The sequence below is a fragment of the Neobacillus bataviensis LMG 21833 genome, assembly GCF_000307875.1.
Classification (GTDB): Bacteria; Bacillota; Bacilli; order Bacillales; family Cytobacillaceae; genus Neobacillus; species Neobacillus bataviensis.
In genome coordinates this window covers 115,344-173,014 of sequence record NZ_AJLS01000114.1, presented here as the reverse complement: position 1 = coordinate 173,014, position 57,671 = coordinate 115,344, and the positions used below count along the sequence as shown (strand labels likewise).

General features: G+C 41.4%; 47 protein-coding genes and 1 pseudogene (2 of these 48 cut by a window edge). 8 read left to right on the top strand and 40 right to left on the bottom strand.

Features of this window, described 5'->3' with window-relative positions:
• Window positions 1–592 carry the 3' portion of a DedA family protein gene (locus BABA_RS14650; protein ID WP_040346460.1) on the top strand. 32 nt of this gene lie to the left of the window's left edge, so 592 of the gene's 624 nt are visible here — the last part of the coding sequence; its start codon lies beyond the left edge, outside the window; the stop codon is at window positions 590–592.
• Window positions 593–624: 32 nt separating this feature from the next.
• Here the strand turns inward: BABA_RS14650 and BABA_RS14645 are convergent, their stop codons facing one another.
• The 4 genes from BABA_RS14645 to BABA_RS14630 form a co-directional block, all read right to left on the bottom strand.
• Window positions 625–2,127, bottom strand: a complete 1,503-nt coding sequence (locus BABA_RS14645; protein WP_007085983.1) for a malate:quinone oxidoreductase — start codon at window positions 2,125–2,127, stop codon at window positions 625–627.
• A 299-nt stretch (window positions 2,128–2,426) separates the two neighbouring features.
• Window positions 2,427–3,191 carry a TPM domain-containing protein gene (locus BABA_RS14640; protein ID WP_007085982.1) on the bottom strand — a complete coding sequence of 255 codons (765 nt, stop codon included), beginning with the start codon at window positions 3,189–3,191 and terminating at the stop codon, window positions 2,427–2,429.
• The gene (locus BABA_RS14635) at window positions 3,191–3,766 is read right to left on the bottom strand and encodes a LemA family protein (RefSeq protein WP_040346503.1); all 576 of its coding nucleotides are present in this window, start codon (window positions 3,764–3,766) and stop codon (window positions 3,191–3,193) included. Before BABA_RS14635 ends, BABA_RS14640 begins: the two co-directional genes overlap by 1 nt.
• 140 nt (window positions 3,767–3,906) lie before the next feature.
• The gene (locus tag BABA_RS14630) at window positions 3,907–4,662 is read right to left on the bottom strand and encodes an NRDE family protein (protein ID WP_007085980.1); all 756 of its coding nucleotides are present in this window, start codon (window positions 4,660–4,662) and stop codon (window positions 3,907–3,909) included.
• Between the two features lie 300 nt (window positions 4,663–4,962).
• Here BABA_RS14630 and BABA_RS26635 point away from each other — a divergent pair, with 300 nt between their 5' ends.
• Entirely contained in the window at window positions 4,963–5,136 is a 174-nt protein-coding gene (locus BABA_RS26635; protein ID WP_007085979.1) for a DUF3934 domain-containing protein, read from the top strand.
• Window positions 5,137–5,240: 104 nt separating this feature from the next.
• Here the strand turns inward: BABA_RS26635 and BABA_RS14625 are convergent, their stop codons facing one another.
• Window positions 5,241–6,086, bottom strand: a complete 846-nt coding sequence (locus BABA_RS14625; RefSeq protein ID WP_007085978.1) for a VOC family protein — start codon at window positions 6,084–6,086, stop codon at window positions 5,241–5,243.
• Between the two features lie 260 nt (window positions 6,087–6,346).
• Between BABA_RS14625 and BABA_RS14620 the strand changes: the two genes are divergently transcribed.
• Window positions 6,347–7,672, top strand: coding sequence for a UDP-glucose dehydrogenase family protein (locus BABA_RS14620; protein ID WP_007085977.1), 1,326 nt, complete (start codon window positions 6,347–6,349; stop codon window positions 7,670–7,672).
• A gap of 24 nt (window positions 7,673–7,696) precedes the next feature.
• Window positions 7,697–8,227, top strand: coding sequence for a phosphatase PAP2 family protein (locus tag BABA_RS14615; RefSeq protein ID WP_007085976.1), 531 nt, complete (start codon window positions 7,697–7,699; stop codon window positions 8,225–8,227).
• Window positions 8,228–8,290: 63 nt separating this feature from the next.
• Here BABA_RS14615 and BABA_RS14610 read toward each other — a convergent pair whose 3' ends face one another.
• The 8 genes from BABA_RS14610 to BABA_RS14575 form a co-directional block, all read right to left on the bottom strand.
• Window positions 8,291–9,673, bottom strand: coding sequence for an L-cystine transporter (locus BABA_RS14610; protein ID WP_007085975.1), 1,383 nt, complete (start codon window positions 9,671–9,673; stop codon window positions 8,291–8,293).
• A 220-nt stretch (window positions 9,674–9,893) separates the two neighbouring features.
• Entirely contained in the window at window positions 9,894–11,519 is a 1,626-nt protein-coding gene (locus tag BABA_RS14605) for an ATP-binding protein (protein WP_007085974.1), read from the bottom strand.
• Between the two features lie 171 nt (window positions 11,520–11,690).
• Complete coding sequence (locus tag BABA_RS14600; protein ID WP_007085973.1) at window positions 11,691–13,124, bottom strand: sigma-54 interaction domain-containing protein; 1,434 nt, start codon at window positions 13,122–13,124, stop codon at window positions 11,691–11,693.
• 114 nt (window positions 13,125–13,238) lie between these two features.
• On the bottom strand, window positions 13,239–14,024 hold the full coding sequence (locus tag BABA_RS14595; RefSeq protein WP_007085972.1) for a 3-hydroxybutyrate dehydrogenase: 786 nt from the start codon (window positions 14,022–14,024) through the stop codon (window positions 13,239–13,241).
• 33 nt (window positions 14,025–14,057) lie between these two features.
• Complete coding sequence (locus tag BABA_RS14590; protein WP_007085971.1) at window positions 14,058–15,497, bottom strand: GntP family permease; 1,440 nt, start codon at window positions 15,495–15,497, stop codon at window positions 14,058–14,060.
• Window positions 15,498–15,875: 378 nt separating this feature from the next.
• Window positions 15,876–17,333 (bottom strand): PstS family phosphate ABC transporter substrate-binding protein, encoded by a 1,458-nt coding sequence (locus BABA_RS14585; RefSeq protein WP_007085970.1) that lies wholly within the window; start codon window positions 17,331–17,333, stop codon window positions 15,876–15,878.
• Between the two features lie 164 nt (window positions 17,334–17,497).
• Complete coding sequence (locus BABA_RS14580) at window positions 17,498–18,733, bottom strand: Zn-dependent hydrolase (protein WP_007085969.1); 1,236 nt, start codon at window positions 18,731–18,733, stop codon at window positions 17,498–17,500.
• A gap of 232 nt (window positions 18,734–18,965) precedes the next feature.
• A complete protein-coding gene (locus BABA_RS14575; protein ID WP_007085968.1) occupies window positions 18,966–19,874 on the bottom strand; it encodes a LysR family transcriptional regulator in 909 nt (302 codons plus the stop codon).
• Between the two features lie 128 nt (window positions 19,875–20,002).
• Here BABA_RS14575 and BABA_RS14570 point away from each other — a divergent pair, with 128 nt between their 5' ends.
• Window positions 20,003–21,064: a YeiH family protein gene (locus BABA_RS14570; protein WP_007085967.1), complete on the top strand. Its 1,062-nt coding sequence runs from the start codon at window positions 20,003–20,005 to the stop codon at window positions 21,062–21,064.
• An 85-nt stretch (window positions 21,065–21,149) separates the two neighbouring features.
• Here the strand turns inward: BABA_RS14570 and mglC are convergent, their stop codons facing one another.
• From mglC to kynU, 14 genes are all read right to left on the bottom strand, one after another.
• Window positions 21,150–22,172, bottom strand: coding sequence for a galactose/methyl galactoside ABC transporter permease MglC (gene mglC / locus BABA_RS14565; RefSeq protein WP_007085966.1), 1,023 nt, complete (start codon window positions 22,170–22,172; stop codon window positions 21,150–21,152).
• A gap of 13 nt (window positions 22,173–22,185) precedes the next feature.
• Window positions 22,186–23,688, bottom strand: coding sequence for a galactose/methyl galactoside ABC transporter ATP-binding protein MglA (gene mglA, locus BABA_RS14560; RefSeq protein ID WP_007085965.1), 1,503 nt, complete (start codon window positions 23,686–23,688; stop codon window positions 22,186–22,188).
• Between the two features lie 384 nt (window positions 23,689–24,072).
• Window positions 24,073–25,137, bottom strand: coding sequence for a galactose/glucose ABC transporter substrate-binding protein MglB (gene mglB, locus BABA_RS14555; protein ID WP_007085964.1), 1,065 nt, complete (start codon window positions 25,135–25,137; stop codon window positions 24,073–24,075).
• A gap of 233 nt (window positions 25,138–25,370) precedes the next feature.
• Window positions 25,371–26,966, bottom strand: a complete 1,596-nt coding sequence (locus BABA_RS14550) for a response regulator (RefSeq protein WP_007085963.1) — start codon at window positions 26,964–26,966, stop codon at window positions 25,371–25,373.
• A 1-nt stretch (window position 26,967) separates the two neighbouring features.
• The gene (locus BABA_RS14545; protein ID WP_007085962.1) at window positions 26,968–28,422 is read right to left on the bottom strand and encodes a sensor histidine kinase; all 1,455 of its coding nucleotides are present in this window, start codon (window positions 28,420–28,422) and stop codon (window positions 26,968–26,970) included.
• Entirely contained in the window at window positions 28,422–29,423 is a 1,002-nt protein-coding gene (locus BABA_RS14540; RefSeq protein ID WP_007085961.1) for a sugar-binding protein, read from the bottom strand. The genes BABA_RS14545 and BABA_RS14540 overlap by 1 nt, the downstream gene beginning before the upstream one ends.
• Before the next feature lie 125 nt (window positions 29,424–29,548).
• Window positions 29,549–30,538 carry a LacI family DNA-binding transcriptional regulator gene (locus BABA_RS14535; RefSeq protein ID WP_007085960.1) on the bottom strand — a complete coding sequence of 330 codons (990 nt, stop codon included), beginning with the start codon at window positions 30,536–30,538 and terminating at the stop codon, window positions 29,549–29,551.
• Between the two features lie 4 nt (window positions 30,539–30,542).
• A complete protein-coding gene (locus BABA_RS14530; protein WP_007085959.1) occupies window positions 30,543–31,601 on the bottom strand; it encodes an aldose epimerase family protein in 1,059 nt (352 codons plus the stop codon).
• 21 nt (window positions 31,602–31,622) lie between these two features.
• A complete protein-coding gene (galT, locus tag BABA_RS14525) occupies window positions 31,623–33,110 on the bottom strand; it encodes a UDP-glucose--hexose-1-phosphate uridylyltransferase (RefSeq protein WP_007085958.1) in 1,488 nt (495 codons plus the stop codon).
• Between the two features lie 26 nt (window positions 33,111–33,136).
• On the bottom strand, window positions 33,137–34,312 hold the full coding sequence (locus tag BABA_RS14520) for a galactokinase (protein ID WP_007085957.1): 1,176 nt from the start codon (window positions 34,310–34,312) through the stop codon (window positions 33,137–33,139).
• Window positions 34,313–34,561: 249 nt separating this feature from the next.
• Window positions 34,562–35,185 carry an arylformamidase gene (kynB, locus tag BABA_RS14515; protein ID WP_007085956.1) on the bottom strand — a complete coding sequence of 208 codons (624 nt, stop codon included), beginning with the start codon at window positions 35,183–35,185 and terminating at the stop codon, window positions 34,562–34,564.
• Window positions 35,186–35,235: 50 nt separating this feature from the next.
• Window positions 35,236–36,075 carry a tryptophan 2,3-dioxygenase gene (gene kynA / locus BABA_RS14510; RefSeq protein ID WP_007085955.1) on the bottom strand — a complete coding sequence of 280 codons (840 nt, stop codon included), beginning with the start codon at window positions 36,073–36,075 and terminating at the stop codon, window positions 35,236–35,238.
• Between the two features lie 23 nt (window positions 36,076–36,098).
• Complete coding sequence (locus BABA_RS14505; protein WP_007085954.1) at window positions 36,099–37,487, bottom strand: amino acid permease; 1,389 nt, start codon at window positions 37,485–37,487, stop codon at window positions 36,099–36,101.
• 151 nt (window positions 37,488–37,638) lie between these two features.
• Window positions 37,639–38,913 (bottom strand): kynureninase, encoded by a 1,275-nt coding sequence (gene kynU, locus BABA_RS14500; protein ID WP_007085953.1) that lies wholly within the window; start codon window positions 38,911–38,913, stop codon window positions 37,639–37,641.
• 157 nt (window positions 38,914–39,070) lie between these two features.
• Between kynU and BABA_RS14495 the strand changes: the two genes are divergently transcribed.
• Window positions 39,071–39,694 (top strand): TetR/AcrR family transcriptional regulator, encoded by a 624-nt coding sequence (locus tag BABA_RS14495; protein WP_007085952.1) that lies wholly within the window; start codon window positions 39,071–39,073, stop codon window positions 39,692–39,694.
• Window positions 39,695–39,810: 116 nt separating this feature from the next.
• Here BABA_RS14495 and BABA_RS14490 read toward each other — a convergent pair.
• Both BABA_RS14490 and BABA_RS14485 read right to left on the bottom strand, forming a co-directional pair.
• Window positions 39,811–40,279, bottom strand: a pseudogene (locus BABA_RS14490) (nucleoside deaminase).
• Between the two features lie 140 nt (window positions 40,280–40,419).
• Window positions 40,420–41,013: a biotin transporter BioY gene (locus BABA_RS14485; RefSeq protein WP_007085949.1), complete on the bottom strand. Its 594-nt coding sequence runs from the start codon at window positions 41,011–41,013 to the stop codon at window positions 40,420–40,422.
• Window positions 41,014–41,869: 856 nt separating this feature from the next.
• Here BABA_RS14485 and BABA_RS14475 point away from each other — a divergent pair.
• Window positions 41,870–44,272 carry a M14 family metallopeptidase gene (locus tag BABA_RS14475; RefSeq protein WP_007085947.1) on the top strand — a complete coding sequence of 801 codons (2,403 nt, stop codon included), beginning with the start codon at window positions 41,870–41,872 and terminating at the stop codon, window positions 44,270–44,272.
• 166 nt (window positions 44,273–44,438) lie between these two features.
• Here BABA_RS14475 and BABA_RS14470 read toward each other — a convergent pair whose 3' ends face one another.
• Window positions 44,439–46,820 (bottom strand): M14 family zinc carboxypeptidase, encoded by a 2,382-nt coding sequence (locus tag BABA_RS14470; protein ID WP_007085946.1) that lies wholly within the window; start codon window positions 46,818–46,820, stop codon window positions 44,439–44,441.
• 411 nt (window positions 46,821–47,231) lie between these two features.
• Here BABA_RS14470 and BABA_RS14465 point away from each other — a divergent pair, with 411 nt between their 5' ends.
• The gene (locus BABA_RS14465; protein WP_007085945.1) at window positions 47,232–47,768 is read left to right on the top strand and encodes a ribonuclease H-like YkuK family protein; all 537 of its coding nucleotides are present in this window, start codon (window positions 47,232–47,234) and stop codon (window positions 47,766–47,768) included.
• Between the two features lie 69 nt (window positions 47,769–47,837).
• Here the strand turns inward: BABA_RS14465 and BABA_RS14460 are convergent, their stop codons facing one another.
• The 10 genes from BABA_RS14460 to BABA_RS14415 all read right to left on the bottom strand — a co-directional run.
• A complete protein-coding gene (locus tag BABA_RS14460) occupies window positions 47,838–49,298 on the bottom strand; it encodes a PAS domain-containing sensor histidine kinase (protein ID WP_007085944.1) in 1,461 nt (486 codons plus the stop codon).
• Window positions 49,299–49,493: 195 nt separating this feature from the next.
• Window positions 49,494–50,462 carry a siderophore ABC transporter substrate-binding protein gene (locus BABA_RS14455; protein ID WP_007085943.1) on the bottom strand — a complete coding sequence of 323 codons (969 nt, stop codon included), beginning with the start codon at window positions 50,460–50,462 and terminating at the stop codon, window positions 49,494–49,496.
• Between the two features lie 16 nt (window positions 50,463–50,478).
• Window positions 50,479–51,240 (bottom strand): iron ABC transporter ATP-binding protein, encoded by a 762-nt coding sequence (locus BABA_RS14450; RefSeq protein ID WP_007085942.1) that lies wholly within the window; start codon window positions 51,238–51,240, stop codon window positions 50,479–50,481.
• The gene (locus BABA_RS14445) at window positions 51,237–52,187 is read right to left on the bottom strand and encodes an iron chelate uptake ABC transporter family permease subunit (RefSeq protein WP_007085941.1); all 951 of its coding nucleotides are present in this window, start codon (window positions 52,185–52,187) and stop codon (window positions 51,237–51,239) included. Before BABA_RS14445 ends, BABA_RS14450 begins: the two co-directional genes overlap by 4 nt.
• Window positions 52,180–53,130, bottom strand: coding sequence for an ABC transporter permease (locus tag BABA_RS14440; RefSeq protein ID WP_007085940.1), 951 nt, complete (start codon window positions 53,128–53,130; stop codon window positions 52,180–52,182). The genes BABA_RS14445 and BABA_RS14440 overlap by 8 nt, the downstream gene beginning before the upstream one ends.
• A 383-nt stretch (window positions 53,131–53,513) precedes the next feature.
• Complete coding sequence (locus tag BABA_RS14435; protein ID WP_007085939.1) at window positions 53,514–54,194, bottom strand: hypothetical protein; 681 nt, start codon at window positions 54,192–54,194, stop codon at window positions 53,514–53,516.
• A gap of 25 nt (window positions 54,195–54,219) precedes the next feature.
• Window positions 54,220–55,581 carry an arsenic transporter gene (locus tag BABA_RS14430; protein ID WP_007085938.1) on the bottom strand — a complete coding sequence of 454 codons (1,362 nt, stop codon included), beginning with the start codon at window positions 55,579–55,581 and terminating at the stop codon, window positions 54,220–54,222.
• A gap of 274 nt (window positions 55,582–55,855) precedes the next feature.
• A complete protein-coding gene (locus BABA_RS14425) occupies window positions 55,856–56,896 on the bottom strand; it encodes a DUF418 domain-containing protein (protein WP_007085937.1) in 1,041 nt (346 codons plus the stop codon).
• A gap of 56 nt (window positions 56,897–56,952) precedes the next feature.
• Window positions 56,953–57,453, bottom strand: a complete 501-nt coding sequence (locus BABA_RS14420) for a hypothetical protein (RefSeq protein WP_007085936.1) — start codon at window positions 57,451–57,453, stop codon at window positions 56,953–56,955.
• A gap of 19 nt (window positions 57,454–57,472) precedes the next feature.
• Window positions 57,473–57,671, bottom strand: the end of a protein-coding gene (locus BABA_RS14415; protein WP_007085935.1) for an SAM-dependent methyltransferase. Its footprint extends 419 nt past the window's final position; only the last 199 of its 618 coding nucleotides appear in the window; its start codon lies off the right edge, out of view; the stop codon is at window positions 57,473–57,475.

Here is a 57,671-nt window from a genome sequence, read left to right as displayed (position 1 = left end):
TTTTGGCTATTTTGGGATTATTATTGCTTTATTCGGCGGAATTGTTGGCCTGCCCATCCCGGATGAAATCCTTCTGACCTATGTGGGCTATTCTGTTTTCACAGGAAAAATGGCTTATTTGCTTTCACTTTTCTGCGCTTTTATTGGAGCGTGCAGTGGAATTACGATTAGCTTCATATTAGGCGTCAAGTTAGGGATCCCATTTTTACATAAGTTCGGTCCTAAACTTCATATCACTGAGGCAAGGATTGAGCGAACAAGAAAATTATTTAACAAATTAGGCCCTTTCCTACTCATTATTGGGTTTTTCATCCCTGGGGTACGTCATATTACTGCATATCTTGCTGGTATCAACTGCTATTCCTATAAGAAATTCGCCTTATTTGCTTATTTAGGGGCAGCCATTTGGTGTTTTACTTTTATCACCTTAGGCAGACTACTTGGCGAGAATTGGATTCATGTTGGAGCCTACCTTTCACGGTATAGCATCTATTTAATCCTACTACTTCTTCTCGGTTTTATTATTATTTATTCCTATAGAAGAAAAAAAAGAATCCTAAAAAATAGAACCTTTAATCCAAAGATAGATTAAAGGTTCTTTGTTTTATTTCAACATCCAAATAATTAACTAAAGATAAGCTCTTTTTCGCTTAGGCCAAGCGTCTGCGCCGTTGAAGTATGAATCTCGTGCAGAAGTTCTGGGTTTTCCATTAGTGAAACGCCATGAGATGGGATCATTTCTTTAATTTTCGATTCCCACTCTTCAATATGTTCCGGGAAGCACTTTTTGATGATTTCAAGCATCACGTGAACGGCAGTTGAAGCACCCGGCGAAGCTCCTAGTAATGCTGCAATCGAGCCATCAGCTGCAGTAATCACTTCCGTGCCAAATTGAAGCGTCCCTTTGCCGCCTGCTTCTGTATCTTTAATAACCTGCACACGTTGACCCGCTACTACTAAATCCCAATCCTCGCTTTTAGCGTTCGGGATAAACTCACGCAGCTCTTCCATGCGCTGTTCTTTCGATAACATCACTTGTTGAATTAGGTATTTTGTCAGTGGCATCTGTTTTGCTCCTGCCGCCAACATCGTTAAGACATTATTAGGTTTTACGGAAGTGATTAAATCCATATTAGAACCGGTTTTTAAGAACTTCGGTGAAAAGCCGGCAAATGGCCCAAATAGCAACGATTTTTTATTGTCGATATATCTCGTGTCAAGATGCGGTACAGACATTGGCGGAGCACCGACCTTAGCTTTGCCGTATACTTTTGCATGGTGCTGCCCTACAACATCTGGATCATTACACACCATAAATATTCCGCTAACCGGGAATCCGCCAATATGCTTTGACTCAGGAATACCGGTTTTTTGCAGTAAATGCAAGGATCCGCCACCGCCGCCGATAAAGACGAATTTTGCAGTATGCCTTTCGATGTTACCGGTAGCCATATTCCACACTTTCAATTCCCATGAGCCGTCGTCAGTACGTTTAATATCCTCAACACTATGATTATAGTTAATCTCGACGTTTTTACTCTCTAAGTGGTCAAACAACATGCGTGTTAAAGCACCAAAGTTGACATCCGTTCCAGAGTCAATTTTTGTCGCTGCTATTGGTTCATTCAATGTACGACCTTCCATGATAAGTGGAATCCATTCTATCAGTTTTTCATGGTCATCAGAAAACTCCATCCCTTGAAACAGAGGATTGTCCGAAAGCGCTTTAAAACGTTTTTTCAAAAATGTTACATCCTGTTCTCCTTGCACTAAACTCATATGAGGGATTGGCATGATAAAATCCCGCGGATTACGAATTAGATTCCTGTTTACAAGATAAGACCAAAACTGTCGTGAAAGCTGAAACTGTTCATTAATTTTGATAGCTTTGCTAATATCTAGCGATCCATCCGGTTTTTCAACTGTGTAGTTAAGCTCGCACAGTGCCGAATGCCCCGTTCCCGCATTATTCCATTCATTTGAGCTTTCCTCACCTGCGTTTGCGAGTTTCTCATACACTGTAATTTCCCATTCCGGTACTAATTCTTTCAAGAGTGTTCCTAAAGTCGCACTCATGATTCCGGCACCAATTAAAATGACATCTGTTTTAGTTTCGCTGCTGCTCATTTTTATCAACCTTTTCCCCAGGAATTTGCAGAAAAGATATAGGCATCACACCAAGCTAAGGCGCACCCTAGTCACACACCTTTTCTGTCTCAATTTTAACTATTTCACTGTGAATACATTATTTATAGATTTATATCTCTTATTATATGATAATTTTAAATTATTTAAAAGGTATTAAGAAGTGGGAAGTATGTCCACAAGGCCTAAGAACGCAAATAAACCAAAACCTTAACCCAGCTACATGTAAGGGGTTAAGGCTTTGGTTTGCCGTTATCAGTGGTCAGAGACTTTTTTTACGTTTACCAGCCGCGGCTGGCTCCACCTCCACCGGATGATCCGCCACCGCCACCGCGGGAGCCTCCTCCGCCTCTGCCCCCACCGCGGGAGATGATAGAAAGGAGCAAGTAGGTGAGAGTGCCGCCAAAGAACTTAAAGTCGAGAAATACGACAACCACCACGATTAGAATAATCAGCCAGGACGGGATCGGAATGCCTGCCCCTTCGCCCTTTGATACCGCGGGGCTTGGATTTGGCTCCGTTTGTGCTCCACCTTCAACACCATATTCCGCAAAAACTTCTTTCGCAAGAGCCTTATATGTCTCTATAACAGCTTCATTCGGCTGTTTATTTTTCAAATAGGGAATGGCATATTCGTCAAGAATCCGGCCAGCTTTCCCATCCGGAATCCTGCCCTCCAGCCCATAACCCACTTCAATTCTCGCTACTCGTTCTTTCATTGCTAACACAAGCAATACACCATTGTTTTCCTTTTTGTTACCGATGCCGTATTGCCGAAACGCTTCGTTAGCAAATTCCTCGATCGTTCGGTCACCAATGGTTTCGACTGTCAATACAGCAACCTGTGCCGTTGTTTGATCTTCAATACTTCTGCCTAAATTGCGTAATTCCGCTCTCTCGGTATCGGTTAATACACCAGCAAAATCCTGTACATAAATATCTCCCACAGGAGTAGGAATGTGGACATCCTCAGCAAGTGCAGTTGCTGCACCCAGAAAAAAAGTGAAAAACACCAAAATAAAGCTGAAGACCCTCTTTGCTTTCATTATCCATTGCCCCCAAAGTCAACCTTTGGTGCTTCCCCAGCTTTAGGATCCGCTTTAAAATATTCTTTTTCATTAAACCCGGCGATTCTCGCAATAATGGATCCCGGCATTCTTTTTACCTTTTTATTAAATTCAGCTACTTGATCATTATAATCCTTTCGTGCTACCGCGATTCGATTTTCCGTCCCAGCAAGTTCATCCATTAATTGGGTAAACTGCTGATCAGCTTTCAAATTCGGGTAATTTTCAACAACCACGAGTAACCGGCTTAAAGCGCCAGATAATTCGGCGTTCGCTGTCGCTTCCTCCTGTGGCGTGTTGGCACCGGCAAGTCGGGCACGCGCATCTGAGATGGATGCGATTACTTCTTTTTCATGTGATGCATATCCTTTTACGGTATTCACTAAGTTTGGGATTAAATCGAGCCTTCTTTGCAGCTGATTTTCGATTTGAGCATGTGACTGATCCACGTTTTCTTCCAGATTGACAAAGCCATTATAGCTGGACATGAACATGAGGCCGAAAATAACAATGATACCGACCACAATTCCAATTCCTAACCATCCTTTTTTCAAAAGAATCACGCTCCTTTCTCACCTATAGTATATATCACTTAAAAAATTTGTTCCCTTTTTAAGCAATAAAAAAACCTTTCCTTTTCAAACAAAGGTTTGATTAGTTTACGAGCAGATATTTCGGTTTTTTTCAAAAAAAATCATAATTTAATCGTAAATTTCTGGTCTTTGACAGTATCCTTTGTGTATACTCTTTCCACGTATTGAAGTTCTTTTTCAGACATCAAGAAAACCGTTGAACTCCTCGTCCCGTAATTCTCACTTTTGATAAACAAAGGGGAAAGCATTCTTTCCATTTCTAATGAAACTCCTGTTTTAGGAAGGGTCTTATCTGGCGCGGGGTCGGCATTTTGCAGGAGCATGAAAAGTTGTTCTACTAGTTCTTCCTTATCTGCACGAATTGTTTGGTAAAGGCCTTCCTTCCCCTTTTGCACCTTTGGCCATTCGCTATTTAATAAATGATTGCTGACCCCATATATTCCTGGCTCAAGTTTTTGAAGCTGCTTTCCAATATTCGAATAATAATATAGTTCATTCCCGTCGCCTGCCAATAAATTATAACCTGGGTACAAGTCCTGATGGCTTACGAGCTGTTTCATATAATCCTTAATATTCCCATTGTGTTTCAGGGCATCCGCGACCAACTCTCCACGTGAACGCTTACCATCCGTTAATTCCCTCGGGTTCCGATAATTGGTCAAAGCGGCGAAGCGCCCGGAGGCCGTGATTCCCATCCATGTCCCCATTTTTTCCAAATCCCGTCCCGCTAGAATTTCAGGATGATCCTCCCAAAAATGTGCAGGAGCAGTTGGTCGTTGATAAAATTCATCACGATTTGCTGCCACAATAAGCTTATATTCATGATGGACTTGATATGCAAATAAAATTAAACACATTGAACATCCCTACCTTTATAAGAATTTGAATCTGATTTTATAGTGGTATAAGTTCGTTGATTCCGTCCCACCCTAATCTTTATTCGGTGCTTCCCCCATAAAACCTTTAAAAACAAGTCATCGGACGTAATAATGGTGTCAGGCACCAGAATTTTTTTTACCATTTCGAAGAAAATAAAGTTGTTTAGATTTTTATATGGCTGTGCACAAATGAAAATATTTTTGTGACGACCGGCCATGATGTATGGTAAACTAGCCCACGAATTGTATTAGAATTTGGAATCATAATGGAGTGGTTTTATGAGTAAAGCTAAGGCGAAAAGTGGAATAGGTAGAGGAACTGGCAAGAAGGGGTGGAATCGCTGGCAAGCTGGTGCTAATAAAGCTAAGAGTGCCAAACCTTATGTTAGTAAGGGTGTTAAGAAACCAGCAGATAATGGCACTACTTCTAAAAGTGATTCATCCGAAATGTAGTGTTCAATCAGTAATTACTTTCATAGTGTTTAATTTACTAGTGAAAAGTCCCCAAGCCCTAAAATCATAAGGGACTGGGGATTTTTTAACGTCAAAACGGCCTATTAAACCACTAATCGTATCTGATTTCCCGACGGATCATTTGTAACATAAAAATCTGTTTCTTTCTTTACCGAGGCTCCTACTTGCTGCAGTTGTTTGATCACGGTCTCTCTTGCAGTTTCATCAGGAAAGACAAGTGTGTACCAGTTTAAGCCGACGCTATTTTTCGGTGAAGCAGGTGCCCCCACTCCCTGCCATGTATTAATCGCAATGTGATGATGATATCCTCCTGTTGACAGAAATGCCGCTTGCGGATAATAGCTAGCAACGTTAAACCCTAGCCCTTTTGTGTAGAATTCTTCGGCCTTTTTGAGATCGCCTACGTGAAGATGAATATGCCCCATGACGGTTCCAGATGGAAGGCCCTTCCATTCCGCATTACTTTCCGCCAGAATTCCTTGGGCGTCCAGCTGTTCAGTTGCCATATCCACTAAATTGTTTTTCCACGTCCAATCAGAAGAAGGACGGTCTCGGTAAACTTCAATCCCATTTCCATCCGGATCATTCAGGTACAATGCCTCGCTTACATAATGATCTGCTGCGCCTAATGGATATCCTGTCTGAATCAAATGCCGTAAAAATACAGATAAATCTGCGCGCGATGGCAGCAAAATCGCAAAATGGTACAGACCAGAGGTATTTCCTTCCTTCGGAATAACATCAGCGGGTTGTTCAAGCGTTAATAGCGGGTTTTTTCCGTCCGCGGTTAAGATCGCTTTACGATCCGTCTTCTCCGACACCAGGAAACCCATGATATTTTGGTAAAAAGTCACTGAATAGTCTAGGTTTTTTACTTTAATATTTACCTCGCCGACAAAAATATTGGGCTTTCGATGAAAATTTTCCATTCTATCCATCCTCCACTTCTTCATTAGAAGGTCCATTTATTATTCTTGATTCTATTTATTCATTCATACATAAAAAGGGAAAAATCCTAGCGATTCCCCCATTAGAAAACGCACCTTACATTTGCTCCGAATTGAATTATTCTCAATTTAAAGTTTCTACCATAACTACACACAGTCTTTACACTCTCTTTACACTAGGTTAAGAAAAAGTCCATCCTTTCATAATACAATAAAGTAAACAAACTTTTTGGAGGGATTGGATGAAGGTAACTGTTGCAGGAGCAGGATATGTAGGATTGGTCACTAGTGCTTGTTTAGCGGAAATAGGTCATCAGGTGACATGCATTGATATTCAAAAAGAGAAAATTGACTTGCTCCAAAGCGGCCGTTCACCCATTCATGAGCCAGGGTTAGAGCCACTTTTAGAAAAAAATCTGCGCAACGAACAACTACATTTTACCACGAATCCTCATAGGGCCTATTCAGATGCTGACATCATTTTCATTGCAGTCGGTACACCTGAAACACGTGACGGTTCAGCAGACCTAAAATACATACATGTAGTTGCCCATACGATTGCCCACTACATTGAGCAGGATGTGATTGTATGTACAAAAAGCACGGTTCCAGTCGGTACGAACGAGCTCATTCAACAAATTATTGACAGTAGAAAACCTCCGAACCTCCAAGTCGAAGTGGTGGCCAATCCGGAATTCCTTCGTGAGGGCGCAGCGATTCTTGACTTTTTCCATGGTGACCGAATTGTGATTGGCACCAGACATCCAGAAGCAGCAGCATTTATGGAACAATTCTATCTGCAATTAAACATTCCGATTATGAAGACAGACATTAGAAATGCAGAAATGATTAAATATGCTGCCAATGCTTTTTTAGCAACAAAAATTAGTTTCATCAACGAAGTAGCCAACATTTGCGAACATGTCGGCGCCAACATAGAGGAAGTCGCTTATGGAATCGGTCAAGATAAACGAATTGGCCATCATTTTCTCAAAGCAGGAATTGGCTATGGCGGCTCTTGTTTTCCTAAGGATACAAAAGCACTTGTTCAATTTGGCGGGAATTTAAAGCAACGTTATGAATTGCTTGAAGCTGCCATTAACGTGAATAAACGTCAACAATCATTGCCTGTTAAGAAAGCTAAGGAAACGGTCGGTTCGTTACATGGAAAAAAAATTGCCTTACTCGGATTAGCCTTTAAAGCCGATACAGATGACGTCCGTGAGTCAGCCGCTTTAACGATTGTAAAAGAATTACTTGAGGAAGGTGCCGATGTTACTGCCTATGATCCTATTGCTATCCCAAATACCAGAAGGATTGTAGGGAACGCCATAGGGTACACGGAAGATATTCGGCAGGCACTTCAGGATACTGACCTTGCCATCATCGCCACAGACTGGGATCAAATCAAGCATCTGCCATTGGAGGTATATCTCACCAAAATGAAGAACCCGATTGTGATTGATGGGCGAAATTGTTATTCACTTCAATCGATTGGTCAGTATCCGATAACATATTTATCCGTCGGAAGACCCGGCCATCCGAATGCAAATAATATGTTTGAATGAAAAATTTTTAAAGGGGCGGCGATCATGATGAGATGGATTCATGCATTTTATGGCTTCGAATGTCGAGTGTTGCTACAGGTAAACCGCCATTTTGATAAAAAACTGTTAAATCTTTTTTTCCGTACGTTCACACATCTTGGAGGAGCTGACATTACCATTGCGGTAACGTTTCTTCTTATGCTTTTATCATCAGGTGATGCTAAATTGACAGCAATCGCCAGCGCTCTCGCGTTATCAGCTAGTCATATACCTGTCCATATCATCAAACAGCTGTTTCCACGAAAAAGACCTTATATGATGGTAGAAAAAGCAAAGTTTCCTGCTAACCCATTACAAGATCATTCTTTCCCATCGGGGCATACAACGGCCATCTTTTCCGTTGTAACCCCTTATGTTTTATACCTGCCACAACTGGCCTTTGTGCTCATTCCTTTAGGACTTTGTGTGGGAATATCAAGAATTTATTTGGGGCTTCATTATCCTTCAGATGTCCTAGCGGGAGGAATCCTTGGTACAATTACTGGGATTGTCTGCTTTTGCTTATTATGGTTGTAAAAGGGTTTAACTAAAAAGGGTGACAGGCACCACTGGCGTGGTGCCTGTCACCCTTTAGAACGATTAGGCCTCTACGATGTTGGGTTGTTGGTAGATTTCTGTTTCGATTTCTCCTGTTGCTTTGCTTGTTAGGACGCCTGCTGTCATGGCGCCGCTAACGTTTAGGGCTGTACGTCCCATATCAATTAACGGCTCAACGGAGATTAATAAACCAACAATCGCTACCGGGAGATTCATAACCGATAATACGATTAATGCTGCGAAGGTTGCCCCGCCGCCAACACCGGCGACTCCAAATGAACTAATTGCTACGACCAGAATTAGAGTGAGAATAAAGGATATGCTTGTCGGGTCAATGCCAGCAGCTGGTGCGACCATTACTGCTAACATCGCTGGATAAATACCTGCACAGCCATTTTGACCGATAGAAAGTCCGAATGACCCCGCAAAGTTCGCAATTCCTTCTGATACCCCAAAATCCTTCGTTTGCGTTTTAATTGTCATCGGCAGTGTCCCCGCACTTGTACGTGAAGTAAAGGCGAACGTTAACGTTGGCAATGCTTTTTTCACATAATTTACAGGGCTTAGTTTTGCTAATGAAATAAGCAGTAAATGCACAATGAACATTAGGATGAGCGCCACATAAGAGGCAATAACAAACTTGCCTAATTTCGCAATTGCCGCATAATCACTCGTTGCTGTCACCTTGGTGATGATAGCCAAAATCCCATATGGTGTAAGGCGAAGAATCAAGGTAACAATCCTCATGATAATCGAGTAAAAGGTATCAATAATTTTGGCAAATAAATCTGCATGTTCCGGATCCTTCCGCCTCACTCCAATGTAGGCAATCCCGATAAAGGCTGCAAATATAACAACCGCAATCGTTGATGTTGGACGAGCGCCAGTTAGATCTTGAAACGGATTACTTGGAATTAATTCGACAATTTGCTGTGGGAGTGTCATATTTTCAACACCTGCTACTCGTTCCACTAACTGGGCATTTCGTGCTTTTTCAGCGTCACCTTCATTGAGATGGATTCCATCAAGACCGAAGCCCAATGCGGAACCAATACCAATAGCTGCAGAAATAGCGGTTGTTCCTAATAATATACCAATAACCAAGAAACTGATTTTGCCGATATTCTTAGTTAACTTTAATTTAGTAAAGGCCCCTACAATCGAAATGAATACAAGCGGCATCACGACCATTTGTAAAAGTTTTACGTAACCATACCCCACAACGTTAAACCAATCGATTGAACCTGTAGTGACTTCATGTGCTGTCCCGTAGATTAAATGAATGATAAAACCAAAAATAATACCTAAACCTAATGCCGTGAACACACGTTTTGAAAATGAAACACGCTTTCTCTGCATCATGAATAAACCTAAAATTAGTAATAGTAATACAACAACATTCACGATAATAAGAAAAGTATTCACACTATTCCTCCTTTGCTAACATACTGAATCTTTAATGCGCATAATCCAATCAGTCAAGTCGGAATTTAAATTTTTCTTAACCTTTTTCCCATTACCATCAAACGTTTGATATTAAATAAATATGTCATCATGTTAAGAAATATACCAAGCTTAAAAAAGGTGTCAGGCACCATTCGTGGACAATGTCCACGGATGGTGCCTGACACCCTTACAACTATTTTCAACTTGCCAGTGGTAGTTTGATTTCGACTATGGTTCCTTGTTGGATTTGGCTTTTATAGGTGATACTGCCATGATGCTGTTTGAGTATTTTATGGCAGATCATGATACCAAGCCCTGTTCCCTTTTCTTTTAAACTGTAAAAGGGCTCGCCTAGACGTGGGAGCAATTCCTCGGGGATCCCACAGCCTTGATCTTGAATAGAGATCACGCACTCATCTAACAGCCCTTTGTTCAAATGAATATGCACGTCCCCACCATTCGGCATCGCCTCAATGGCGTTCTTTAATATATTTAGGAAGACCTGCTTTAATTGATTCTTTTCAGCAGTAACAATAAAGGGAGTTTCCTCAAATTTTAGGTTAAATTGAATATTGTTCATTATGGCCTGAGGAGATAGCAGTTCGAGCGTATTTTCAATTAGCTCCCTTACATTTGTCCGGTCCAGTTGAATCGCTTGAGGTTTCCCTAAGGTTAGAAGCTCGCTCGTAATGGCTTCAATCCGTTCTAATTCACTTAAGAGCAGGTCGTTATATTCAATCGAACTATTTTCCGCTTTATATAGTTGGACAAAGCCTTTTATCGTTGTTAGCGGATTGCGGATTTCATGCGCCACTCCTGCTGCTAGTTCCCCAACAATCGAAAGCTTCTCGGATTGCAAAAGAATTTCTTCAGACTTTTTCCGTTCAGAGATATCGCGGCTAATAAGCACAATGTTCTCGATTGCTTCATTTTCTCCCCGGACAGGCATACAGCGGGACTCAAATTCAATCCAATGCCCTTCCTTGTGCCTTAATCGAAATTCCATCGTTTGTGACTCTTTTTGTTCAAACATCCTCATGATTGAATGTCTAAACATCGTAACATCGTCAGGATGAACAAGCGTAAATAATCCAGACCTTTCCAAATCATTAATTGGAAAGCCTATAGCAATCTCATGTGAGGGGGATAGGTAACTAATCGATTGTTCCTTATCCATCAGCATGATTAGATCTGAGGTATTCTCTGCGATGAGGCGATACTTTGATTCACTTGATTCCACCAGTTTGTACATATCTGACAATCGATTATTTAATCGATGCAGCTTCACATATGACTCAATAAGCAGAACCCCGATGATGACGCCTAACATGACAAATAATAGATATTGAAAATGGAAAAAAGGTTTATCTCTAAATGCGTTGAAAATGATGGGTACATTTATTATATAAATTACTAGATATGCCCCATATAAAATGATACATTTTTTTACTGCGGTAAGATGTTTTGTATACAAATGGATGAGGCAAAAACCAATTATGATGGTGGTCCAGCCAATAATTGCCGGGGTCCAATGACCACTTGAAAATAGTCTTGAGGTCAATGCAAAAATCCCGGTAATAATTCCCGGGACAGGTCCAAAGTAAGCAAAAACCAAAATAACCGGTGCATAGCGGATGTCATAGGAATAACCTTCTTGCTGGAATGATAACATTACAAGGATCACAGAAACAATCCCACCGTATAATCCAACCCCCAAATGCACCTGCTTCAATGGTTTAAGATTGATAAATGAACGGATGACTAAGGGAGTGCTAACCAATAGCGAAAAAATTGAGAGATTAATAATGTAGTCTAAAAGAACCAACTGACTCCCACCCATACTTGTCGAATTTGTCATATTTACTCTTATCTTAAACTAGAATCTTGACTATTTCTATAAGGAAAATATTCTTTTTATTGGTACTTAAGTCCAGTTGGGCGAGAAACAAAGACGTAACAATTCTCAGATCCTTCAAATGCACCTATTATATGCAAGTTAGCTTTTTCTATATTTAATATTATACACTTTGCATTTTTCGTAAAAACTGGTTTTACCTATGTCCAATAGCTTAGCAGCGTCCTGTTTATTTCCATCTGTTACAGCTAATGCATTGAGGAGCGCTTCTTTCTCGACTTTAGCCATTGTTTCCTTTAATGGTGAGATTGGTAATGGATTTTTTCCCGTAGGATTATTCATAATGTGATTAACTTCCTTTACGTCTATACCTTCTCCTTCTTTGTCTCGTAGATATAGCGGCAGATGATAGACTTCAATTCTTTTACCGTCCAATACATTAATAGCACGCTCTAGCACATTCTCAAGCTCCCGGATGTTTCCCGGCCATGAATGCTGTATAAGTCTTTGTTTTACCTCCAAAGATAGTTCGATTCCTTTTCGGAAAAATTTACCCTCCATCTTTTTCAATAAGGACATGGAGATGAACGGAATGTCCTCTTTTCGTTTTCTAAGGGAAGGAATCTCTATTTTTATCACATTTAATCGGTAATATAAATCCTGACGGAAATCTCCTTCCTCTACCATTTTTTCTAAATCACGATGTGTGGCCGCAATGATACGAACATCGACAGGAATAGACTTTTGTCCACCGACCCGCTGTACTTCCTTTTCCTGTAGGACCCTTAACAGTTTACTTTGCATTGAGAGTGGCATATCCCCTATTTCGTCTAGAAAAAGCGATCCATTATCAGCCATTTCAAACTGCCCCTTTTTTCCTCCCTTTTTCGCACCTGTAAACGCTCCATCATCATAGCCGAATAATTCTGATTCTAGCAAATGCTCTGGAATCGAAGCACAGTTGATCGCAACAAATGGCAGTGCCCCGCGCATGCTATTATTATGGATGGCATGGGCAAACAATTCTTTACCAGTGCCTGACTCCCCAATCAGTAAAACAGAGGAATTGCTGGCAGAGATGCGTTCTGCTAATTTTTTTGCAGCAAGAAATGTCGTACTGTTTCCAATTAAATCATGGAATTGATATTTACTTTTCAACTCTTTTTCCACTTTTGTTTTATAATACTTTAGTTCTTCCGCAAGATTCTGAATCTTCGTTTTATACATCCGCCATTCCTCGGGATTGCGAAACATAACTGCCCCTAAGGCTCCCACTATTTCACCATCTACCTTAAGTGGAAAGCGGTTTGCAACCATTTCACTTCCATTTATCGGTTGAACAGCTGCCAGTTCCTTTTGGCCTGTTTTGGCGACAATGTGCATACGGGTATTTTCAATCACATCTTGTACAGGGCGGTTGATGGCCTCCTCAACGGTCGTTCCTAAAAACTCACAATAAGCTTCATTTATATAGAGTATAATTCCTTCACGATCGACCACAACAATTCGTTCAGCTAGATGATTAATAATTTGCTCATGCCAATTATGTGGAATCGCTCCCATTCCCAGGTTCATTTTTTCACACCTTTGCCGGATTTATTAAGTTAATTATAACAAAATTTGCCCGCATTCATTTTCTAGAATAAAAGAATCCTATTCCTGTAGTCGAATAGGATTCTAGCATTGCGATTATTGGGCTGTGTATCCCCCATCTAAAATAACCGCTTGACCTGTGACGCCTCTGCCTTTATCACTTGCTAAAAAGACAGCATAGTCAGCAATTTCCGTTACGGATAATAGCCTTCTTTGTGGTACGAGCGGGAAAAGTACTTCTTCAATCACACGATCCACGCTTACGTTTCTTGTTCTTGCTAAATCTCCAAGCTGGTTTCTGACGAGTGGCGTATCAACGTAACCGGGACATAAAGCATTTACCGTGATTCCGTGAGCAGCGCCCTCTAATGCTGCAACCTTTGTCAAACCAATGACACCATGCTTTGCACTATTGTAGGCGGCCTTTCCCGCAAAGCCGATGACCCCATTAATGGAAGCCATATTTATAACCCTTCCAAATCCCTGTTCTTTCATGATTGGGAATACATGTTTAATTCCAATAAACGGTGCGGTGAGCATAATTTTTATTAATAGTTCGAATTTTTCCGTAGGAAATTCCTCAATTGGCGAAACATACTGCATCCCCGCATTATTCACTAAGATATCAAGTCTTCCAAATGTTTTATAAGCCGCCTGAAGACTAGTTTTAAAAGCATCTTCATTCGTCACATCACAGGGTGCCGACAGTGCTTCAAACCCTTGGTCAATTAATTCTGCCGCTACTTGTTCGCTTTTTTCGGCATTTACATCCGAAATAACTACTTTCGCGCCTTCTTGGGCAAAGGTTTTCGCAATTTCCAATCCAATTCCACTTGCAGATCCTGTAATAAATGCAATTTTTCCTACTAATGCCTTGTTCATACGAGATCCCCCTTTATATAAAAACAATTTTCACTAAATAATTCCAAAGATAGAATAAAGAGCAATGACAAAGAATACGGCCACTGTTTTAATAATGGTAACTGCAAAAATATCGCGATATGATTGTTTATGCGTTAATCCCGTAACGGCAAGTAAGGTAATAACCGCTCCGTTGTGCGGAAGTGTATCCATCCCGCCTGATGCCATGGCGACCACACGGTGCATCACCTCTGGCGGAATATTTGCAGCCGCAATCGCCTGGTTGTATTTATCAGCCATCGCACCAAGGGCAATCCCCATTCCTCCAGATGCCGACCCTGTAATACCTGCTAGTGAACTAGTAGTAACGGCGCCATTTACTAACGGATTCGTAAAGGTGCTGGAGATGCCATCACTGATTTTCGCAAACCCCGGAAGTGAAGAAATAATTCCGCCAAACCCGTATTCAGCACCTGTATTCATGGTAGCTAGCAATGCACCAGCGATACTTAAGTTTAGCCCTTCTTTAAAGTTAACTGTCACACGTTTCCAATTATAGGCAAGTGTAGTGATGATTCCAACGACTAACGCCATCTCAATCGCCCAGATGGCCGCAACCGCTGGCACATCTACTGCATACGCTTTTAGACCAATAGCAGAAAAATCAAATCCATTCGGATACCATTTTGGGATGTAGGTGATAAAGACTTTGTTGGAAACCCCAACTAGGATAAGCGGGATAAATGCCAAAATTTGCTTTACAACGGATTGATTAGAAGTTAGATCAGGAACTGTTCCTTCCTTTTCGTTAGACACGGCCATTTCTAGTGCTGCTGCGGTTTCTTTATCGAATCCGTAATACCCTTCCCCTGCTTTTGCCGCCTTTCTCCTTCTTGTCTCTAAATAAAGTAAACCGAGGGCTAAAACAAAAACGGCTCCGATAATTCCGAGTATTGGTGCCGCATAAATATCCGTTTTGAAGAAAGCTATTGGAATAACGTTTTGAATTTGCGGTGTTCCAGGTAAAGCATCCATCGTGAATGTGAAGGCACCAAGTGCAATCGTACCTGGAATAAGACGTTTCGGGATATTTGCTTCCCTAAACATTTGTGCGGCAAATGGATAAATTGCGAAGACTGCAACGAATAAACTTACCCCACTATATGTTAAGATGGCACCCAATAATACAATGGTCAGCATGGCGCGTTTCGCACCGAGCATGCGAACAATGGTCTTAGCAATCGATTCGGCAATCCCCGACATTTCGACTACCTTTCCAAAAATGGCACCTAATAGGAAGACTGGGAAATAGGATTTAATAAACCCGACCATTTTTTCCATGAACACACCTGAGAAGAACGGTAAAACATGAGTTGGGTCAATCAATAGGACAGCTAAGAGTGCACAAATCGGCGCAAATAGGATAACAGAAAACCCTCGGTAGGCGACAAACATTAACAGCCCAAGTGACAACAGAATGATAAATAATTGCATGTAAATCCCCCTTTTAATGTTTTGCAAGTTCTCAGAATAAACTCTCGTCTGGTAAGCGTTTACAAAATAAAACTTACTTAATATTGATGCAAGTTTTATGCCAAAAACAATTATTTTCTAAAGAGTATAAATATTCCCAATTATCACATGAACATTATACTTGTTTATACGTTTTCAATTATTTTTAACTGCTAAACAAGTCTTTACTTTTACTCAAATTTTTCCGATAATCCGGAAATTATCTGATGATTGATTCCGGGATACCGGAATTTTCCGTATTTCCGGAAACAAAAAGCGAAGAGCCAATTTAGCTCCTCGCCTTTTATTAAACCGTGTCCACCCTACGTGGACAGGTGTACTTTAATGGTGCCTGACACCCTACTCAATTGCTTTGATATAACCGATTCTCTCCACAATCTCTTGTCCTTGGGGTCCCTGCATCCATTCCAGGAATGGTGGTATTGCCTGTTTTGGGTTATCCTTCACTGTAATTGCATAGAGGGTGGCGGTGAAGGGATACTTTCCGCTCGCAATGTTTTCAGGATTTGGTTCCAGCCCATCAACAGCCAGCAGTTTTATATCAGGATTCTCCTTCATCCCGGTTGCGAAGAAGCGGAAAGAAAAGCCTATCGAATTATCATAATTACGATAATCAGCTACCTGTTCAATAATTCCCCCCATCCCTTCAGGTACATCCTCCCTCAGAGGCTTCATAATTGGGGTATCACCCATAATTTTTTCCAAAAGTGTTTGGCTGCCGGAATTTTTCGGACGCTGAAAAGCAATGATTTTCTTATTCTTCCCGCCAACCTCGGACCAATTTTTAATTTTTCCGGAGTAAATCTCTTTAATCTCAGAAACCTTTAAGTTATCGACTTGATTATTTGGATTGACAAAGAAGACAAAGGCTTCCTTGCCAATTGGCGTCATGACAAGTTCTTTCCCATCCTTTTTCGCCATTTCTATCTGCTCCTTCGATGGCACGGCACCAAAGTAAATATCCACTTCCCCGGATATTAGGCGTTCATATGCATAAATGGTATTTGTAAAGCTGACAACTTCCCCCGCCTTCCCCATATCTTGTCCAATATTCTCATAGGCTGCATTAGCAAATGCTGAGTAAACTGGAAAGGCCGCTTCTGCTCCGTCCAAAATCGGCAGCTCGCTTGGGTTTTTAATGGTAAATGTCGATGCTGCCGCCAGTTTTGGCAGCTTATTATCCGGATTAGTCACTTCATAAGGCGTTAGGTCCGTACTAGAGTAACCGCCGCCATACTCAAAACCATAGGATGGTAAAACCGTTTGACTACGGTGCCATTGAACCGCTGCTCCGGTGCCCATTGCAAGAAAAAACACTAACAAAACCGGCAGCACCTGCTTCTTATCAAAGCATGGACGCGTCCTACTTATGATTAGTGCGATCAATACCCCTCCAACAAATGCTAACTCGTAAGCAAGTGGTGCCCATAGAAATAATCTTCCTTCACCGGAAAACATCGCGAGAAAATAGATGGGTGCTAGCGCCAGGTGAAAAAGGCTATAGAAAAGCCAGGAATTTGCCCCATAAAACCCGCCGCTGACCAACATGAACACAGCCCATAATAGAGCTGTATAGGCAAGCGGAAAAAGAAAGAGAGTGATAATTCCTGGCAATTCGCCGGACTGAACCCGCCTCTTACTAAAAGATCCCGCGAGAATACCGCCAGCACTTAGAGGCAGAAGTGCAGCAATCATGATATTATTTAGCCCCCCGCTCATTAGGAAAAACGCAAAGATAGACAACACAAGAGGTACTGCTCCGAAATTCAATAGCAAGAGCCATAGTTTTTTTCCCATCTTAGTCCGCCCTTTCACAAGAATGTAACTTCACCGTAATTTTATAGTGTAATTTTACACCATAAATATCCTTTTTACTATATTATTTTTGTAATGAACAGACTTTCTTTTCAAAAAAACAGACCCTTCCGCCAGGACGGAAAAGTCTGTTAGTTGAACTTTATCTATGATTTTGATAACAATGTAATTACAGTGTCTAAGATAACATTTACCCCTTTTTCACAATCTTCCCATGTGGTCAGCTCTTCCTCGCAATGGCTTTTTCCATTGATACTTGGGACAAACAGCATGGCCGTCGGAACGTAGCTGGCAATGAATTGTGCATCATGACCGGCACCACTGACCATTCTTTTATGGGAAAAACCAAGTGATTCCGCAGATTGTTCCAGCATATCGCAAATTTTCGGTTCGAACCAAACCGTATCCCGATCCCATAATTTTGTCGTCTTGACCTCGCAGCCCTCGCCCACTCCTAAATGGGGTAGGCTTTGAACGAAATCTTTAACAGCACTGACGATTTCCATGTCCTTATGGCGCGCTTCAAGGGTAAACACAACCTTATTGGGAATCACTGTATGGATACTAGGATACACATTCATTCTGCCAATAGTGAAAACTAATTCTTCGTCCAATGTGCCTAAGTGATTGCGGATTTCGTTAATTAAGTTATTGGTCGCAAACAGGGCATCTTTTCTCATCTTCATCGGGGTCGTCCCGGCATGATCCGATTCTCCTGTTACCTCAATCTCATAGCATGCCATCCCTACCACACATTCGACCACACCAATAGTCAAAGCTTCCTTTTCTAAGATAGGCCCCTGTTCAATATGAAGCTCTAAAAAGGCACTGGCCTCCTTTAAACGATTCTCCACTTCCCCTTCGTAGCCACTGGCCTTTAATGCCTCCTCAAAGGTAATTCCCTCTGAATCTGCCTTTTTTAGCATAGCAGACTTATCAAACTTACCAGAGAGAACACCGGAAGCCATCATCGAAGGCTCAAATCTCGCACCCTCTTCATTGGTAAAATTCACAATCGTAATTGGAATGCGCGGTTTAATATTATTTTCTATGATAGTTCTAACAACTTCTAACCCGGTTACAACCCCCAAAACACCATCAAAGCGCCCGCCCTTTTTTACCGTATCTAAATGGGAACCGATTAGAATTGGCGGTTTATCTTCGCTGCCCCCTAGCGTTGCGTACATACACCCCATATCATCAACCTTGACTGATAAGCCTATTTCCTCACAACATGCTTTAAAATAATCTCTGACACGGCGATCCTCTTCTGATAAAGACAGCCTAGTTACGCCATTGTTTTCTGTCCGACCAAAGTTTGCAAACCTTTCCAGCTCTTGCTGCAGTCGCTCTCCATTGATTACTAGCTTTTGTTTTTGCATTATTAAACACTCCCCTTTTTAAAAAAACTAATACTAAAGTGTGCTAAAGTATGTTTTCGTTAAATGTTTAATAAGGTGAAACTGCATTGGTAACCAGATATATGTGAATATTCAGTTAACATATCAATTATACACTACTACCTAGGCCTGTCATTAGACAAAACATAAAACCTTCCATATAAATTTTCTTATATTGTGTATGATAAATTGCCATACTCAAGTTATGTAAACGTTAAAGGTGCTTCCTTTCATGTCCCGCTGATGCTACATATTCCCTTAATGTTTCAATGAACACTTTTAAAGCTTTTGTTTGAAAAAGTGATCGGGTAAGGATGGAAAAGTTCCGTTTAAATGGCAGTCCTCTCACTTGTACTTCTCCCAAATATCCATTGGCTAATTCCTTATCAAGAGCCCAACGAGATACTAAACTGATTCCCAGTCCTGCCTCAACAGATTCCTTTATCAGTTGTGTACTCCCAAATTCCATGATTTTTCCCGGAGCAAATTCATTCAGTTGAAACAGATTATCCGCTGCCTCCCTTGTTCCTGAGCCCTTCTCCCTCAGAATCCACGTTTCACCGGCTAGTTCTGAAAAATCAATTTCATTTTTCTTTTTCAATAAGTGATGGTGGGGTGCAGCAACAATGACCATTTTATCTTCAGAAACAATTTCTGCATTCAGACTGTCGTCCTTAAAAACCCCTTCAATAACTCCGATATCTAATTGATAAGAACTGACTAGATCAATGATTTCCTTGGTATTATGGATCTTAATGGTTGGGCTGATAAGTGGCGACTGTAGCTGCATTCTAGCAATAATATGCGGGAGGATATATTCGCCAAAGGTGTAGCTCGCTCCAATCGCAATTGGACCGCTTGCGTTATTTGTCAGATCATCGACTAGATAGTGCATCTTTGTATAGAGTGCTACTATTTCTTTGGCATGGTGATAGACAATCTCACCGGCCTTATTTAAACGAACAAACTTATTACTCCGTTCCAATAATCTCGTGCCAATTGTTTCCTCCAGTGCTCGAATATATTGACTGACTGCCGGCTGTGTCATATGCAGCTCTTCTGCCGCTTTAGAAAAGTTCTCTTTTTCCACGACCTTAATAAACACCTCTAAATGTTGATCCACTGTGTCTCCTCCATTCGTCTTTTTTGTTTATATCAATTTACTTATTATTCCTATTGTATATCTTTATTTTACTTATACACAATTCAGGAGTATTCTATGGAGAGAAAAATTAACTGAGGTGATAGGATATGGGGAGCCAAAGTGCCAAAGGTTTATCTATGAATGAACTGGCCGAACAACAGCAAAAAAGGCCGGAACCTAAGCCTTCCGGATGGTTATGGTTTGCAGGAATTACCTTTACCGTAATTATAGCGGTATTCGGCTATATATTATCAAAAGTCCCTGGCTTTGATCATGTGGGGCCACTCGCATGTGCCATTGTGATTGCGGTCATGTATCGACAATTTTTCGGTTATCCTGAAAAATTGCGCACGGGGATTCAATTTTCATCGAAGCGGTTTTTACGTTTTGCAATTATTTTATACGGATTAAAACTTAATATTGATATCGTGCTTCATCAAGGACTAGGTTTGCTTGCACGTGATGTAGGTGTCATTGTCTTTGCTATTCTTTTTACCGTTTGGCTGGGAAAATTGCTGAAAGCTGAAAGCTCACTCGTCCTGCTCCTTGGTGTCGGTACTGGAGTGTGTGGGGCGGCAGCAATTGCAGCCGTTTCACCAATTGTAAAAGCCAAAGATGAAGACACAGCCATTGGTGTAGGAATTATTGCATTGGTTGGGACAATTTTTTCGATTACCTATACGATTCTAAGACCTTTCCTTCCGTTATCGGCGATAGATTATGGAATTTGGAGCGGGATCAGCCTTCACGAAATTGCCCATGTCGCTTTAGCCGGGGCTCCGGCAGGTCCGGATGGGTTAGCCATTGCCCTTTTGGCAAAATTAGGCCGGGTGCTGCTGCTTGTTCCATTATGCTTTATCTTAATGTATTGGGTAAAAAGAAAAAGTTCCGGGAGCGCTGGGGATACAAAAATTGAATTTCCTTGGTTTCTAATTGGTTTTATATTGATGAGTTTGTTTGGAAGTTATGTTCTTGGTAAATCTATTCCGGTATCAAAAGCTGCCATGGATGTGGTTGCAAACGCCACTACCTTTATTCTGACAACAGCAATGGTCGGTCTTGGCTTGAATGTAAGCCTACGCGATCTCCGAACAAAGGCTGCACGTCCGCTGATTGCCATGTTAATCACATCTGTTATACTTTCAGTTATTTCCTATTTTATTGCTTAAAAGAGTAGAAATGGTGCCTGACACCATTAACACTACCGGCAACTACTAAAGGGTGTCAGGCACCATTGCCTTGACACCCTTTTGGTTATTTTTTCTTGGCGTGTTTGCGCATGTCGAAGGCGACGGCGACGATGATGATTAGGCCTTTTACGATGAATTGGATGTATGGGCTTACGCCTAGGAACGCTAGTCCGTAGTTGATAACTTGGAAAATCAATACCCCTGTGATAACGCCAGGGACGGTTCCAATCCCGCCAGATAGTGATACTCCACCGACTACGCAGGCCGCAATCGCATCTAATTCATACATATTACCTGTGTTGTTCGTTGCACTGCCAACACGCCCAGCTTCTAATGTACCAGTTAAGCCGTAAAGAAGACCGGCAATCGTGTAAATAATGATCAGATTTCTTGCGACGTTTACGCCCGAAACTTTAGCCGCTTCCGGGTTTCCGCCAATCGCATACATGTTTTTACCAAGCTGGGTTTTATTCCAAATCACCCAGATGATAAGCGAAACAATAATGGCATAAAGAATAAGGTACGGGAATTCATATGAACCAATTTTTAATCCACGCTGGGCAAAGGTGGTAAATTTTTCGCTTAAACCGCCGATTGGCTGTGCACCATATGGCGGGCGGTCAAAGTAAATCGAAGTCAGTCCGTATACACCAATCATCATACCTAGTGTCGCAATGAATGGCGGCACGTGAAATTTTGATACAATCACACCGTTTAATGCAGCAATAAAGCCTGTTGCAAGCATTGCAATGATAATCGGGACAAAAAGCGGTAATTCAGGCAAGTTGGGATACATTTTGTAAGCATAATCCCCAGCCTGCAGCATGGATGCTGATATAACGGCGGCAAGGCCAACCATTCGTCCCGCTGAAAGGTCTGTACCAGCTGTAATTAAAATCCCGGCAACCCCAAGGGCAATAATAATCCTTGACGATGATTGAGATAAAATATTGATTAAATTCGTCATCGATAAAAAGTCAGGAGAAGCAAAGACAATCCCGACTACGAGAAGGACTAAAACTACATATATTACATTATCAACAAGCCATTTAGATACATTTGCTTTCTTTGAAGCCTGTGTATTCATTTCTCCCCGCCTCCTAATACAACGCTGCTAATCGCATGATTTCTTCCTGAGAGGTTGTGGCCGTCTCTACGATTCCAGCTGCTTTTCCATTACTCATGACTAAAATTCTATCAGATACACCTAAAAGCTCAGGCATTTCGGAAGAAATCATGATAATGCCCTTTCCTTCTGCAGCTAATTGGTTAATAAGTTGATAGATTTCAAACTTTGCCCCAACATCAATCCCCCGTGTTGGTTCATCAAGCAATAATACATCCGGCTTCGTTAATAGCCAGCGTCCAATAATAACTTTCTGCTGGTTACCACCCGAGAGGCTGCCAATCGATGTTTTTTGTGTAGGCGTCTTCACCTTCATGGAATCAATGACCCATTGTGTATCTTCCTTTACTTTTCCATCGGATAGGAATGGCCCTTTTCGATAATGCCCCATGTTGGAGATAATTGAATTGAAGCTGATGCTTAACTCTGGGAAAATTCCGGTCGTTCTTCGTTCTTCCGTTACAAGGGCAAAGCCGTTTTTGATGGCGTGCTGCGGTGAAGGATTTTTTACCACCTTACCATTCAACTCAATCGTTCCGGATTTTAACGATCTCATCCCAAAGATGGACTCAAGTACCTCGGTTCGCTTAGAGCCAACCAGACCGGCAATTCCTAAAATTTCACCTTTCCTTAACTCAAAGCTTACCTCTGAAAAAGAAGGCTGCGTTTCCGCCGTCAAATCAGATACCTTCAGGATCATTTCTCCCGGCTTGTTTATTTTTTCAGGGAAGCGCTGTGACAAATCACGTCCAACCATCAACTTGATGATTTCATCTGTTGTTAAATCCTTCGCACTTTTCGTTGCAATATACTGGCCGTCACGCATAATTGTCACTTCATCGGAAATCTTCAGAATTTCTTCCATTTTGTGTGAAATATAGATGATGGCAACATTGTCGCTCTGTAGTTTTCGAATGATGGTGAACAGATGGTTCACTTCATTTTCCGTTAGGGATGATGTTGGTTCGTCCATGACGATGATTTTCGAACCGTACGAGACAGCCTTTGCGATTTCCACCATTTGCATTTCCGATACGGATAAGGTGCTAACTTTGCTGTGCGGGTCAATCTGAATATCAAGCCCTTTGAAAATCGCTTTTGTGTCCTCATACATTTTCTTCTCATCAATGAAGACACCTTTTTTCGGATACCGGCCAAGCCAAATATTATCCATGACATTGCGCTGCCGTACCTGGTTCAATTCCTGGTGCACCATCGACACACCGCTTTCAAGCGCCTGCTTTGAATTTGCAAATGCCACTTCTTTTCCTTCAAAAAGAATTTTGCCTTCATCCATCGAATAAATCCCAAATAAACACTTCATTAATGTTGACTTTCCTGCCCCATTTTCGCCCATTAAGGCATGTACGGATCCAGCCTTAACCTTGAGTGATACATTATTGAGGGCGATTACACCGGGAAATCGTTTGGTGATACTTTGCATTTCAAGTAAATTGGTTGTACTCGCTTCAGACATGTGCGAACCTCCTCGCTTACCCATTTAAAAAATATGAGACTTTGAATGTGAGTCCCATATCTATTGAAATAATCTTTTTATTCGGTCGTTGTCCAGCTTCAATTAGAAGCAATACCCCGAACGAAGGAAAAGCAGAATCTTTTCCTTCGTTCGAAGAGCGCCTTGGGGCTTTAAAATCTCCGGCCCCAGGACTGGCGCTTCCTCTTCATCTAACTATCTAGGCATCTGCTAAATCTTATTGTCCAGCTTCAGCATTTCTTACTGTCCAGCTTCAGCGCCTAGGGGCTCGGGGTCATAGGCCAATCCGTCAAGAAGGCTAAAAAGCAGCCTTCTCGCCGGCTCGTCTTATGCCTGTCGCCCCTGTTCAAGGCGCTTCCGCTTTTCTTACTTGTAAGCGTCCTTACCAACTTGGATGTTATCCTTTGTTACCTCAACATAAGGAACACGAACGGCTTTCTTATCGTCCAGCTTCCACTCCGTTCCATCTAATACGTCTTTACCTTTTGCAGCGTTTGCAGCAAGCTCAACAGTTGCTTTCCCTTGGTTTTTCGCATCATTTAAAATCGAACCAACCATTTTTCCTTTTTCAATCATTTCAAGTGCTTCTGGAATGGCGTCAACACCTACAACTGGCATATATTTATCACCGGAGAAGTACCCTGCTTTTTCAAGCGAAGCAATCGCACCTAGTGCCATACCGTCGTTGTTGGCAATAACAAATTCAATTTTGTCGCTGTATTTTGCTAACCAAGCATCCATTTTTTCAGTTGCTTTCATTGCATCCCACATCGCTGTATCCATTGCTAACTCTTCTACTTGGATTCCTTTTTGTTTTACCGTATCCACAGCAAATTTCGTACGAGCTTCAGCATCTGGGTGCCCTGGCTCACCTTTTAGTAATACGTATTGAAGTTTGCCATCTTTGTTTTTATCATATTTATCTTTGTTTGCTTCCCATGCCTTTGCGATTAATTCGCCTTGAAGGACACCTGATTCTGAAGAAGTTGTTCCCACATAGTAAGCTTTATCATAACCCTTTAATACACTTGCATCCGGCTCTTTGTTAAAGAAGATAACAGGAATATTTTTTGGCTTCGCTTTGTCCACAATCGTTTGCGCAGCTTTTGGATCAACAAGGTTAATAGCTAAAGATTTTGCACCTTTGGCAATGAGCGTATCCACTTGCTCAATTTGTTTAGCTTGGTCATTTTGCGAGTCATTCAACATCAGTTTTACTTTATCTTTTGCGGAATCTTCCATGGCACGGCGCACGTAGGACATAAAGTTGTCATCAAACTTATAGATCGTTGCCCCAACAGCAGGAAGATCGCTGCCTCCCTTACTCTTACCAGAATCCGAACCGCTTGTTGAACTGCTGCAGCCAGTAGCTAATAGAATACTAGATGCAACCGTTAAAGATAAAATTAACCCTTTTTTCTTCTTACCCATGTTCTCATTCTCCTTTTTCCATTTAGTAAAGACCCTGGTAAGCGGCTTCTCAAACCGCTTAACTTGCCTTCATGTAAACCCTTACACACATGGTAACATCGGTGACGCCATGGAAATAGTTCCAAACAATAGCACATATTTGTGATTATCTAGATTATTTTGTAATACAATTGTAATTTTTTAAAAAAAGTGGCCCATTCGCACTGCAGCGAATGGGCCTCTTTTTGCAAAAATTAACTTACCGTTACTTTTCGATATTCCGTCGGGGATAATCCTGTTGTCTTTTTAAATACTCGGCTAAAATAATTCGGATCCTTATACCCTACTGAATAGCAGATTTCCTTCAGGCTTTTCCCTGGATTGACCATTTCCTTTTTGGCATGATTAATTCTAATTTCCGTTAAATAATCAATAAAGGTCATCCCAAAGCGGTCTTTAAATAACTTGCTTAAATAAAACGGGCTAAGCTCCACAAATTCGGCCACTAATTCCAAAGTAATCGAATTGTCATAATGATGTTCAATATATTCTTTTGCCTTATGGAGCATTCCCTTTGCGTGATTGTTCCGCCATACCTGAACCTGTTGGACGATTGCCACAAGATGGGATTTTCCCTTTTCAATCATCACCTGAATATCTTCAAATTCATTATGTACCTGTGTCTGTTCAGTGCTGATTCCCAGATCATGAAGCATACGGGAAATGAGAATAAACAATTCATCAAAGGACTTTTTCACCATTGGTGCTTTGACATGCGGATTGTCTTTAAGCTTGGTAACAAACGTATCAAATGTTAAAAGAACCTGATTGACGTCTCCCTGCCGAACTGCATCTAGTAGCTTTTTCTCTATTTCTAGAACAGCTGATTTTGTAGGAGCTTCCGCAGAAAGAGCGAGTCCCTGTTTTTCGCAAAATAAATATTTCCGATTTGGCATTTTTACCAGCTGCCCAAGTGCTAAAACAGCTTCATGATAGGATTTATTGAGCTCATTCGCATGATTGTAAGGGAGTCCGACACCAATCCTTAATTCAGCGTTGAACCGCTCCTGATTAAAAAGAGTAAGCAGATTTTCAATAATGGACTGTGCATTTGATCTAAAATGCAGTTTTTCCGTTGTTTTTTTATATAAAAATAAAACCGGTACTTGTCCATCTGTGATTGACCCAACCATGACTTGATATTTTTTCACATTAGACTTAACGGCAGCTTTAAACCATGAAAACCAGGCCTGCTTTTCCGTTGAGGAAAGTTCCGTACTTCCTATTGGCTGAAAAGAAAAAAGCATCACATGTCCGGAAATGATTTCAACCCCTAATAGCTGGCCCCAGTCATCAAATGTCATATCTTGAACTTGATTCATCAGTAAGGAAGTGACCCACTCCTTTTGCGCAATTGAAACGGCTCGATCCAAATTTTCTCGCAAGCTTTGCTGCTCTTCTTTCTGCCTGTGTTCCTCCAGAATTTCGCCCGAAATGCGCTCTACCGCTGCAAGAATATCCTCTTTACTGCTTGGCTTTAATAGGTACTCCTTGACCCCCTGCTGCATGACTTCCTTGGCATATTCAAACGTGTTAAAGGCGGAAACCATGATAAACCGAACGCGGGAATCCAGTTTTTTGATTTCCTTGACCGCTTGGACACCATCAATGCCGGGCATTTTAATATCCATAAAAATAATATCCGGCCGATGCTCCACCGCCATTTCAATCGCCTTTCTGCCATTTGGAGCCTCTCCAATCACGATTACGTCTTCCACAGAGCTGTTAATTATTTTCGTTAATGCTTTTCGTTCAAGGACTTCATCATCCACAATGAGAATTTTCAACAAGCTAGCTTCCTCCCTTTGCCACATTAGGAATCGTCAGTCTAAAATTGGTGCCCTTTTTCAATTCGGATTCAATTTCGACAATGTCGTTCCGCTGGTAAAAGAGCTGGAGCCGTCTAATCACATTTTTTACGCCAATACCCGTTGAGTGACCCTTTGATTTTTCCGGTTCGGATATCTCTTCCGCTTCCGTCCCCTCGACATAGGTGAGCAATCTCTTTTTAGTCGACTCATCCATTCCATCCCCATTATCAATCACTTCTACATGAATCCGGTCTTGTTGCCGGTAAATATGGAGACGGATTTCCGCATTTTCTTCATACGATTCAACCCCATGAATAAAGGCATTTTCAACCAGCGGCTGGAGAATTAGACTTGGAATTTCAATATCTAAACAACTGTCGTCGATGTCCGTTACAAATTCAATCCGTTCGCCAAATCTTGTTTGCTGGATAAAAAAATACTCCTTTACAATCCGCACTTCCTCTCTCAGGGTAGAGGCTTTATTGAAATCACTGAGATTATAGCGCAGTAATGCAGCCACAGATACGATCAACCGCGAAGTCTGTTCTGCCTCTTCCAAATACGCCATTTTTGAAACCGTATTCAACGTATTGAACAGAAAATGAGGATTGATTTGATTTTGCAAACTACGTAACTCCAATTCTTTTAACAGTTTATCTAATTCTGACTTTTGTTTAATTTCCGTAACAAGATGTCTGAGATTCGTCCGCATCTGGTTAAAAGTCTCTGTTAGCGGCTTCAGTTCGTCCTTTGTCGTAATTTTAATATCCGCTCCCGACAAATTCCCTTTAGAAATTTCCTTAGCTGCTTTAGATAATAGACTAATCGGTTTGGTGATTCCGCCGGAAATCCATAACGCTAGCAAAGTGCTAAGAAAGAAGGCCGCAGCAAACAGAGAGAGGGACATAAGTTTATAATAATGGTTTTGCTTTTCCATCTGGTCGTAAAAGTTTTGATAGTCCGTTAATTTATTATTTAATAGCGCCAATGTACTCTCTTGCAGGAAAGCAGCAATTTTTAACACTTCATTAAAATGATTGGAATAATGGTTAATATCATCTTTCTGGAAAGCCCCAACGGTTGCATCCCCTTCATCTAAAAAGCTATCAATCATATTTTTATAATTGATGAGGGTAATATCGTTGGTATTCATTTCTTTATAGAGTCTCTTTTGATCCCTGATCAGCTTTACCTTTTCTTTACGATAATCTTTTAAATAGGATTCTTCCTTATCTAAAATATACGCATGCAGCTTTTCGGTCATTACATTTGTTCGTTGTGAGATATCATTTAACAGCAGGAAGCGTTCAAAACTATTATCATATTCATTCACAAGTTTTTCACTACTGTTGTAAAAAATGAACCCAACGGAAGTTAACAAAACAACTAGAACGATAAAATAAAGGAGCAATTTCGATCTGATTCGAAATAACATTAATGGTTCCCCTCCATTCGCTTCCGAGATGCGGGTGGTAAATCTCCTGCCCGTAAAATCTTGGTATTTGTATGGATAACGGAAGGAACCTTTTTTCCTTCAATTAAATCAATCATCATTTTCACTGATTCATAGCCCATTTCAAATGGTTCCTGTACAACGGTGGCATTGATAATCCCTTCACGAATGTAATTTAGTGTTTCCGGCAAGGTATCAAACCCCATAATATAGATTTGCTCGTTCTTTCTATATTTTTTGACCACTTGGGCAATCCCAATCCCATCAAGGGCACTTGTCCCGTAAAATGCATTGACCTCAGGGTGTTCTTGTACGATTTGATAAGCCTTCTCGGCTGCTTGAACTCTACTAATTTCTGATTCTTGTATATCAATAATATGAATATTTTCTTCCGGCTTTACCGCATCTTGAAAACCCTGGACGCGCTTGATCTGATGATTTTTATAAAAACTCCCCGTGATGATCGCAACATTGGCTCTACCCTTTGTATCGGCAATTAATGCCTTCCCAGCCAAATATCCAGAATAATAATTGTCGGTTCCGATATAGGCCTTTCGGTTACTATTAGCGGCATCGGTATCAACCGTGATGACGGGAATCCCCTTCTCAACAACCCGATTAATTAACGGTGTGAATTGCTCGTCACTCAAACCTTGGGTCATGATTCCATCCACTTTTGAGGCCGCCGACATTTCAATCGTTTTTAAGTGATCCTCAATATTGGCCTGTTTTGGCCCCACGTATTCCAGCATAACCCCATAATCCTCAGCAGCTGCCTTTGCCCCCTTCTCGACAAGACGCCAATATTCATTATCAAGCTCTTCTGGAATAAGAACAAAATGATAGTTATACTTTTCTTGCGTCTTCTTCTCACTTGGCAAGTCATGGGTCACTACCTTAATGCCATAGAAGATTGAAAATGAGCAACTCACTATGAAAAATAACACACCAAACGTATAGGCCGTAATCGATAATTTGCTCATAGAACATCCCCAATTCCTCTGCCTTCTGCACATGTAACCGCTGCCAACCTAGATAAAAACATTATACGGAACATCCGAAAATTCGACAATACCAAAAACCCGCCAAATATTTGACGGGTTTTTGATTAAAAACTGCTATTTCGAATAACCAGTTTGGTTGCAATGAAGATTTTTTTGGCAGTCTTTCTGCCATCAACTCGTTCCATCAGTGTATCTACGGCTGTTTCGCCCATGAGTTCCGTATAAACCTTAACTGTGCTTAAGGATGGGTAAACATATTTTGAGATGCTGATGTCGTTGACCCCAATGATGTTTACCCTTTGCGGAACCGCGATTCCTTCCTCCAACAGTGCCCTAAGCGCACCGACGGCAATCGAATCATTCCCGGCAAAAAAGGCGGAAGGCAGATTTTCTCCATGTTGCTGTATAGCCTTTTGCATTAAGGTATGACCATCATCTGCTGAAAAAGTTCCACTATACATAAATGCTTCATCTAATAACCCTTTTTCCCCTAAATAGCGCTTAAACGCCTGCTCCCTTCGATCTTCAATGATAGACGTTTTATCCTTAAAGCACTCTCTCCCGCCGATATAGCCAATTTTTTCATGGCCTTTTTCAACGAAGTGTTCCAGAACCTTTTCAGTTGCCTTTTCAAAATCAATGACAATCGAATCAAACCGCTCATCATCGGGTGCGGAATCAACAAAGACAATATGATTGGTAATGGAATGGAGCTCTTTTACTTGTCTTTTACTAAACTTTCCAATGGCGACCAGCCCTTGAATCTCATCACTCTTTAACTCTTCATAGTTATCCTGAAAATACTTATCTAATTGAAAGCCAAGTTGCCGGCAGCGATTCTCTACGCCAAGTCGGATTGACATGTAGTATAAATCCTCAAGTTCTTCTTTTTCTGTATACCACTGCAGCAGGGCAATCTTCCCGGACTCCTGTTTTCGCACCGGCTTCTTCTTATATGAAAGCTCCTCCGCTGCTTCAAAAATCCTCTTCTTAGTTTCGTCGCCGACAGAAAGCGTTGTGTCATAATTCAACACGCGGGATACAGTCGCAATCGAAACACCCGCAAGTTGGGCAATATCCTTAATCGTAGCCATTCAATCAGTCTCCTATTGTGTTAGAAAAGAAACGATACGTTGTTGTGGAATAGTATACTTCCTCCGGCTGTAAAATAACAGACGGAAACTCTGGATGATGAATAGCATCAGGCAGTCCTTGTGTTTCAAGGCAAACACCCAAATATTTTCTTGCCCGAACACCCGAGATCGAAAAAGGAGCTTCTAATTGATTGGATGTATAGAGCACCACACACGGCTGGTTCGTAGTGACTAGCATTGTGCGGCCACTTTCCTCATCACTTAATACAATCTGATTTTCACCCTCTTTTGTAAAAATAAGCGGATGATCATACCCGTTCCCCACAAGTATATTTTGCGGATGCGTCGAATTAATCCCCGACAATAATCTGCGGCCGTATTGAAAATCAAATGAGGTATTCTTCGAATTCAACACTTGCCCTGTTGGAATCAGATCAGGGGCTAGCTCTAAAAAACGATTACTATCCAGCTTTAAAATATGCTCAGAACAATCTCTCTTTAAATTGCCGCTTAGATTATAGTAGGAATGATTGGTTAAATTGACGATTGTCGTTTGATCAGTTTTTCCTTCAAAGGTAGTGATTAATTCATTTTTATTATTTAAAAGATATGTGACCGTTGTGTCTAAATTGCCAGGGTATCCTTCTTCCCCATCTGGACTATGGTACACAAATTTCACGCCAACTGCATTTTCCTCTTGTATGAATTCTGTCTCCCAAACTACTGAACTAAGGCCCTTTCTCCCACCATGTATATGGTTGGGGTGCTCATTGTCCGCAAGGAGGTACTCATTACCGTCCAGTTCAAACCTAGCATCTTTGATTCTGCCCGCCACTCGACCAACAACCGCCCCAAAGTATGGGGACAATTCTACGTAATCCTCAAACTCTTCAAATCCAAGCACCACATTTTCAAAATTGCCATGACGGTCAGGGACAATTATTTTTGTAATCACACAACCGTAATTTAGACAGTGGACGGTCATGCCTGAATCGTTGATAAGGGAATATTCTATGACGGATGTACCTTCGTAATTGCCAAATACTCTTTCTTCAATTTTCATTTATACTCACTTCCTTACTTTTCATAATGACTTAATAAAGCGCAGGAATCCAGCTGCCCCCTCTTCATCCCGCTTAAATACCCCGGCATCTTCTAGTACTCTCAAAAACTTTTTCCCTACTTCTTCCCGCACAATTGCTTCCACGTTGTCATTGTCGACAACAGCCTGATAGCGAGCCTTTAATTCTTCCGCCCAACTTACATGATAGTCGGCAACCTGTGCATCGTCCCTGCCAAGGATGAATTTTTCTACCTCTTCAATTTCCGTTTTCAAGCGTGCCGGTAACACGGCAAGACCCATCACCTCAATCAGGCCAATGTTTTCTTTTTTAATATGATGCACATCGGCATGTGGATGGAAGACACCCAGTGGATGTTCCTCACTCGTCCGGTTGTTGCGAAGAACCAAATCTAGTTCAAAAAGGTCACCATTCTTACGAGCAATCGGTGTAATCGTGTTATGCGGTGTCGCACCTGTTTTCGCCAATATACCTACCATTTCATCACTGTAATTTTTCCAGTTGGCTAAAATATGGGCCCCCGCTTCTACAAGCACTTCGACATCTTTTGAACGCAAACGGATCACCGACATTGGCCATTTGACAACAGCACAATCCACTTCCGGGAAATTTTCCATTGTAAACGTCCAGTCATCTTCCGCCTTCGCCATCGCAAATTGATAATTCCCGCCTTGGTAATGCTCATGTGATAAAATCGAGCCTCCCACAATTGGAATGTCTGCATTAGAACCCAAAAAGTAATGTGGAAATTGCTCAACAAAGGATAAAAGTCTGGCAAATGTTGCCGGGCTGATTTTCATATCTGTATGTTTTTCCGATAAAACAATACAATGCTCGTTATAGTAGACATATGGAGAATATTGCAGATACCAGTTCTCCTCCACTAAATTCACCCGAATCATCCGATGATTGGAGCGGGCAGGGTGGCCGACTCTTCCTGCATATCCCTCATTTTCAATACAGAGGAGGCATTTCGGATAGTCCGACTTTTGGATTGCACGCTCAAGTTCGATACTCTTTGGATCCTTTTCCGGCTTCGATAGATTAATGGTAATGTCTAAATCGCCGTATTCCGTGGCGGCTTTGTACTCGATATTTTGACGAATTCGCTTCATCTGGATATAGTTGCTATTTTTGCTTAACTCATAAAAGTACCGTGTGGCCTCATGTGGATCCTGTTGATATTTTTCGTAAAAGAACTGATTCACACTGGAAGGTCTGGCAATAAAACAATTCATAATTTTACTAGAAAAGATTTCTTTTTCGTCAAAAAGATCTTCAATAATTCCCTGTTCGCAGGCATAATCAACAATGCTTTCAAGCAGATCAGGAATATCCATATCCATGTTCACTGCTGCTTCAGTTTCCTTATATTCTGGTAAATGAAGGAGTGACAGAACTTGATTCCGTGCATACATTTCGTCTTCTAGCTCAATTAATTGAGTAGTTAACGCTTGTGTGATCAATTGGTGGATATATTGAAATATCATCTTAATCCCCCCATTCTTAGTTACTATTAGGACACTAATTCAATTTCTTTTGCCCCATCGCCAATACTGGCCACATAACATTCTGCCTTGTAACCAATCTTTTCAAGATACACAGCACCCACGTTGGCAATAAAGTTTTCAACTTCTACGTTTTCTACGATGGCGATAGCACAACCACCGAACCCAGCTCCTGTCATCCTGGCACCTATTACCCCGGGTTGCCTCCAAGCAGCCTCCACTAGCGTATCAAGTTCTAGCCCCGTTACTTCATAGTCGTCACGGAGAGAAATGTGCGATTGATTCATCAATTGGCCGAATGCCTCTAGATTTCCAGCTTTCAATTTTTCTAACGCCCTCAATGTTCTTACATTTTCATAAACAGCATGTTTTGCCCGCTTGCGGACAGTTTCATTGGTTATTAAAGATTGGTTTTCTTCAAATTCGGACTCAGAAAGCTGTCCGAGTGCTTCAATTGGAAGTTTACGCTGAAGCTGGGCTAATGCTTCCTCGCATTCCGATCTGCGTTCGTTGTATTTTGAATCCGCCAACTCCCTGCGCTTGTTTGTATTCATAATGATGATTTTGTGATTTTCCAATTGAATCGGTGCGTATTCATATGTAAGTGTCTGGCAATCTAGTAAAATTCCTGCATCCTTTTTACCCATTCCAACCGCAAATTGATCCATAATGCCGCTATTTACACCGATAAATTCATTCTCAACCTTTTTACCCAGCTTGATGAGATCAATCCGTGGAATCTCCAATCCAAACAGTCCAGCAACAAGGACTCCTGTTAATATTTCAATAGAAGCAGAAGATGAAAGCCCTGCACCATTTGGAATATTGCCCTGTATGACACACTCAAAGCCTGATGGAACTTCATACCCAGCTTCAATCATGTAGCGAATCATTCCTTTGGGATAGTTTGCCCAATTGTGTTCTCTATCGTAATCTAATTGGTTTAAGTTAAACTCAATAATCCCTTTATCGGGAAAATTTTCCGAGTACAAGCGGACTTTTTTGTCTTCACACTTTCTCGCAACCGCATAGGTTCCGTATGTAATTGCACATGGAAATACATATCCGCCATTATAATCGGTATGTTCGCCAATTAAATTAATCCGGCCTGGGGCAAAGAAAGCCTTCTCAGGTGCCGCAGCAAATATTTCATTAAATGTTTTGTTTAGTGTCGAAACGTTCATTTTAATGTCCCTCCAATGGATGTAATCCCTGTGGTTTTTTCTATCTTTATTCTACCTCCATAAGTATAATTTAACAATATTTTTACTAAAAATTTTACTAAAAAAAGACGAAAATTAATCTTAAAAAACAGCAAAAAAGCATCATCCAATGGATAATGCCTTTCTTAAGTGTCCACCTTAGGCGGAATACTGTACATAAATGGTGCCTGACACCCTTTTGTCTCGGGCATCACCCGAATTTTGCCGATTTTAGGTTTTCCGTACTACCGCACGGACTGGGCTTCCGTCAGCTTCTACAATTGGCAGGGGGAGAGCGGCTAATTCATATTCTCCCTGTTCCACGTGGTCTAATACCAATCCCTCTAGGATATGGATTCCATAGCGGGTTAGTTCGTGGTGTGCAGTGAGTTCTTTGCTGTCAATCGGGTCGACCGATGGTAAATCAAGTCCAAGGAGACGGACGCCGAGCTTTGCTAAATTGGAGGCTAGTTCGGGTTCAATCTCTGGAATTGTGTTTGGAAACTGTTGCCGATCCTTCCAGAAATCGGTTCGGATTAACAGCCGGGTTACTCCGTCAAGCTCATAGCCGGATAGTTCTTTTATCCCAATCGATGACGGGTTCGGCAAATGAATCACACGGGCCTTGCCAATGTAAAGATTCACGTCAAGATCGATGACTTTTTTTCCATTGTCATCGAAATGGAACGGGGCATCAATATGGGTACCGGTATGGGTGCTCATCGTGATTTGCCCGACATTGACCGAACCGCTTTCTGCTTTACTCCAATTGACTTTGTATATAAACGGAGTGTCTCCCGGCCAGACAGCGATTTGGTTTTCTAGCCTTTGTGAAATATCAATCCAAGGATACATGTGAATATCCTCCTAGTCTACTTTTTATGATTTTTGTTAAGACGCACAACCTACAGCTTCGTCCGCAAACTCAACAACTCAGGGAAAAATTGGTGATCCAGCACTTTTTTTAAATATGTAACCCCAGACGAACCGCCAGTTCCTATTTTATTACCAATAATTCTTTCCACTGTTGTCATATGATTAAAACGCCAGAGCTGCTGCTGGTTGCCGATATCCACCAACTTCTCCGCCAGCTCATACAAATCCCAATATTGGTCTGTATTACGGTACACAGTTAGCCATGCCGCCTCGACACTCGCATTCGGTTCATAATTTTGCGACCAATCACGGTTTAGCGCTTCTTCATCCACCGATAACCCATGCGCCACAAGCGCAGAAATCGCAGCATCATATATACTCGGCTCGTTTAAAGCCCCCACCATCACCGGATACAACTCAGGCTGATGCTGATAGACAGCAAGAGTCCGAGCGTTCTTGTTTCCTAACGCAAACTCAATCAAGCGATTTTGATAGGATTGAAATCCTGAGGAATGACCAAGTTTATCACGGAATTGCATATACTCGGATGGAGTCAGGGTCGACAGAACACTCCACGACTGAATCAGCTGCTGCTGAATCCGCGAAACACGCGACAACATTTTAAACGAAGGCTCCAATTCATTGCGGCGGATACACTCAATGGCCGCATTCACTTCATGCAAAATCAACTTCATCCACAGCTCACTCGTCTGATGGATGATAATAAACAACATTTCATCATGGTGGCTCGAAAGCCGATGCTGGCTCGATAAAATTTTATCAAGGTGAAGATAATCGCCATAAGACATTTCTTTTTGAAAGTCTAATTGAATGCCTTTTTCTAAGTTTTTATTCACTAAGTTTTCCATTTTATTGACCTCCTAAAGCTCGATTAATCTTCTACCACCATATCCTGTTGGGAAGCTGTATCCACTCTTTTTTTATGAAAAACGAAATACACAATCGTTAAAAACACAAGCCATGGGATGCCGAACTGAAGTAAAATTTTAAAAGGTGTAAACCAAGTGGTTACCATCAGACTTACCAACAGAAACGCCCCAAGAACAGTCAAATATGGGAAACCAATCATTCTCACTGGCAGCTTGCGGCCGCCTGATTTTTCCCACACTTTTCGAAAAAATAAATGCGAGATAAACACCATTAACCAAGTAAAAATCGCACCGAACATGGAAATCCCCATCATGAAGGCATAGGAAGTTCCCGGGAAAACCGCACTAACCACGGCGGCTACAATAATACCAAGGGCAGAAACAGCCAGTGCTGTGTGCGGCACACCTTTTTTATTGATTCTGCTGAAAATAGCAGGAGCAAATTTTGACTGTGACAAGGAAAATACCATTCTTGTTGATGCATACAATTGGCTGTTCATTGCCGATAATGCTGCGGTTAAAATAATAAAATTCATAATTCCGGACGCACCAGGGATGTTTAAAATCTCCATTACTTTTACAAATGGGCTTTTATCCACACCTGCACTTTTCCATGGAACAATCATCAACATGATGGCGAGCGTTATGACATAAAAGGTAGAAAGACGGAATACTGTTGCCTTCAATGCTTTTGGTACGGCAACATCAGGATCCTTTGCTTCGCCTGCGGTCACGGCAATCAATTCGGTTCCTAAAAAGCTAAAAAGAGAAATAAAGACAGCAATCCATACACCCTTAAATCCAAACGGAAGAAATCCACCGTCATTTGTGAAATTTTCAGGCCCCAGCTTGGAACCGCCTGAGGACCCAAACAAAACATAGGCTCCTAGTAAAATAAAACCAACAATCGCACTAATTTTAATCATCGAAAACCAGTATTCAAAGGTGGCAAAAGTGTGTACGCTGGTAGCGTTTACATAAATTAGCACGGCTCCAAACAGCAAAATCCAAACGATACCCGGAACTCCCGGGAACCAGTATTTCATATAGACGGCAATCGCACTGACTTCAACACCGACTGCCAATACATTGGCAACCCAGTAGGAATAGCGGACGAGATAACCAGCCATCGGGTGAATGTACTTTTCGGCTATAAGTCCAAATGAACCTGATGATGGATGAGCAACTGTCATTTCTGCTAAGCAGCCCATAAGAAGCAACACAATAAACGCCCCAAGTGCATAACTGATCAGCACCCCTGGCCCTGCTGTACTGATGGCAAGACCGCTTCCGAGGAACAGACCGGTTCCGATGGCACACCCCATCGCAATCATCGTCAGCTCCTTTGTTTTTAACTCCCGCTTTAATCCCTTTTCCATGTTATTCTCCATAAGTCCCCACCTTTCCTTTGTTCGAAGTTTTTTTTGGAAGACGCAGTGTCGTTTTTTGGCACCGCGGCTTTTTTAAAATTGTAAAATAATACGTTATCCACGAATTTTTGGGTTTTATCCGCGGATCTGGGCCGTTTATCCGCGAATAAATTTACGCCACAATTTCCCGTCCATTCGCAAACTTCTCATATTGTTTCTCAAGCATAATCTTTTTCAAAATCTGAACTACGTTCCAAACATCTTCATAGGAAGTATATAGCGCAATTGGTGCAAGACGAATCACGTTCGGGGCACGGAAATCCGGAATAATCCCGTTTTCCTTCAAAGATTTGCAGATTCGTGCCGCTTCCGGATGCTCAAGGCAGACATGGCCGCCTCGGCGCGCATCGGTGCGCGGATTTCCAATTTCAAATCCAAGTCCCGTCAGCTCCACCTCAATCAAATCCATAAAATACTGATTAATCTCAAGCGATTTTTTACGAATATTTTCAATTCCTGCTTCTACGAAAATTTCCAGGGAGCCAAGCAGCGGTGCCATGCTTAACACATGCGGTGTTCCAATTTGATAAGCTCCTGCCGTTTCCGCAGGTGTGAAAGTATGCTCAAGGTCAAACTGCTTGTCCTTACGGGATCCAAACCATCCGGCCAACCCTGGGTTCGTGCCAAAATGCTTGCGGTTGACATATAGTCCGCCGACACTTCCCGGCCCGCCGTTCAAATATTTGTAATTGCACCAATAAGCAAAATCCACATCCCATTCACTAAATGAATGAGGAATTGCGCCGACAGAATGGCAGCCGTCAAAACCAATTAATATTCCGCGCTTGTGAGCTTCTGCCGTTAACCGTTTCATATCAAGGATTTGCCCGCTGCGATACTGGACCGTTGGAAGAATAATTAAAGCAACCTCATCGGTCATCGCTTCAATGATATCCTCCTCTTCAATTATGCGGCCGTCCCTGCTTTTTACACGGATCAAATACTGATCCGGATCATACTCATGAATGCGAAGCTGGCTTTGCAGTGCATAAATATCAGACGGAAATGTCAGCTCATCCGCTAAAATTTTCGTCCGTTTTCCTTGCGGCTGATAAAATGTTGCCACCAGCTGATGAAGATTAACAGTCGTGGAACCGGTTACAATTACCTCTTCAGTTGCAGCACCTACCAGCGGTGCCAATAAATCTGCTAATCTCTCAGAAAGGTCGAACCATGGGTGTTTTCCTTTCGTCCATCCATCAATTCCATGTTCCTTCCAATCTTCTACCGATTCGAGAAGTGCCCGTTCCGCCCGCTTCGACAGCAGTCCCAACGAATTTCCGTCCATATAAATCGTACCCTGCCTAAGATAAAATTCCTCGCGAAATTTACTGAGCGAGTCCTCCTTATCCAACCGCTTGGTATACTCTAAAGTCGGTTGCATCATTATGATATTCCCCCTTTTTATTGCTTGAGGAAACTATAACAATAAACATGACATCGTGTCAACATTATAATTCAGAAAATTACTAATGTTGTAACCACTTTTATTTTTGGACAAATCCTTATATGCTTGATAGTAGAAAGTACGGGGGGATTTGGATATGGATATGCATGGAAAACCTGATGTGGTCGACAAACGTCATTTGCGTTCCATAAAGACAAAGCAAAAGCTGCTTGAAGCGGCCAGGGAAGTTTTTCTTGAGGAAGGTTTTCAAAAAGGAACGATATCACAAATGATCAAAAAGGCTGGGATTGGGTATGGTACTGCTTATGTTCATTTTGAAGGCAAAGAGGAAATTCTTATGGTCTTGATGGATGATGTTATGGAGAAATTTTATGAAATTGCCGAAGTGTCGTTTGTTCCAGAAACAAAGGAAGAAGCCCGGCAGATTATCCTTTTGCAGGCAACGGCATTTTTAAAAATGGCTGAAACTGAGCGAAGAATGATGCAGTTGTTTGAACAAGCTATTGGGATTTCCCATTCCATTTCAACAAAGTGGAGAGCCATCCGCGAAAAATTCATTCAGCGGATCTCGAAGGACATCGCATTTGCTCAAGCCTGCGGGCTTGCTAGAGCCGAACTAAACAACTCGCTCGTCGCCAGAGGCTGGTTCTTCACCAATGAAATGTACCTATGGGAAATCGTCCGCAATGAACACCAAGGAACTGTCGAAGAAATCGCCCAAACCATGACCGCCGTTTATGCGAACGGACTTTACATCTAAAAAGCTGGAATTCGTTATCATGCTAGAAACAGCAAAATGGCATCATCCAATGGATAATGCCTTTTTGGGTGTCCGCGTCTGGTGGACTGCTGTCTATAAATGGTGCCTGACACCCCTTAATATTTCTTCTTGTTCGGTTTGCTAATCCAAGCGTTGAAGGGTGCATAAGTATTTGGCGGGAGAACTCGGTACATAGGGATACTTCGCTGATTCGGGGGGAGGTCTAGTTGTGTATAGATAAATTGATCGTCAAATCCAATTTTTGCAGCATCCTCTTTCGTACAACCATAGTAAACTATTTTTAGTCTTGACCAAAAAATGGCTCCGAGACACATCGGGCACGGTTCACAGCTCGTATATAGCTCACAGTCTGTCAATTGGTAGCTATTCAAAACCTTACATGCAGCCCGAATGGCTTGCATCTCAGCGTGTGCGGTCGGATCCTTTATAATGGTCACCTGGTTACGGCCGACTGATTATCTGCCCATTTTTTACCACAATGGCTCCGAACGGACCGCCGCCATTTGTGATTACATTTTCATATGCAATATCTACCGCAATCTTCATAAATATTTCTTCTCGCATGATCAGCCCCCCATCTTTTAGACACATCCTTCATCCTAAAGATATTATCTCAGCTGGGGAAAAAGAATGGGAATTAATCACATTTCATACCGACACAAAAATGGTGACAGGCACCGCAAGCGGTGCCTGTCACCATTAAGTTATGAAGCACGTTTTAAATGTTTAAAATGTCCTTTTGAGAGGACGGTTTTTTCTAGGCGATGGGCCATGATTCCGGCGAAGATGGCGAGTATGATATCTTTCGGCAGCGGGGCAACCATCCAGAGCCATGCCATTTTGTATGTAAATCCTTCCGGTGCTGCTGCCCAGAGTTTATAAGCATAGTACATCCAGTTTGTTCCGAATAGGTAGTTAACAGACATCCCGATTAAGGCGGCTATGATAAAGGCAGCCATACTTTTCTTCTTCTCGACTATTTTCCCAATGATAAACGCAGTGAAGATATAGGAAATAATAAAGCCAAAGGTTGGCCGGAAGATGATGGCTGGCCCTCCGATAAATCCAGCAAAGACTGGAACACCCACAAATCCCACTAACATATAAACGGTCATTGCAATCGATCCTAACCGACTGCCCAAAATAGCCCCTGCTAAAATAGCAAAAAAGGTTTGCAGTGTAATCGGAACCCCGCCAACTTGTAAAAATGGAGCAATCGTAGCAATGTTCGCACCAATGGCCATTAGCGCCACAAACATTCCTGCAAGCGTTAAATCAAGTGCCCTTAACTTCTTCATATTTATTCCCCCAACCCCAATTTATAATGAATTCTTATAATTTTAAAATAAATGTTGGGATACCCTATTGTCAACTAAAAAATTATTTAGGTTAACAATCACTAAAACCTAGATTAAAATGAATTGAGCGCATATTGTAATGAAAACAGAAAGGATTGGGCCGATAAATCACCCAATCCTTTCTTTCGTTTGTTTGCCATGGTGGTAGTGGTAGCAATGGTGTCAGGCACCACTTCCCAGCATCTATTTATGCCGGCAGTTTTTGCAGACTTTGATGGTTTGGTTTGTTTCTGTTTTATGTGGATACAGGAGCTTTATTCCGGTTCTTTCACATAGTGGGCATGTCCCCCGTCCATTTGAAGGCAGGTAGCTGATTGTCTTTCCTCTGTTTCTTTTTGCCATTCTCCATCATCCTAATCATAATAAAGTTCGTTTCTTTATTTAATGTTGGACTGGCACAAAGGTTGATAGGCATTTAATGGTTTTTGAAATAAAAGAATCCCAAATTCGCATATTTCGATTCAACTTTCCTTTTACAAAATTAAACAAAAGGCAACAAATTTCAACAAAAAAATCAGTTAAAAATCAACCCACTATTTTTGGAAGGTATTATGGAATAAAGTCTAGTAATTTAAAGCTTCCAAAATTACTAGATTAGTCAAATCGCACAGGACTTTTCAATCAGGTAAATAAACCTATTATTTAATCTACTAAAATAAAGTATTTTTTTTCATATTAAAATTTTTGTTGAGCGAATATTAATCTACCTCAGATTTTACGACAGGGTTTTAGGAATATTCAAATTACAATATGCTTGTACTATAACTTTTTGTAAAAATTTGGGGGTGCATTTTTTTTGACGAAAGAGAAAAAACAGAAATGGAAAAGAAATTTATTGGTTATGACTACTGTAACCGGACTAGGATTCTCCACTTTTTACCCAGGCCTTAGTATTCCCGCTGCAGCGGTCGAACAGCCTGACCAGCCACTGCCTGCGGAAGAGTCTGTCTCAATTGTTCAACTAGTTGTACCAAATGATAATGCCAAGGACAAGCTTCTTGAGCTTGGTATTGACCTTACCCACAGAATCGAAGAACACGATGGTGTTTATGAAGTAGATGCCGTTGTCACACCATCGGAGATTGCCATGTTAAAGACTTTTGGCATCAATGTAAAAGAGACCCTGATTACCGAAAACCAATGGAATGCTCGTGTGGAAGAGCGGCAATCTGCTGTTCAACTGCAAGCAAGTCTGGCAACTTCCGAGGATACGCTTAAGGTCCTTAGGGCAAATCATTTTACCAATCAATCGGGCACCTTCCTTTACCTCGAAGTGAAATCAAGCTCGGGTGCGACAGCCAGCACAGCACTTAAAGCAACTTGGACCGAGAACGGCGAAGAAAAATCAGCAACACTTTCCAGAAAAGTAGATTACGGCGAATATTTATATCACTATTTGCTCTTGCCGGTTAGTGCTGCCCCCTTATCTGTAAAAATTGAAAGCAATCTAGGCGGTTCGGCTACGAGCTCCGTTACTGAATGGCTTGGGCAAGAGCCGAAACATCCAAAGACAGATTATGTCACAGATTTTGTAGATCACTATATGGCACCAAATGAACTTTATGAGCGAGCAGAAAAACTAGCGAAAGAGTTTCCGAATTTAGTAGATATTATTGAAATGCCCAATAAAACAAACGGATATCGACGTCTTGCTCAGGCAGCCATTGGCAGCACAACCAATACCACGGTGGTAGTTTCCTCAAAAGCATGGGGCCATGAAGGCGGAAACGATGTATCAGTAGAATTTAGGAATCCTGGAACCAGTAATGCACCACTAAAAGTGACTGTGGATGGTAAAAAGATTTTAGTAGATTTGGCTACTGATTCGTCTGGCAAAGCAACAAGCACTGCAAAACAAGTAGTCGACGCATTAAATGCTCAAGCAGGTCAGCTTGTTACTGCGACTACATACCGCGGTAATGCCGGAACAGGGGTGGTTGCACCAACGACTGTGAAATTAACAGACGGCTTGAAGGCACCTGCAGATGTTTCCCGTGATCCTTTCACGGTAAAAGCAATCCGTATTGGCAAGCACCGTGACGGGTCAAAGCCAGGTGTCCTTGGCTACGCTCAGGAACACGCTCGTGAATGGGTGACGCCGCTCGTGACAATCGAAACGGCTGAACGACTGCTGCGCAACTATGCTCATGATAGCGGAACGAGAAAGCTTGTTGATAATCTTGATATTTTTCTCGTTCCGACCGTAAACCCTGATGGTGCCAACTTCAGCTTTAATGATTACAACATGCAGCGTAAAAATATGACAAATCACTGTGATCCAACTGCCTCTGACCCTAATTACCGTAATAATTGGGGAGTTGACCTTAACCGCAACCATTCTATTGGCTCTGCTTTTGATGGCTATATCGGTGCATCAACAACAATTTGTACAAGTGACACATACGCTGGTCCAGCCGAAAACTCCGAGCCTGAAGCTAAGAACCTTGTTTGGCTTGCTGACCAAAACCCGAACATTAAGTTCGCGATGAATATTCATAGCTATGGCGGCTACTTCATGTGGTCACCTGGTGCTTATGATGCAAACCGCAAGACACTTCCCCGCCCAACTGCTGGCGAAGAGGCATTTTACTGGGCAGTGTCTGATATCATGTTAAACGACATTCAGGATCACCGCGGCACAGTCATACTCCCAAGCCGTACCGGCCCAGTTCCGGATGTTCTCTACTCGGCAGCCGGGAATTCTGCTGACTACCTATGGTATGAAAAAGGCATATACGCCTGGGATTTCGAAGTTGGCGCAGATTTATGGAATAAGGATACAAATAGATGGCAGGCAGTTGGATTCCAACCGACATTTGCAGAAGGACATGAAGAAGCGATGGAATTTTCAAACGGTCTAATTGGAATGATTAAGGTAGCTTACAATAATGCGAAAGACCATCAGCCACCTTCCTCAAAGGCTACACCTGGAAATGGTAAATACACTGGCCCAGTTGATGTAAAGATTGATACAAGTGAGGCAGCCACTGTCTATTATACACTCGACGGCAGCCGTCCTACCTTTCAATCAGCTAAAATCAATTTGAGCGGCACCCGTGAATTTGCAGAAACCTTAAAAATCGATAAAACGACAACGATCAATTATTTCTCCGTTGACGCCGCCGGAAACATTGAGAAAAATTACAATCCACTAGGCAACGGGAAAAACTATAATTCTGTAACGATTACCATCAAGTAGTTTTGAAACAGGGGTTGGCCTTTCGGGGTCAACTCCTTTTATTTAGTACTTGAAATTGATATTCACCTTTTTGAAAAATAACTCTTGATGCTACAAAGAAGCCTGATTCACATACCGAACCAGGCTTTTTCTATGACTATTTTCTTTTTAAAAGTTGACAACCATTTTATTTTTCAAAAATTGCATTGGATAATAGTCGGAATAGGTAATCCGTATGGTCACGGAAGCCTGCTTCCAATCCAATCAAAGTTACGTCTTTATTCTGCTCCTTAACCATAACAGCCTGACCCTTGCCGTTCTTGTTATTTTTCCAATGGCCGGCCACGAAGAAGTTATCGGAATCTGCATATTTTGCAGCTACTTTATCATTTCCAGTATTGGTATACCATGTTGGACGATAGACAAAACCGAAATCATCCTGTCCATAACCTCCAGTTAAACCAGTTCCATCATAGTTAACCTTCACGATTCCGTTGCTGTCTGAACCCCCGAAATTTATGGTGTCATCTGTTAGACCTAGAGTTTTTGTAGCTTGGGATGCGCTCCCTCCTACGGCTATATATTTACCACCTTGAGCTACAAAGTTTGTTATGTTCGATTTGAGCTGTACTACTTGGGCAGTATTTTGAAGGCCGAATTCTTTACTGGATGCACTTGTTATAACAGTGATTAGGCTGGATGACCCGCTGTAAACAAATACATCGAATCCGTTCAATCCATTTTCAGCCACTTCTACCGGTGTAACTTCTGACACCTGGAAGCCAAGTCTTTTCAATGCAAGCTTTGTTCCGCTATGAGACTGTTGTTTACTTATTCCACCATCCTTCAAAATGGCAACCTTCACGCTCGATAATGAAACAGCATCTTCCGGTATCTTCACGGTGGATTCGACCTGTAAGCCAGATGCTTTCACAGAGGCGGAGATTTGATTCGCTGCTGCTTCTGTATAAAAATTACCATTGGAATCACGTTTTACAGATACTCCTTGCTGAAGCAAGGTATTTACTAAATTGACAGCTTTGACAGAGCTGTTCGGAATCATAAATGGTCCCTTACCGGAAACAGATCCTTGCTCTGAAATTTTATTCACTTTTGTTGTTGTAACATCTACAGAGCTTTGTGTAGGTATCGCTTTAAAGCCCCAGAGCTCAGGCAGACTCCATGCTGAAATATCATACATTGCCCCGATATCATTGGTGATGTCTTCACCCTTCCAAAGCATCGTATTAGCTAAGCCAGCCTTTGCCTGATCCATCATAACGATGTACGTTCCTTTAGGATAGGATTTCCCATCCACTGTGAATGCTTTTGGCGCTTGCACCACATCAATATCATTATTAATTAAATGATTAACGGCTTTATGTGTTACAGTTGGGTCTTTTTCATCAACAGGAAGGATATAGGCTTTAGGGAAGAACCCCTCCTTGTGGAACGGATGATCAAAATTAATCCCACGTTTAAACATTTCAATTTGATCGGTAATCATCGCCTGCTTGTTCTCTGTTGCAAAATTAAGTGCACCGATAATGGCGTTATACATCCATTTCACGCCGTCCCAATCATTTGTTGGTGTTTCTAACGTATGTCCGTATGCTCCATGATACATTGCATACATTGGGGTAAAGATAGGTGGATAATCATCCCATCCATCTTTATCATTACGCCGTGGAACGTAAACACCTTGCATATTTTGATATAAACTAGAAGATGAGAATTGATCCTTTTGACTCATAATCTGGGCTTCCATCGCTTCTGCTTGCTTATAAGCCCACTTGTTATATAAATCGTACTCGTAGTTTGGATTATGCGGCGGCGTACAAGGTTCAATTAATCCCTGTCGGTTTGGTGCGTAGTTTTTCACATATCCATGTGTATCGAGAAATACCATTGGGTTCCATTCCTTAATGAGATCAACAGTTTCCCTTGTTTCTGGCTGGGACTGGGTGATAAAATCACGGTTCAAATCAATACCCTCGCCGTTAAAACGGGTAGCATCCACACGTCCGTCGGGGTTTTGCACGACATTGAAAATGAGGATGTTATTTTCTAGAATATTTTTCGTCTCTTGGTCATTCTCGGTGGCGAATCGTTCAATTAGCTGAAGGATAGCATCCGTCCCTGCAAATTCTGTCCCATGGATGGAACCATTGATCATAATTGGCACTTTAAAGTCTGAATTATTAGCAATCCAATCTTGAGCTTTCCCTGGGTTTTTAAACATTTGTTTTCTGAGTGATTGAATTTTCCCAAACTTTCCATGCGAACCAGGGTCAGCAATCGTTACGACATAAAGTGGAATTCCATCCGCAGATGTTCCGCGAACCTCGACCTTAATCCGGTTCGATTGTTTCTCAATTGCTTTCAGTTTTGAACCGATTTGCGAGAATTTCACAAAGTCATAGTTTTCACTATTAAACTTACTTCCATCCTGTTCTTCATATACGTTAACGTTTGTCCATTTCGGTGCCTCTGCAAATCCCACATTCCATGGTCCAGTAGTGAGTAAACTAACAGCTAAAAGGCCTGCAATCTTCTTTTTCTTCTTCATTCCTTAACCTTCAGTTATGTATTTTTATTTACTTTTATGTATTTTTATTTATTCTAATAGAAAATCTATTAAAATACCATCCACCCTTTCTCCCATCATAAACAATAAAGAAAGGGCCTCCATAGGAAAAAGGCACCAAAAAAGTACATACACTACGATTGTATGAATGAATTTCTTTATTATTACATTCTAAATAGAATAAATGGTGTCAGGCACCACAAAAAGACACCTCTCCACCCACAAGTGGACACTATTTGTTTCTTTGCATTTTTGCCCTCACCTTTTCATACATATTTTCAAGAGGGGTTAATGCCCTAATGGTTGCACGACAATAAACCACTTTCCATAAGATAGGAATAAAAGTTACGATCAATTTTACCCAATTGGAAAGGAAAGATGTGGTGCTTATTTATGAAGAATCCCCCGGCTTATCACCATTCGTTTCAAAATCTTCAAGAGAATGATTTGGGGTTCGAACAGGTCTTTGAACGGATTGTTTCATTTATGAAAGGTGATCCAAAAGGGAATTTCCGTCTAATGGTGGGAACTGATTCACAGGTGCATAAAACACATACTCTTTTTATCACGGGCATTGTCATTCAAAATAAGGGAAATGGTGTATGGGCGTGCATAACAAAGATGAAGTTTCCAAGGAAAATGACACATCTGCACGAGCGGATTTCTTTAGAACTTTCCTTAACCGAGGAAGTCGTCTCCATGTTTACGGAGGAAAGGAAAAATGAATTGATTGCGGTTGTCCTCCCCCATCTATACCAAGGAGCAACCTTCACAATGGAGGGGCATATCGATATCGGTGCAGGTAAACGAAATAAGACGAGTGAATTCGTCAAAGAAATGGTCACACGAATGGAATCCATGGGAGTAGAACCAAAAATCAAACCCAACGCCTTCGTCGCCTCAAGCTACGCGAACCGGTACACAAAATAAGGGTGTCAGGCACCACGAAAGGACAGTTGTCCGTGAGTGGTGCCTGACACCCTTATTACGATAACCATATTAGATATAGTTTAATTCTACCTTTACGGTGGTGCCTTTGCCGAGCTGGCTTTCGATTTTCATGGTACCGTTATGTTCTTGGATGATTTTGTTGCTGACCGTTAGGCCAAGGCCAATTCCTTTGTCCTTGGTCGTGTAGAACGGAGTCCCCAAGTAGCCCATGAGCTCCGCATCGATCCCTATGCCTTCATCGGAAAAGCTAACCAGCACTCTTTTTTTCGCTACTTTTTGGACATCAATATGGACAGAGCCGCCGTACTGCATCGATTCGATTGCGTTTTTCAGAAAGTTAACAAAAACTTGTTTCAATTGGTTCGGACTGCACAGTAAATCAACCTCATTTGTATGGTAGTGATTTATAATTTGCACATTATGCATCAATGCTTGTGGATGAAGAATTTTTACCGTACTTTCAAGAATTGAATGTAAGCTTTCCCGCTCAAATTGAATCGCTTGAGGTTTGGCTAGCGACATAAATTCGTTGACAATCATATCGATTCGATCAAGTTCGTTCATGATAATCGATAAATAGTCCTCTTGCTTTTCCTTATTGGACGTTCCCATTAAAAGTTTCGAAAACCCCTTCAATGAAGTCAATGGGTTGCGTATTTCGTGGGCGACTCCGGCCGCTAATTGGCCAATGATGGAAAGGCGGTCTAAATTTCGGAGTGCATCATCATTTTTTACTCTATCAGTAATATTCCGGCTAACCGTTACATAGGATTCAACCTCATTTTTCTCATTAAAGATGGGAGAAACAGTCGTCTCAGAATCAATAACTTCATTACTGCCAGTTTTAATTTTTGTTTGAAAAAGCTGGGGCTCTCCCTTTTCTATCAATTCCTGATAAAAGCATTCAAAATGCTCCTTTTCCTCATGCAAAATAAGATCATATACGGTTTTACCGAATAATTGCTCTGGTGTATACCCAATCCCTTTTACATGTGAAGGGGAAGCATATATAATCGTTTTATCCTTCGAATAAAGCTTAATCATATCTGTTGTATTTTCGGTAATTAATCGATACAATTCACGAGTTCTTTTCAATTCCCTTTCCATATTTAACCGCTCTGTAATATCACGATAAACGGCGATGATAGCAATGATTTCTCCCTTCAAATTTCGAAAAGGAGAATAGGAAACGGCAATATCAAGGGTGGTGCCGTCTTTATGGCTGCGCTGTGTATTCATATTATGAAAGGCTCTGCCATGTTTGACTGCCCCTATTATTTCTTTAACAGTGTCAGGATTGGGAAATTCCTCGAAAGTTCTCCCTAAAACATCATCCTCTGTATAACCAAAAATTTTAGTATACATAGGGTTTATTCGAATAAACCGATTCTCCATATCGACAATGCATATTCCATCTGCCGTACAGTTCAGAAATAGATCTATTAATTCATCAGGATTATAAACAACCGATTCATTTTCTTCCCCAAAAATTGGGAAACACTTCACCATAGAGATCTCTCCAAACACATCTAAAATTCTATCATTCTCCATTCTACAGAATTTTTTGGTAAAGAAAAGAAAAATATTAATAGGGTGTCAGGCACCATAAAAAGACACTGTCCACCACAGGAGGACACCCCTGTTTAACATGAAAAAAACGCTTGTGCCCTGACGTAGCGGCTCAAGCGTTTCTTTTTTTCCCTTTTATAATGCTTCTTCTACTTCTTTTGCCATTGCTTTAACGGATTTTAGGCCGCCGCCGCTTAGATACCAGGTGTCCGCATCTAGGTAGACAATTTTATCCTTTTTATAGGCATCCGTTTTCTTCACTAGCTCATTTTCAACGATTTCCTTTGCTCCAATTTCGCCGCCGACAGCTGTTGCACGGTCAATAACGAACAAGACATCAGGATTTTTCTCTTTAATATATTCAAACGTTATGCTCTGACCGTGTGTAGAAACTTCAATTTGTTTATCTGCCGCACCGTATCCAAATACATCATGGATTAGTCCAAATCGAGAGCTTGGGCCATAGGCACTTACTTTTCCTTCATTCGCCAAAACAATAAGTCCTTTTTGATCGAGTGCAGACGCCTTTTTATTTACCTTTTCGACGCTTGCTTCAATGTCTTTTAATTCACTTGCCACCTTGTCTTCTTTGCCAAAAATTTCGCCAATTAAATTCATATTTTTCTCAAAAGAATCCATGTAGTTCGTATAATCAATGCCAATATAAACGGTTGGGGCAATTTCCGCAAATTGATCATATAATTCCGCCTGGCGAGTGGAGATAAAAATAACATCTGGCTTTAGGGCATGAATCGCTTCGAAGTCAGGCTCCTTTAAGCTGCCAACATTTGTATATTTTTTGTCCGCATATTTTTTCAAATAAGAAGGAATGGTTGTCTGTGGCACACCTGTAACCTCGATACCTAACTCATCTAGGGTATCCAACACACCAAAATCAAATACAACCACTTTTTGCGGGTTTTTTTCAACGACTGCTTCACCGTATTGATGCTTGATCGTCATTTTCTCAGCAGCAGCTGTTTCTGTCTTATTGGAGGCTGCGGTTTTCGCTCCCTTACCTTCCTCCTTGGCGTTTCCACCACATGCAGCTAAAATAAACATCATTGTAAAAACCAATCCTAGTAAACCCCATTTTCTCGTCATCAACGAACTCCCCTTTTTATGAATTAAAATAAACACAGATCCTACAGTTGTTCATTTCCTGAATTGGAATATCCATATCGTAGATCTCGCTCAAGGCCGCTGATTGGATAATTTCTTCAGTTGGGCCGTCTTTCACAACCCTGCCATCCTTCATTGCGACAATCCGGTCAGAATAAACGGATGCAAAGTTAATATCATGCAAAACAATGACAACCGTTTTTCCAAGCTCATCTACTAACCGACGCAAAATTTTCATAATCTGAACGGAGTGCTTCATATCCAAATTGTTGAGCGGTTCATCAAGCAGAACATACTCGGTATCCTGGGCAATCACCATGGCAATAAACGCACGCTGCCGCTGACCACCGGACAATTCATCTAAAAAGCTGTCCTGCATTTCGGTTAAATGCATATACTCGAGCGATTGCTCGACAATTCGTTCATCCTCCTCGGTCAAACGACCTTTCGAATAAGGAAAACGGCCGAAGGAAACAAGTTCACGGATGGTGAGCCGAACATCCATGAAATTCGATTGTTTTAATATTGAAACCCTTTTAGCAAATTCCTGCGATTTCATTTTCCGAACATCCGACTTGTCCACAAGCACTTCCCCCGAATCAGCATCCAGCAAGCGGCTGACCATTGATAAGAGCGTTGATTTACCGGCGCCGTTCGGTCCAATAAAGGAGGTGATTTTTCCAGGATGGATTGTCACGGTTACATCTTCCACAACTGGCTTCTTCCCATAAAACTTCGATAATGACCTCACTTGAATCATGCCGTTTTCCTCTCCTTTAGAAGTAAATAGATGAAATAGACACCGCCGATAAAATTAATAATGACACTCAAGGTTGTCGAAAAAGTAAAGACCCTTTCAACAACCCACTGCCCGCCAACGAGAGCGATTATACTCATAACAATGGCTCCACTAATCAGTACCTTATGTTTGTAGGTTTTGAAAAATTGATACGATAGATTGGCGACAATTAGGCCAAAAAAGGTAATCGGCCCAACAAGTGCTGTCGATATCGAAATGAAAATTGCCACAATCACCAGCATTTGTTTCACAATCGAGTCGTACGGAACACCGAGATTAATCGCCATTTCGCGGCCAAGCGATAACACATCCAGATATTTGACGTAGCGCCATGCATAGACAATCACCACCGCAACCATGACAAGTGCAAGCCACACCAAATCCGAATTAATATTGTTAAAACTAGCAAACATCCGGTCTTGAACAATTTGAAACTCATTCGGGTCAATCAGCACCTGAAAAAATGTTGAAATACTAGAGAAAAAAGTACCGACGATAATCCCAACCAGCAGCAAGAAGTAGACAGACTGCCCGCCTTTTTTAAATAAAAATCGATATAAAATCAGGGCAAACACAATCATCACGACAACAGAAAGTAAAAAGTTCGCCTGTTTATTAACAACAATCATATGGCTTGAGCCCAAAAAGAAGATAATCACCGTTTGTAAGAGCAAGTACAGGGCATCGAGCCCCATAATACTTGGCGTTAAAATCCGGTTATGGGTAATCGTCTGGAAGACAACTGTCGCATAGGCAATGGTAAACCCTGTAATTACCATGGCAATTACTTTTATCGCCCGTCTTGGCAGGGCATAATCAAAACTGCCATTTAAATCATGAAATAAATAAAGTGCACAACACCCGGCAGCAATGAAAGCGAGAACCATCATTTTCATTGAATTACGCATAGGCCTTCCTCCTAAACAGGAGATAGAGGAAAATCCCGCTGCCGATGACCCCAACCATGAGACTAATCGAAATCTCATATGGGTAAATAATCACCCGTCCTAAAATATCGCAAACGAGTAAAAAGTTTGCCCCTAAAAGGGCGGTATGTGGCAAGGTTTTTTGTAAATGGTCGCCCTTGGAAATAGATATGATATTCGGAATAATCAAGCCAAGGAACGGTATAATTCCGACGGTCAGAACGACTGTTGCCGTAATTAACGCAACAAGCACCAGCCCCACATTTACCACCCTGCGATAGGCAAGACCTAAATTTTTTGAAAAATCTTCCCCCATCCCGGCTACCGTAAAGCGGTTGGCGTAGAAATAGGCGATAACTAATATCGGAATACTTATGTATAGGAGCTCATAACGCCCTTTCATAATCATTGAAAAATCACCTTGCAGCCACGCCGACATATTCTGAATGACATCTGCCCGGTAGGCAAAAAATGTCGTAACTGATGATAAGATATTCCCAAACATCATCCCAACCAGCGGAATGAAAATGGCATCTTTAAACTTGATGCGATCAAGAATTTGCATAAATAAAAACGTACCGGCAAGTGCAAACACAAAGGCTACGGCCATTTTTTCCATCATCGAGGCGTTTGCAAATAACAACATCGATACGAGGATTCCGAGACGAGTTGCATCCAAGGTTCCCGCCGTTGTCGGTGAAACAAATTTATTGCGGCTGAGCTGCTGCATGATTAACCCGGCTATACTCATCCCCGCCCCCGCCAGTAGAATCGCCACAAGCCGCGGCACCCTGCTGATCAGGAAAATTTGCGTTTCCTCTGATTGAAGGTTTACAAGATCCTTTGGTGAAATACTGCTAACCCCAACAAACAATGAGACTGCAGATAAAGTAATTAACGCTACTAGTAAATATCGTTTCTTCATGGCTGTCCCCAATAGTTTAGTTTTATAGATGATATTGAAAATCATTATCACTTAATGCTTACACCATTGATTATAACAGGGTAAAATATGTTGTCAACGGATAAATGAGAATTTCTATCAATTAAAATGGAAACAGCTCCCACATTCATGATGTGAAGCTTAAAAATAATTCTCAAATGGAGTCCTCAATGCATGAACATTGTTATTAGGCACTACATATTTTAATAATAAAAGACATGATAAAAAAAGACCGTGATCCCCTATTACCACGGTCAACGAATAGTGTGTGTGCGATTGAAAGAATAATCCATCCTTTGTCAGCCGAACAAGTGTGGATTATTTTTTTGTTTGTTTTTTCCCAACATACTTTTCACCCTTAAAGACTAATTTGCCAGATAAATCGTTTTGACATGCTCTAAATTTCGATACAAAGTTTCCCTTTCAGCTGTGATTAGTGTTAATCTTCTATTCATCACTTTCTGCAGATGGCCTATTTTTTCAATGCTATCCCCGCCATCGATGATAACAAGCTGATTCTCCAACTTCTTACATTGCTCATCAAAGCTTCGTGCTAACGGAATTTTTGTTTGATGGACAGGTAGTGATTGAGGATCTAGAGAATACGGTGTTGCGTTCTCTGGGTAAGGGATAAGCCATTTCACATGGTTCATCGAAATATATACTGTTTTATACACTGGGGAGTAGAAGACAAAGTAGTCATTCATGATACTCGTCAAATAGCCGTGAATCGACTTGTTCCCGGTTACAAACACCTCAACAAATCTGCCCTTCGCATTGTTCAACATTCTTCGGAATGAAATCGCTTGTGGATCCGTTTCAAGCGGTTTTTCTGAGGGCTGTTCATAATAGGTGCTGTTTTCCTCGATTTGGGTTTCTTTCATCCGTTGAATATGAATGGAAGGAATATAATAGAAGTTTCCCGTTCTCCCTACATATAAAACAATGATGTCCAATCCGCAATCAACTAGGTTTCCTGTATAAAAATTCCCGCCGGATATCTCAATTTCAATATTTTTCCCCATTAAATCGCTAAATTCATTCATTGTTCGTTTCTCCTTATCCCTTTATTTACTGTAGTGCCCCTCCAAAAAGCGATGATACCCAGTAGTATAAAACCACTAATGTAAACAATGTTGCCGGCGGAATAACCACAAAGGTGATTTTTACATATTCCCACCATGTAATCATGATTTTTCCTTTCCGAACGATGTGCATCCACATCAGGGTTGCAAGGGTTCCCATTGGGAGCAGCAGCGATCCCATGTCACTGCCAATGACGTTGGCTAAATAAGAGACCTTCAAGGTTAAAGTGTCTAATCCCATATGGGTTAACGTCAGGGTTCCAACCATGAGTGCAGGGTGATTGTTGAAAATATTGGAGAGAATAGATAACAGTCCCCCCATCATTACACTCGCATGGAGCAGACTTCCGGACACCATCGGCTCCATAAAGGCAATCAGCCAGTCCGTTAAACCGATATTGTTCAAACCGTAAATAATCACATACATACTAAAGGCGAAAACCAGAATATACCAAGGCGTTTTTTTCAGCATATCAGTAGGTGGAATTTTGAGATATACCCATCTCCAACCTAAAAGAATTAGGGAGCCTATTACCGCCATAACTGAAACTGGGATAGCAAAATACGATGCAACAAAAAGGCTGACACGAACAGCGAAAACAAATAGCAGGACATTGCGCATGAACTTTGATCGGTCTTTTTCAGACGAATGTTGTATTCCAGGCTTTAGCGGGTGATAGGATGATTTGGTTAGACCTCTAACATTTGTAGGAACGGTCTTCGGCAGTACTTTTTTAAAGCGAAGGAACAGCAGAAGGACTAATAATAGAAGCCCAAGTGTTGCTGGGACAAACATCATCGCCGTATGCATATATAAGCTCATATCGACAATTTTCAGGGCAATCAGATTGACGATATTACTCACACCGATGGGGGCACTCGAAGCAGTAGCTATTAAGCCGCCAGACAATAGATACGGGATTTTTTGATGATTTTTGAGACCCATATTATTGAGCAGCATGACCAGAATCGGTGTCGTAATTAAGATACTTCCATCATTATTGAAAAAAAGCGTCATGAGAAAACATAACAGATTGACATACCAGAAAAGGCGGATACCGGATCCCTTTGCTTTGGCAGCGAGCTTCTCTGCCACCCAGTTAAAGAATCCAAAGCTTTCTAGGACGATGGCCATGACAATGGTTGCGATAATGGTGATTGCGGCGCCGCTGATGGTTTCTGTAATAATACCAAGGTCAGTCAGTGTGACACTGCCGCTAATAAAAACAAGAATTGCGCCAATTGTGGCTGGAATTGCCTCGTTAATTCCGCGAGGTCTCCAAAGAATAAAGATGAGGGTGGCCACAAACGAGAATATGGTCATCCACACCATTGGTTGAAATTGCATAATGATCTCCTCTCAAATCCTTATAATTCATGATGTCATCATGAGATCGGTTATGCCTCCCCTACAGTTCGTCCGCTTCTGTCCCCCCCTTCCATTTGTCTCTCTTGTTCTGTTGTACTTTATTTATATGTGCCGCAATTGTGACAGGCTCTAGGTTTGTACCCTTTTAGGAGAAATTCCACAAAAATCTAGATACGATGGTAAAAGTAAAAAGGTGACAGGCATCATGTGAATTCTTCACATGGTGCCTGTCACCCTTTTTACTCTAATGACACTACTTATATTCTTTTGTTGTTTTTCTAAGTGGTGGTATTTCCAAATAGGTCACCACTCTCCAGATCCATTCCAATGGCCCAAACCTGATAAGGTGCAGCCAGACTGTGCTGAAGATTAGCTGGATGATATAAATCGATATACAGAGGTAAAGAGATTCCAAATAGCTAATATTGTTGAATAAATTCAGCGCCGTACCAGCCAAATAAATGAGGGCTGTTTGCAAAATATAGTTTGTCAGCGCCATTCGTCCATAGCTTTTCAACGGGGATAATACCTTTTGAAAAAAAGAGGACTGCAATAGCAAAACTAGAAGCCCCACGTAAAACGCTGAAACAATTGGCCCGATTGAAATTCCAATACTTAAGAATTCCTGGGTAACCCGGTAGTCTGCGATCGAACCATTGCCTATGATATCCGGGGCAAATTGATATTGATAAATCAGACCTAAAGCACTCAAAGCAAACATAACAGTTGTGAAAAGGACTACCTTATTACGATTGTTGGAAAGCCGCTCGAACACATGAAATTGACCTGCTGCAATGCCCAATAACATCAGCGGGAGTACCATAAACAGTTTAAATGAAAAGAGCGCGAAAACAATCAACATGATGATTCCAAACATCAGATTAACTATTTTATTCGCTTTGTAAAAAGGTAATATGAGAATACCGCAAACAGCATAAACCGTTAACGCTTCACCCGGATGATAACGGACATGGATCAGTCCTATTATAAATAGGGCGGCAATTCGCCTGAGGAATAAAAAGTATCCATTCCGCCCTTTTGCATTCGCTCGTGTAATAAAAATATAAAAGCCTACCCCAAACAAAAAGGTGAAAATTGTATAAAAGCGGCCTTCCACAAATAAATACAAAAACCTCCAGTAAGAAGCATCCATAGTGTGAGGAGCAGGTAGTTTCGCAGACAGCAATGGGACGATATTCACAAGAATAATCCCCATTAGCGCAAACCCCCGCAAATAATCCAACACATCAATCCGTTTAGTTACATCCATTGCCTCTTTACATACACCACCCATAACCTTCTCCTTTGTAGTGTTAATGGTGCCTGACACCCTTCCTACTATTAACACCATTATATAATTACAAACATATGTAAGAGGAATGCACTAAGGAATGTCATGGCGGAGATTAGGTGGAATTTACGGCGAAGGCCTGATGCTTTTTTGTGCCGCAGGTACCCCGCAAATAATGTGATACCCAGCAGTAAAATGGAAAGGTACCCGCTCCATAACTTCATGTGACCATAGCCGAGCAATGGCCCCAATTCGTAGAAATTTATCAACCCGTGTCCGATAATGACTGTTGCCCCAAGAAGTGCAATCTTAATATGCCATTTCATGAAGTACCGCGAAAATTTCGCAAGCCTTATTTTTACCTTCCGAACCGATGTCTTTCGTATCACCAAAAAGATAAAATACATATTGATATTGACGAAAAAGAGAACGACAGCCACCTGCGCCAACACCTGTCCAGCAACAACCAAGGAACTGTCATGCGGACGGATAAACCATATATACACAATCGAAATCACAATTAGTAAAATATTTGCAGCACTCCACAGCCGATGGTACATAAACGCCCCCCCTTCTCCGCTAGATTTCCAGCCGATAAATTAAAAATCTCTCATTCGGATTATGTTCATAAAGATGAGGAAGTAAGACCTCCTCTTTTAATTCAAACGAAGTATAATTTTCTAGAAAGTAAATATAATCCGCAGACGGATAATACAACACCAGTTCAATACCCCGCTCCGCTTTCCCCACCGACAGCAAGATATTATCTACAATCTTT

Coding starts and splice junctions, on each gene's coding strand:
- BABA_RS14645 (WP_007085983.1), bottom strand. CDS start 2,127: ATGAGCAGCAGCGAAACTAAAACAGATGTCATTTTAATTGGTGCCGGA.
- BABA_RS14640 (WP_007085982.1), bottom strand. CDS start 3,191: ATGAAAGCAAAGAGGGTCTTCAGCTTTATTTTGGTGTTTTTCACTTTT.
- BABA_RS14630 (WP_007085980.1), bottom strand. CDS start 4,662: ATGTGTTTAATTTTATTTGCATATCAAGTCCATCATGAATATAAGCTT.
- BABA_RS26635 (WP_007085979.1), top strand. CDS start 4,963: ATGAGTAAAGCTAAGGCGAAAAGTGGAATAGGTAGAGGAACTGGCAAG.
- BABA_RS14625 (WP_007085978.1), bottom strand. CDS start 6,086: ATGGAAAATTTTCATCGAAAGCCCAATATTTTTGTCGGCGAGGTAAAT.
- BABA_RS14620 (WP_007085977.1), top strand. CDS start 6,347: ATGAAGGTAACTGTTGCAGGAGCAGGATATGTAGGATTGGTCACTAGT.
- BABA_RS14615 (WP_007085976.1), top strand. CDS start 7,697: ATGATGAGATGGATTCATGCATTTTATGGCTTCGAATGTCGAGTGTTG.
- BABA_RS14600 (WP_007085973.1), bottom strand. CDS start 13,124: ATGAACCTGGGAATGGGAGCGATTCCACATAATTGGCATGAGCAAATT.
- BABA_RS14595 (WP_007085972.1), bottom strand. CDS start 14,024: ATGAACAAGGCATTAGTAGGAAAAATTGCATTTATTACAGGATCTGCA.
- BABA_RS14590 (WP_007085971.1), bottom strand. CDS start 15,497: ATGCAATTATTTATCATTCTGTTGTCACTTGGGCTGTTAATGTTTGTC.
- BABA_RS14585 (WP_007085970.1), bottom strand. CDS start 17,333: ATGGGAAAAAAACTATGGCTCTTGCTATTGAATTTCGGAGCAGTACCT.
- BABA_RS14580 (WP_007085969.1), bottom strand. CDS start 18,733: ATGCAAAAACAAAAGCTAGTAATCAATGGAGAGCGACTGCAGCAAGAG.
- BABA_RS14570 (WP_007085967.1), top strand. CDS start 20,003: ATGGGGAGCCAAAGTGCCAAAGGTTTATCTATGAATGAACTGGCCGAA.
- mglC (WP_007085966.1), bottom strand. CDS start 22,172: ATGAATACACAGGCTTCAAAGAAAGCAAATGTATCTAAATGGCTTGTT.
- mglA (WP_007085965.1), bottom strand. CDS start 23,688: ATGTCTGAAGCGAGTACAACCAATTTACTTGAAATGCAAAGTATCACC.
- mglB (WP_007085964.1), bottom strand. CDS start 25,137: ATGGGTAAGAAGAAAAAAGGGTTAATTTTATCTTTAACGGTTGCATCT.
- BABA_RS14545 (WP_007085962.1), bottom strand. CDS start 28,422: ATGTTATTTCGAATCAGATCGAAATTGCTCCTTTATTTTATCGTTCTA.
- BABA_RS14540 (WP_007085961.1), bottom strand. CDS start 29,423: ATGAGCAAATTATCGATTACGGCCTATACGTTTGGTGTGTTATTTTTC.
- BABA_RS14535 (WP_007085960.1), bottom strand. CDS start 30,538: ATGGCTACGATTAAGGATATTGCCCAACTTGCGGGTGTTTCGATTGCG.
- BABA_RS14530 (WP_007085959.1), bottom strand. CDS start 31,601: ATGAAAATTGAAGAAAGAGTATTTGGCAATTACGAAGGTACATCCGTC.
- galT (WP_007085958.1), bottom strand. CDS start 33,110: ATGATATTTCAATATATCCACCAATTGATCACACAAGCGTTAACTACT.
- BABA_RS14520 (WP_007085957.1), bottom strand. CDS start 34,312: ATGAACGTTTCGACACTAAACAAAACATTTAATGAAATATTTGCTGCG.
- kynB (WP_007085956.1), bottom strand. CDS start 35,185: ATGTATCCTTGGATTGATATTTCACAAAGGCTAGAAAACCAAATCGCT.
- kynA (WP_007085955.1), bottom strand. CDS start 36,075: ATGGAAAACTTAGTGAATAAAAACTTAGAAAAAGGCATTCAATTAGAC.
- BABA_RS14505 (WP_007085954.1), bottom strand. CDS start 37,487: ATGGAGAATAACATGGAAAAGGGATTAAAGCGGGAGTTAAAAACAAAG.
- kynU (WP_007085953.1), bottom strand. CDS start 38,913: ATGATGCAACCGACTTTAGAGTATACCAAGCGGTTGGATAAGGAGGAC.
- BABA_RS14495 (WP_007085952.1), top strand. CDS start 39,071: ATGGATATGCATGGAAAACCTGATGTGGTCGACAAACGTCATTTGCGT.
- BABA_RS14485 (WP_007085949.1), bottom strand. CDS start 41,013: ATGAAGAAGTTAAGGGCACTTGATTTAACGCTTGCAGGAATGTTTGTG.
- BABA_RS14470 (WP_007085946.1), bottom strand. CDS start 46,820: ATGAAGAAGAAAAAGAAGATTGCAGGCCTTTTAGCTGTTAGTTTACTC.
- BABA_RS14465 (WP_007085945.1), top strand. CDS start 47,232: ATGAAGAATCCCCCGGCTTATCACCATTCGTTTCAAAATCTTCAAGAG.
- BABA_RS14460 (WP_007085944.1), bottom strand. CDS start 49,298: ATGGTGAAGTGTTTCCCAATTTTTGGGGAAGAAAATGAATCGGTTGTT.
- BABA_RS14455 (WP_007085943.1), bottom strand. CDS start 50,462: ATGACGAGAAAATGGGGTTTACTAGGATTGGTTTTTACAATGATGTTT.
- BABA_RS14450 (WP_007085942.1), bottom strand. CDS start 51,240: ATGATTCAAGTGAGGTCATTATCGAAGTTTTATGGGAAGAAGCCAGTT.
- BABA_RS14445 (WP_007085941.1), bottom strand. CDS start 52,187: ATGCGTAATTCAATGAAAATGATGGTTCTCGCTTTCATTGCTGCCGGG.
- BABA_RS14440 (WP_007085940.1), bottom strand. CDS start 53,130: ATGAAGAAACGATATTTACTAGTAGCGTTAATTACTTTATCTGCAGTC.
- BABA_RS14435 (WP_007085939.1), bottom strand. CDS start 54,194: ATGAATGAATTTAGCGATTTAATGGGGAAAAATATTGAAATTGAGATA.
- BABA_RS14430 (WP_007085938.1), bottom strand. CDS start 55,581: ATGCAATTTCAACCAATGGTGTGGATGACCATATTCTCGTTTGTGGCC.
- BABA_RS14425 (WP_007085937.1), bottom strand. CDS start 56,896: ATGGGTGGTGTATGTAAAGAGGCAATGGATGTAACTAAACGGATTGAT.
- BABA_RS14420 (WP_007085936.1), bottom strand. CDS start 57,453: ATGTACCATCGGCTGTGGAGTGCTGCAAATATTTTACTAATTGTGATT.